Genomic DNA, 55,254 nt, shown 5'->3' with positions numbered 1-55,254 from the left:
GAGGACGGCGAGCGCCAGATGCGCATCATCGTCACTCCGGACGACGGATCCGAGGAAGTTGCCTACCCGGTGCTGCGCCGTGCACGGCTGCTGGTCGAAGACGGCCAGCACGTCAACGTCGGCGACCAGCTGGTGGTCGGTGCCAAGGACCCGAAGCAGGTGCTGCGTATCCTCGGCCCGCGCCAGGCGCAGAAGTTCCTGGTGGACGAGGTCCAGAGCGTGTACCGCAGCCAGGGCGTCGGCATCCACGACAAGCACGTGGAGGTCATCGTCCGGCAGATGCTGCGCCGCATCACCGTCATCGAGTCCGGTGAGACGGACCTGCTGCCGGGTGAGCTCGCCGAGCGCAGCCGCTTCCAGGCCGAGAACCGCAAGGCAGTGTCCGAAGGCAAGACCCCGGCCAACGGCCGTGACGAGCTGATGGGCATCACCAAGGCGTCGCTGGCGACCGAGTCCTGGCTGTCCGCGGCTTCCTTCCAGGAGACCACCCGGGTCCTGACCCAGGCGGCCATGGAAGGCAAGTCCGACCCGCTGCTGGGCCTGAAGGAGAACGTGATCATCGGTAAGCTGATCCCGGCCGGCACCGGCCTGGAGCGGTACAACAATGTCACGGTCGAGCCGACGGAGGAAGCCAAGGCTAACCTCTTCACCGGCCCGAGCGCCTTCAGCGACTTCGACTACCCCGGAGTCGACGGCGGCCTGACGCCCGAGTTCCACGCCATCCCGCTGGATGACTACGACATGGGCGGCGACTACCGCTAAAGATTGGTGCGCTCCCGGTGTGTCGGCTTCGCCGCCACGCCGGGGCCCTCGCGCACCACTCTGATCGGCCTTCCTGATCGAGGAGCGCCCCCTGCACCCGCACCGCGGGAGCAGGGGGCGCTCCTGCGTTAACGTGAGAACCTAGGCATATGGCCAATTCGCGTTCCGGGGATTCGATGCTGGAACGGTTCGTCCGGATCCTGAGCTCCTTCGACGCCACGAAGTCCTCCATGACCGTAGCGAGCCTCTCGCGCCGCGCCGACGTCCCGCTGGCCACGGCCTACCGGCTCGTGGACGAGATGGCCCGGCACGAACTGCTGAGCAAGGAACCCAACGGCCAGGTCCGGCTTGGGCTGCGGCTCTGGGAGCTGGCCAACCGGAGCTCGCCGGCGGTGGACATGGCGCAGGCCGCGATGCCCTTCATGGAGGACATCCAATCGGTGGTCCGCCAGCATACCCAGCTGGCCATCCTCAAGGACGACGACGTACTGGTCATCGAGCGGTTGTCCAGCCGTACGTCGGTGGTCAACCAGGCGAAGATCGCCGGCCGGATGCCCGTGCACCGGACGGCGCTGGGCATGGTCCAGCTGGCGTATTCGCCCAACCACGTCCAGGAGTCGTACCTGACCCGGCATCCCGAGGCCGTGGCCAGCGTGGACGCCGTCTCCTTCGACTTCCGCCGCCACCTGGTGGAGATCCGCAAGCGCGGCTATGCCGCCTTCGACGGGAGGGTGGATACCGACACCACCGGCCTCGCCGTGCCCGTCCTCGGGCGCAGCGGGCACGCCATCGCGGCGATCGGCGTCGTCCTGCCGCTGGGCTTCGAAAACCTGCAGTCGCTTGTGCCGGTGCTGATGGCCGGAGCCCGCGGGATCGCCCGCGCGGTAGGGGAGATGCCGGGCGGAGCAGAAGCCCCGCCGTCGCAATTCCCATTGAATGAGATCGGGAAGGCGGACCGCTTGTAGGCTCAGTCACACTGGATCAAAGCCCTCCCCGGATCCATGAAGGAGCATTTATGAGCGCGAACGCGCAGATCATCAAGACGCAGGTCGGCATCGTCGGCGGCGGCCCCGCCGGCCTCATGCTGTCGCACCTGCTGGCGAAGTCCGGCATCGAGAACATCGTGGTGGAGAAGCGTGACCACGAGACGATCCGCACCACCCACCGGGCCGGCATCCTCGAGGCCGGCTCCGTCAAGATGCTCACCGACACCGGCGTCAACGGCCGCGTCTTGACCGAAGGCATGGAGCACGAGGGCATTGACCTGCGCTTCAACGGCGAATCGCACCGCCTGAACTTCCCCGATCTCGTGGGCGCGACCGTCACGCTCTACCCGCAGAACGAGGTCTTCGTCGACCTGGCCGCGGCCCGCAAGCGCGACGGCGGCGACGTGCGCTACTCGGTCACCGACACCGAGGTGCTGGACATGACCACGGACACCCCGAAGATCCGCTTCACCGATTCCGAGGGCCAGCTCTTCGAAATCCACTGCGAGATCCTCGTGGGCGCCGACGGTTCGCAGGGCATCTGCAAGTGGGCCATCCCGCAGGAGTACCGCACGGACAACTTCATCGAGTACCCGTTCGCCTGGTTCGGCATCCTCACCGAGGCCCCGAAGAGCTCCGACGAACTGATCTACGCCAACTCGCCGCACGGCTTCGCGCTCATCTCCCAGCGCAGCGAGACCGTCCAGCGCATGTACTTCCAGGCCGACCCCAACGAGGACGCCTCGAAGTGGACCGAGGACCAGATCTGGGACGAACTGCAGAAGCGCGTGGACGGCCCGGACGGCTTCCAGCTCAAGCGCGGCCCGATCTTCGAACAGATGATCCTGAAGTTCCGCTCCTACGTCTGCGAGCCGATGCGCTACGGCAACATGTTCCTGGCGGGCGACGCCGGACACACCGTCCCGCCGACCGGTGCCAAGGGCCTGAACCTGGCCCTGGCGGACGTCAAGGTCCTCTTCGAGGCCATCGACTCGTACTACAGCACCAAGTCCAAGGAACTGCTCGACGGCTACAGCGACCGCGCCCTGAAGCGCGTGTGGAAGGCCCAGAACTTCTCCTACTGGATGACCAACATGCTGCACACCCGCAAGGACGCCAACCCCTTCGAGGTCAAGCGCGCCCTGGGCGAGCTGCAGACAGTGGTCAGCTCGCGCTACGGCCAGCAGTACCTGGCCGAGTCCTACACCGGCTGGCCGCACAGCTAGCACCAAGTTCCATGGAAGGGGACCGCGGGCGGCTCAGGGCCGGCCGCCCGCGGTCCCGTTCCACGACCACAGCCCAGTCAACTTCGCAGCAACGCAAGAAAGGAGTTCTCGATGAGCACCGAAACGCAGTCGGAAAGTTTCGAGAACAGCCATGTATTGGATCCTGCCGCCACCGCGGACTCGCAGGAGACCATTAACAAGGAAATCAACGACATCCACGCGGCCTACCGCAAGAGCGTCGAGGACGGTGGCCGGGAGGAGACGCAGCCGCGGATCGACTTCGCGCCGTACCGCTCTTCGCTGCTGCGCCACCCCACCAAGGACCTGCACCACACCGACCCGGAGACCATCGAGCTCTGGTCCCCGGCCTTCGGCCACCGCGATGTGCACGCCCTGGAAGCTGACCTGACCATCCAGCACAACGGCGAACCGCTGGGCGAGCGCATCGTGGTCCAGGGCAAGGTGCTCGACGGCGACGGACGCCCGGTCCGCAACCAGCTCGTCGAGATCTGGCAGGCCAACGCCGCCGGCCGCTATGTGCACAAGCGCGACCAGCACCCGGCGCCGATCGACCCGAACTTCACCGGCGTCGGCCGCTGCATCACCGGCGACGACGGCTCCTACAGGTTCACCACCATCAAGCCGGCCCCGTACCCGTGGAAGAACCACCACAATGCCTGGCGCCCGGCCCATATCCACTTCTCGCTGTTCGGCACGGACTTCACCCAGCGCATGATCACCCAGATGTACTTCCCGGGCGATCCGCTGTTCCCGCTGGACCCGATCTACCAGGCGATCACGGACCAGAAGGCCCGTGACCGCCTGGTCGCCACCTACGACCACAGCATCACCAGCCATGAGTGGAACACCGGCTACAACTGGGACATCGTGCTCACCGGCAGCAACCGGACCTGGATGGAAGACGAGGACGCAGAATAATGACTGAGGCAACGACCAAGCTTGTCGCAACCCCGGGCCAGACCATCGGCCCGTTCTACGGCTACGCCTTGCCCTTCGAAAAGGGCCACGAACTGGTGCACCGTGCCCACGCGGGCTCCATCCGGCTGCACGGCGTCGTGAGCGACGGCCACGGCGAACCGATCCCGGACTCCATGCTGGAGATCTGGCAGGCGGACGAGCACGGTAAGATCTCCCGCAAGGACGGCTCGCTGGTGCGCGACGACCACACCTTCACCGGCTGGGGCCGCGTCGCCGTCGACAACGTCGGCCACTACACCTTCACCACGGTCAACCCGGGTCCCACCGAAGAAGGCAAGGCGCCGTTCATCCTGCTGACGGTGTTCGCCCGCGGCCTGCTGAACCGGCTGTTCACCCGCATCTACCTGCCGGAGGACACCGAGGCCCTGGCGAACGACCCGCTGCTGTCCTCGCTGCCGGAGGATCGGCGCCGGACGCTGATCGCCACCCGCGAGGAGAACGGCGACCTCCGCTTCGACATCCGGCTGCAGGGCGGGAACGAGACGGTCTTCCTGACCTACCCGGGAGCTTAATCACAGATGAATACAGCGGATAACGCTGATTTCGGGCTGCTGTCCCCGGCCTCGGCCGGGACAGCAGTGTCCCGTTTAACGAGCGATTACAAGTTCATCCAGGCCGTGCTGGACGTGGAGCTGGAGTGGGTCCGCGTGCTGGCGGATGCCGGCTACATCGACGCCGGCATCCCGGCCGCCGTGGCGGCCGCGTCTGTGGCGGAGCAGTACGACGCCGCGTCGCTGGCAGAGCGGGCGCAGGGCGGCGGCAACCCCGTGATCCCGCTGCTGGCGGACCTGCGGGCGCAGGTGAAACCCGGGAATCCCGCCGCGGCGGCTGCTATTCATAAGAGTGCCACCAGCCAGGACATCCTGGACAGCGCCCTGCTGGTGATGGCCTCCCGCGCCCTGGAGGTCATCACGGCCGACCTGAAGTCGGCGTCCCGTTCCCTGGCGAAGCTTGCCGAGGACCACCGCGGCACGGTCACGGTGGCGCGGACGCTGACCCAGCACTCGCTGCCGTCGACCTTCGGCCTCAAGGCAGCCAACTGGCTCGCCGGCGTCGGACAGTCCGGCGTGCAGCTGTCGGAGGCTAAGTCCCGGCTTCCGCTGCAGTGGGGCGGGGCGGCCGGCACGATGGCCGCGCTGACCGCGGTCGCGGACTCCGCGGAGAATAACGACGGCGGGGCGCTGGGTCTTGCGGCGCGGCTCGCGGAGCGCCTGGGGCTGGCCGATCCGGTCGCCCCGTGGCAGACCAACCGCCTGCCGATGACTGCGCTGGCCGCGGCGCTGGCGGACGTGCTGGCTGCCGCTGGCAAGGTCGCCAACGACGTCCTGTTGCTGAGCCGGCCGGAGTTCGGCGAGCTGTCCGAACCCCGCGCTGAGGGCCGGGGCGTCTCCTCGGCGATGCCGCAGAAGCAGAACCCGGTACTCTCCGTGCTGATCCGCAGCGCGGCGCTGGCCGCGCCGGGCTACCTGGCGCAGGTGCAGGCCGCCGCGGGGGGCGCGATCGACGAGCGTCCGGACGGCTCCTGGCATGTCGAATGGCAGGCGCTGCGCCAGCTGCTGCGGCTGGCCGGGGGAGCGGCGGAACACCTGGCCGAACTCGCCGGCGGCCTCGTGGTCCACCGGGAGGCGATGCAGCAGAACCTTGCCATCACCGGGCCGCTCGTGGTCAGCGAGAAGATCATGGCCGCGGTCGCCCCGCTGCTGGACGGCGGGACGCCCGGCTCGGGCAAGCCCAAGGTCCAGGCGCTGGTGAACGATTCCCTCTCCGGGGGAGCGCCGTTCGCCGAGCAGTTGCGCGGCGCCGTCCCGGAGCAGGACCTGCCGGACGCGCAGCTGCAGGCGCTGCTGGACCCTGCGAACTACCTGGGCCAGAGCGACGAACTGATCAACCGGATCACCAAGCACTTTGCAGAATGGAGCCAAGCATGACCGTCCCCGAAATCACCCCTACCCTGCTCTCGGCCGGCGGCGCCGGCAAGCCGGTCCTGCTGGCCGGGGCCGGCCTCGGCACCGGGGCCAAGGCCCTGTGGATCGATGCCGTCCCCTTCCTCCCGGACTTCCAAGTCGTCGGCCTGGACCTGCCCGGCCACGGCGCCAGCCCGGCCTCGACCGAAACCTTCACGGTGGCGGAACTGGCCACCGCCGTCGCCAACGTCGTGGAAAAGCTGCGTGCCTCCGGCGACATCGAAGCATCCGCGCCCCTGTACTACGCCGGCGTCTCGCTGGCCGGCGCGCTCGGCCTGCAGCTGGGCCTGGACTACCCCGACCTGTTCAAGGGCATCGGCGTACTCTGTTCCGGGGCCAAGATCGGCGAACCGCAGGCCTGGCTCGACCGGGCCGAGACCGTGCGGAACTCGGGCACGCCGACCATGGTCGTGGGCTCCGCCCAGCGCTGGTTCGCCCCGGGCTTCATCGAGGCGAACTCCGAGGCCACCACGCGGCTGCTGCACACGCTGCAGAACGCTGACCGCTTCGCCTACGCCCACGCCTGCGAGGCGCTGGCCGGCTTCGACGTCCGTGACCGCCTCGGCGAAATCGGCACGCCCGTGATCGCGATCGCCGGCGGCCAGGACGAGGTCTGCCCGCCGCCGTTCGCCGAGGCCACGGCGGCCGGCGTGCGCAACGGCCGCGCCGCCGTCGTCGCTTCCGCCGCGCACCAGGCGCCGCTGGAGGCACCGGAGGAAACCGCCAAGCTGCTGCGCGAGTTCTTCCTCGCCGCCTGAGCAAACCACCCGCAATCCACACCGAAGGAGCACTCGCCAGTGAGTGAAATGACCCGGACTTTCGATCCGGCCAAGACCCAGCAGGACGTATACGACGACGGTATGGCCGTCCGCCGCGAGGTTCTCGGGGCCGCCCACGTCGACCGCGCGAACGCGGGGATCGACGACTTCACCCAGGACTTCCAGGAGCTGATTACTCGGTACGCCTGGGGCACCATCTGGACCCGCCCGGGCCTGCCCCGCACCACCCGCAGCGCCATCACCCTCACCGCGATGATCGCGAACGGGTACTGGGAAGAACTGGCCATGCACGTCCGCGCGGCGCTGACCAACGGGATGACCCGGGACGAGATCAAGGAAGTCATCCTGCAGTCGGCCATCTACTGCAGCGTGCCGGCCGCCAACGTGGCCTTCAAAGTTGCCCAGGGCGTCTTTGCCACCCTTGACGAGGCCGGAACGGACTAGCTATAGTTCTTATGTCGCACAGGTGTTCGTGATACGAACCTTGAAGGGCTTCCGGTTGGCGGACCAGAGTGCGGCATGACGAGCATTTCCAGTGGTGCGGCCGCGGCTGTAGAACGCCGCGGCCGCACCGGAGCAGAGCCCGCGCCCGGACGAGGTGCGGTCGAAGGAGTCCTTAGTGAACCAGGCGTACGTTTATGACGCTATCCGCACCCCGTTTGGAAAGTTCGGCGGAGGATTGGCAGGCGTGCGGCCTGACGATCTGGCCGCCGAGGTCCTCAAGGCCTCGGTTGCGCGCGCCCCGGGGCTGGACCCGGCCCGCATCGACGAGGTCATCTTCGGCAACGCCAACGGCGCCGGCGAGGAGAACCGGAACGTCGCCCGCATGGCGACCCTGCTGGCCGGCCTGCCCACCTCGATCCCGGGCACTACCGTCAACCGCCTCTGCGGCTCCAGCCTGGACGCCGCGATCATCGCCTCGCGCCAGATCAACACCGGCGACGCGGACATGATCCTTATCGGCGGCGTCGAGTCCATGAGCCGTGCCCCGTGGGTGCTGCCCAAGACCGAGAAGCCGTACCCGGCCGGCGACATGACGCTGGCCTCCACCACCCTCGGCTGGCGCCTGGTCAACAAGAAGATGCCGAAGGAGTGGACCGTCTCCCTGGGCGAGGCCACCGAGCAGCTGCGCGAGCGGCACGGCATCTCCCGGATGCGCCAGGACGAGTTCGCCGCGAACTCGCACAACCTCGCCGACGCCGCCTGGAACGAGGGCAAGTACGACAACCAGATCGTCACCGTCCCGGGCACCGAACTCACGCGTGACGAGACCATCCGCCCGAACAGCTCCGCCGAAAAGCTCGCCGGGCTCAAGACCGTCTTCCGTGCCGTCTCCGACGGCCCCGAGGGCGGCACCGTCACCGCCGGCAACGCCTCCCCGCTGAGCGACGGTGCCTCCGCCGCGCTGCTGGGCAGCGAGGCGGCCGGCGCCGAGCTCGGCCTGCAGCCCTTGGCCCGCATCGCCGGCCGCGGCGCCGCCGCGCTGGAGCCGCAGTTCTTCGGCTTCGCCCCGGTCGAGGCCGCCAACCAGGCCGTCAAGCGCGCCGGCATCAGCTGGGCCGACGTGGCCGCCGTCGAACTCAACGAGGCCTTCGCCGCGCAGTCGCTGGCCTGCATCGACAACTGGGACATCGACCCGGCGATCGTCAACGCCTGGGGCGGCGCCGTCGCCATCGGCCACCCGCTGGGCGCCTCGGGCATCCGAATCCTCGCCACGCTCGCCCGCCGGCTCGAGGCCAGCGGCGACCGCTGGGGCGTCGCTGCCATCTGCATCGGCGTCGGCCAGGGCCTCGCCGTCGTGCTCGAAAACGTCAACGCAACCAAGAAGTAAGGAGGCACGGAGCGTATGCTCACGATTGCCAAATCGGCTCAGGAAGCAGTAGCCGAAATCCATGACGGCGCCACGGTGCTGATCGGCGGCTTCGGCAACGCCGGCCAGCCGATGGAGCTGATCGACGCGCTGCTCGCCTGCGGCGCCAAGGACCTGACCGTGGTCAACAACAACGCCGGACAGGCCGACGCCGGCCTGGCGCTGCTGATCAAGGAGCGCAAGGTCAAGAAGATCATCTGCTCGTTCCCGCGGCAGTCCGACTCGTGGCACTTCGATGCCGCCTACCGGGCCGGCGAGATCGAGCTGGAGCTGGTGCCGCAGGGCAACCTCGCCGAACGGATCCGCGCCGCCGGCGCCGGCATCGGCGGCTTCTTCACGCCCACCGGCTACGGCACCATGCTGGCCGAGGGCAAGGAGACCCGCGTCATCGACGGCAAGGGCTACGTGCTCGAGTCGCCGATCTACGCCGACTTCGCGCTGATCAAGGCCCTGAAGTCGGACAAGACCGGCAACCTGGTGTACCGCAAGACGGCCCGCAACTTCGGTCCGATCATGGCGGCCGCGGCCAAGCACGCCATCGTCCAGGTCAACGAGATCGTCGAAACCGGGGCGCTGGATCCCGAGGTCATCGTGACCCCGGGCATCTACGTGGACACCGTCGTGAAGATCGATGGGAAGACCCCGGCTGTTACGGAACATGAGGTGAACCAGTGAGCGAGAAGCTGACCAAGGACGAGCTGGCCCGGCTCGTCGCCAAGGACATTGCCCCCGGATCCTTCGTCAACCTGGGCATCGGCCAGCCCACCCTGGTTTCGAACTACCTGACCGCGGAGCAGGATGTCACCCTGCACACCGAGAACGGGATGCTCGGGATGGGCCCGCAGGCCAAGGACGACGAGATCGATGAGGACCTGATCAACGCGGGCAAGATTCCGGTGACGGAGCTGCCCGGCGCGTCCTACTTCCACCACGCCGACTCCTTCGCGATGATGCGCGGCGGCCACCTGGACGTCTGCGTGCTCGGGGCCTTCCAGGTCTCCGCCACCGGCGACCTCGCGAACTGGCACACCGGCGCGCCCGACGCCATTCCCGCCGTCGGCGGTGCGATGGACCTGGCCACCGGCGCCAAGGACGTCTACGTGATGATGTCCCTGTTCACCAAGGACGGCAAGTCCAAGCTGGTGCCCGAATGCACGTACCCGTTGACCGGTGTGGACTGTGTAACCCGCGTATACACTAATGAGGCTGTCTTCCTGATTGGCGAAGACGGCGTCCGCGTGCGCGAGACCTTCGGAACCACTATTGAGGAACTGCAGTCCAAGATGGACGTGAAGCTGCTTCCGGCCCAGTAGCCGGACAGCACGTCCTTCGACTGCAGCAGGGGAACATGACCGAGACCAAACTGCCGGGCGACCAGTTCGTCCAGTCGCTGGCCCGCGGCCTGGCCGTCATCCGGGCCTTTGATGCCGACAACATCAGCATGACCCTCAGCGAGGTCTCGAAACGAACGGGACTGACCCGTGCCACCGCCCGCCGCTTCCTGCATACCCTGGTCGACCTGGGGTATGTCAGGACGGACGGGCGGGTCTTCGAGCTGACCGCCTTGGTGCTGCAGCTCGGGTACTCGTACCTGGCGGGTCAGTCCCTTCCCCAACTGGTGCAGCCGGTGCTCGAGGAACTCTCCGCCGAGCTGCACGAGTCCACGTCCGCGTCCATTCTCGACGGCGGCGAAATCGTTTACATCGCGCGCATCCACACGCGCCGGATCATGACCGTGGGCATCAGCGTCGGCACGCGGTTCCCGGCCTACGCCACCTCGATGGGGCGGGTCCTGCTGGCCGGCCTGTCGGAGCAGGAGCTCGAGGAGTACCTCGCGAAGGTCGACCTGCGGCCGCTGACCGCCAAGACCATCGGCACCGTCGACGCACTGCGGACCGAACTGGACAAGGTCCGCCGGCAGGGCTGGTCCCTGGTGGACCAGGAATTGGAGAACGGGCTGCGCTCGGTCGCCGTGCCGATCCTGAATCCGGACGGCAGCCTCGCCGCCGCGCTGAACATGTCGATGCAGGCCTCGCTGGCGGACAGCACCGTGGACCTCGAGGCGGCCGTCGCGACGGCCCTGCCAAAACTCCAGGCCGCGTCGGCCAAGGTGACCGACGCGCTCCGCGCCCAGCACTAGGTCGGCCGGGCCGCTCCGCGCCCAGTGCCTCACAAGCCGGGGCGGTCGCGCCCGGCACTGGGCGGCTTTCGACCTTCCTGTTATCTTTTTGTTATATTTGCGGGCATGCTGTCGACCGCGAGCCCAGATGCCGCACGCCCGAAGGAGAGCCCGGGCCGCAAGCCCCGGAAGTTCCTGCCCGAGGTGCAGGCGTTGCGGGCCCTGGCCGTGCTGCTGGTCGTTGTCTACCACTTCCAGCCGGGGCTGCTCCCCGGCGGCTTCGTCGGCGTGGACGTCTTCTTCGTCATCTCCGGTTTCCTGATCACCGGGCACCTGCTGCGTGAGCTGCGGGACACCGGCCGGGTCTCGCTCGGTGCCTTCTGGGCCGCCCGCGCGCGCCGGATCCTGCCGGCCTCGCTGGTGACCATCGCCGTCGTCTGCCTCGCGACCTTCGTGTTAAGCCCGATGACGCAATGGGAGCGAATCGGCTCCCAGGCGCTGGCCTCCACCTTCTATGTGCAGAACTGGGTGCTGGCGGGGGAGTCGGTCGACTACATGGCTTCGGCCAGCAGCGCCACCGGGCTGCAGCATTTCTGGTCGCTGGCGGTGGAGGAGCAGTTCTACCTGTTCTGGCCGCTGCTGGTCCTGGCCGCGGCCGTGCTGGCCCGCAGTGCCGGACGGAATATCGCCCGCGGCATCCTTCCCGCCCTGGCCATCGTCGCGGCGGCATCGCTCGCCTTCGGCATCTGGTTCAGCTATTCCGGCAACCCGGCCGCCTACTTCATCACCCCGACCCGGATCTGGGAGCTGGCGCTCGGCGGCGTCCTGGCGGTGGTGCTCAGGGACGCCTCCGCGCACCCGCGGCTGCGGAAGCTCCTGGCGCTGGGCGGTATTGCGGCCATCCTGGCGGCGGCGCTCCTGCTCGACGGCGCCACCATCTTCCCCGGCACGGCCGCCCTGCTGCCGGTCCTGGGCGCCATCGCGGTGATCGCAGCGGGACGCACCGAGGGCGCCTTTTCGCTGCATCGGCTTTCGGACGCGCGGCCCGTCCAGTGGCTCGGCAACATCTCTTACTCTTTGTACCTGTGGCACTGGCCCGTCCTCGTGTACTACCGCACGCTGGCCGACCGTGCCCCAGGGCCCCTGGCGAGCCTGTTGCTGGTCGCCGCCTCGGTGGGCCTGGCCGCCCTGAGCTACTACTTCGTGGAAACGCCGGTGCGCCGGGCCGGCTGGCTGCGTGGGCAGGCCAGGCGGCCGATCGCGGCCGGCGTCGTGGCGATGGGCGTCGTCGGGCTGCTGGCCATGGCTCCGATGCAGCAGCGCGACCAGTTGGTGGCTGAGCGGGCGGCGCACACGCAGCAGCTGCTGGACGCGCCGCCGGCCCGGTTCGGCGCGGACGCCATGGACCCGGAAGCGGACCGCAGCTTCGCCGCACCGGAGAAGGTGATCGTCCCCGACCCGAACGTCGCCGTCGACGACGAATTCGCCTTCGGCGACTGCGTGGCCCAGAAGCCGGATGCCAAGACCCCGGAATGCATCTTCGACCACAGCGGCGGAGATGCCGATGCGCCGACGGTGGCGGTGGTGGGCGACTCGCACGCCGGACAGTGGACGCCGGCCCTGGACGCGATTGCCAAGGAGCGCGGCTGGAAGCTGCTGACCTACATCCACAACTCCTGCCCGTTCAACCCGGAGCCGCGCACGCTGGAAATCGAGGGCGACCTGCAGTGCACCGAACCGAACCGCGAAACCATGGAGCGGCTGCTCGAGCGCGGAGATGTCGACGCCGTCATCACCTCCTACTCGGCGTCCTCCGAGTTCGAGGACACAGGCACGGGGCACCGGCCGGGCGCCGCGGGCTTCGCCGAGTACTGGAACAGGCTCGCCGACGCCGGAATCGACGTCTACCCGATCGCGGACACACCCACGCCGCGGGCAGGGGCGGACCCGCGCGACTGCGTGGACCTGAACTATGACGACCCCGCGCAATGCAGCCAACCGCGCTCGGCTGCCTTCGACGGGCAGGACCTGACCCCGGAGGCGTCCAAGCTTGCGCCGCAGGCACGGGTGGTGGACCTCTCCGACGAATTCTGCGGCGCCGACTCCTGCCCCATGGTGATCGGGAACGTCATGATCTACCGCGACCGCGACCACGTCACTCGGACCTACATCCTCACGCTCGCGGACCAGCTGGAAAGCGCGCTCGTGGCGGCCAAGCAGACCCGCTGAGCCGGTCCCGGCCGTGTCGCGTTCATGTCGTATCAACCCGCTGTTTACCTGGACATGACTGACTGCAAGACATGCGATTGAAGGCCCGGCGCAAGTTCCTGCCCGAAATCCAAGCCTTGCGCGCCCTCGCGGTGCTCATGGTGGTGGCCTACCATCTGGAGCCGCGCTGGCTGCCGGGCGGCTTCGTCGGCGTGGACGTCTTCTTTGTTATCTCGGGTTTCCTGATCACCGGCCACATGCTCCGCGAGGTCGAATGCAGCGGAACCCTGTCGCTGCGCAACTTCTGGGCGGCACGCGTGCGCCGCATCCTTCCCGCGGCCCTGCTGACCATCGTCGTGGTGCTCGCCGCGACGTTGCTGCTCGCCCCGATGACCCAGTGGGCCCAGGTCGGCACGCAGGCACTGGCCTCCACGTTCTACCTGCAGAACTGGGTACTGGCCGCGGATTCGGTGGATTACCTGGCCGCCGCCGACTCGGCGACCGCGTTGCAGCATTTCTGGTCGCTGGCGGTGGAGGAGCAGTTCTACCTGTTCTGGCCGCTGCTGGTCCTGCTGGCCATCGCCGTCATCCGCAAGCGGCGCAGCACCTTCAGGTCCCCCGCACGGCACTCCGGACCTTCGCCGGCACGGCTCGCCGTCGTGTTTTTTGCTCTGGTGACGGCGGCCTCGCTGGCCTTCGCGCTCTGGTTCACCTACACCGGAAACCCGGCCGCCTACTTCATCACCCCCACGCGGATCTGGGAACTCGGCCTTGGCGGCCTGCTGGCCGCGGGGCTGAGCTACACGGAGCGTTGGCAGGAGCTGCGCAGCCTATTGGCCCTGGCGGGCCTGGTGACGATTGCCGCGGCAGCCTTCCTGCTCGACGGCGCGGACCCGTTCCCGGGGGCAGCCGCCCTACTGCCGGTCCTCGGTACCATGGCCGTCATCGCCGCGGGACGCACCTCTGGCACGCTTTCGCTGCACCGCCTCGTGGACCTCAAGCCGGTGCAGTGGACCGGCAACATCTCCTACTCGCTCTACCTGTGGCACTGGCCGCTGATCGTCTTCTACAAGACCCTGGCCGGCAAGGAGCCGGGCCCGGCGCCCAGCCTGCTGCTGCTCGCGGCCTCGTTCGCCCTGGCGGCCATCAGCTTCTACTGGGTGGAGACGCCGATACGGAAGTTCGGCTGGCTCAACGTCCGGGCCTGGCGCCCGCTGGCGGCCGGCGCCGCCGCCACCGCCCTGGTCGGGACCCTCGCGTTCGTGCCGGGCAACCAGCAGGAGCGCATCCTCGCCGAGCGGGCGGAGCAGGGCAAGGCTCTGCTGGCAGATCCGCCCGCTGACCTCGGGGTGGGCGCCATGACCCGGGCGGCGGACCGCACGTTCACCGCGGACAGCCAGGTGATCGTCCCGGACCCCGGCCTGGCGGCCGAGGACAATTTCGACGTCGGCGATTGCGCCAGTCCGGCGGACTCGCCGGAGACGCGGGAATGCACCTTCGGGGACAAGGACTCGGACTTCACCGTCGCGCTCGTGGGGGATTCCCACGCCGCCCAGTGGTTCGCCGCGCTGGAACCGATCGCGAAGGAGCGCGGCTGGCGGCTGCTGACCTACCTGCACAACTCCTGCCCGTTCAACCCGGAAATGCGGCTGGCGGAGCGGGACGGAAACCTGGCCTGCACCGAACCGAACGAGAAGACCATGGAACGGCTCACCGGCGGGGGAGACGTGGACGCGGTGATCACCTCCTACTACGCCAGCGCCAACTTCGTGAATTCCGAGACCGGCCACCGTCCGGGGGCGGCAGGATTCGCCGAGTACTGGAACGAACTCGCCGAGGCCGGCGTGGACGTCTATCCGATCGTCGGCACGCCCTCGCCCCGCCGCGAGGGCGGGCTGGCCCGCGACTGCGTGGCCCTAAACTATGGCGAGCCCCAGGACTGCGGGCAGCCGCGCAAGGAGGGGCTGACCGGCGAGGACCTGACCCAGGAGGCGGCTGAGCTGGCACCGAAGGCGCGGGTCCTCGACTTCACGGACGCCTTCTGCGGAGACACCACGTGCCCGGCGGTCATCGGCAATGTCCTCATCTACGCGGACCAGAACCACATCACCCGGACCTACATGCGCACGCTCGTCCCCACGCTGGAGGAGCGGCTGCTCAAGCGCATGGGCGACCGTGCGTGAGGGCGGGGCGACCGCGAATGAGGGGCGCCGGCGATTCTCTGATAGACTGTTACTCGATTGTTTTGTGTGGCAGTGGATGAAGGCCGCTTCCCCCGCTCTGGCGTGGCGGAGGCGGAGCCTGTTTCCGGTCCGCGGGGTTCTTGCGCGGTGAATGCCACACCTTTGCATGCCTAGGGTCGTACACCGCAGCTGCGAAGACGACCGACAGTGCCTGGCCTCGCGAAAAAGCCGGCGAGGCAAAGCCTAGATAAACGGAGATCACGTAAGTGCCTACGATTAACCAGCTGGTCCGCAAGGGCCGCTCACCGAAGGTCAATAAGACCAAGGCGCCCGCGCTTAAGGGCAGCCCCATGAAGCGCGGCGTCTGCACCCGCGTCTACACCACCACTCCGAAGAAGCCGAACTCGGCTCTCCGGAAGGTGGCCCGTGTCCGCCTCAGCGGCGGCATCGAAGTTACCGCCTACATCCCCGGTGTGGGCCACAACCTGCAGGAACACTCCATCGTGCTGGTGCGCGGCGGCCGTGTGAAGGACCTGCCGGGTGTCCGTTACAAGATCGTCCGTGGCGCTCTCGATACCCAGGGTGTCAAGAACCGCAAGCAGGCTCGCAGCCGCTACGGCGCGAAGATGGAGAAGAAGTAATATGCCCCGCAAGGGTCCGGCCCCCAAGCGGCCGCTCGTCGTAGATCCGGTTTACGGATCCCCGCTGGTTACCCAGCTGATCAACAAGGTTCTGGTTGACGGTAAGAAGTCCACCGCCGAGCGCATCGTCTACGGTGCCCTCGAAGGTGCCCGCACCAAGACCGGCAACGATCCCGTGGCCGCCCTGAAGAAGGCCATGGACAACGTCCGCCCCGCCCTTGAGGTCCGCTCCCGCCGTGTCGGTGGCGCAACTTACCAGGTTCCCGTTGAGGTCAAGCCGGGCCGCTCCACGGCCCTCGCCCTCCGCTGGCTGGTCGGTTACTCCAAGGCCCGCCGCGAGAAGACCATGACCGAGCGTCTCATGAACGAGATCCTGGACGCATCGAACGGTCTCGGTGCCGCTGTGAAGCGTCGCGAAGACACCCACAAGATGGCCGAGTCCAACAAGGCCTTCGCCCACTACCGCTGGTAACAGAGCTTGACCGGCGACGGCGGTGATCCGCCGCCGTCGCCAATTGCTCACCTAAAAAGGGAGAAACTGTGGCACTCGACGTGCTTACCGACCTCAAGAAGGTCCGCAACATCGGCATCATGGCCCACATCGATGCCGGTAAGACCACCACTACTGAGCGCATCCTCTTCTACACCGGTGTCAACCACAAGATCGGTGAGACGCACGACGGTGCCGCAACCATGGACTGGATGGCACAGGAGCAGGAACGCGGTATCACCATTACCTCCGCGGCTACCACCTGCTACTGGAACGACAACCAGATCAACATCATCGACACTCCCGGTCACGTGGACTTCACGGTCGAGGTTGAGCGCTCCCTGCGCGTCCTCGACGGCGCCGTAGCCGTCTTCGACGGCAAGGAGGGCGTTGAGCCGCAGTCGGAGACCGTCTGGCGCCAGGCGGACAAGTACGACGTGCCGCGCATCTGCTTCGTCAACAAGATGGACAAGCTCGGAGCCGACTTCTACTTCACCGTTGACACCATCATCAACCGCCTCGGTGCAAAGCCGCTGGTCATGCAGCTGCCGATCGGCGCCGAGAGCGACTTCGAGGGCGTTGTCGACCTGCTGACCATGAAGGCCTTCACCTGGCGCGGCGAGGTCACGATGGGCGCGGACTACGAGATCGAAGAGATCCCGGCGGACCTGCAGGCCAAGGCCGAGGAATACCGCGCGCAGCTGGTCGAGGCCGTTGCCGAGTCCTCCGAAGAGCTCATGGAGAAGTACCTCGAGGGCGAAGAGCCCAGCATCGAGGAACTCAAGGCCGGCATCCGCAAGATGACGATCAACTCCGAGATCTACCCGGTCTACTGCGGTTCCGCGTTCAAGAACAAGGGCGTCCAGCCCATGCTCGACGCCGTGATCGACTTCCTGCCGTCCCCGCTGGACGTTCCCAGCATCCAGGGCCACGCAGTCAACGACGAGGAGAAGGTCCTGGAGCGCCAGGCTGACGCCAGCGCGCCGTTCTCGGCCCTCGCGTTCAAGGTCGTCACGCACCCCTTCTTCGGCCGCCTGACCTACATCCGCGTCTACTCCGGCAAGGCTTCCTCCGGCGCCCAGGTGATCAACTCCACCAAGGGCAAGAAGGAGCGCATCGGCAAGCTCTTCCAGATGCACGCCAACAAGGAGAACCCGGTTGACGAAGTCACCACCGGACACATCTACGCGGCCATCGGCCTCAAGGACGTGACCACCGGCGACACCCTGTGCGACCCGGCGAACCCGATCGTGCTCGAATCGATGAGCTTCCCGGAGCCCGTGATCTTCGTGGCCATCGAGCCGAAGACCAAGGGTGACCAGGAGAAGCTGTCGACCGCTATCCAGAAACTCTCCGATGAGGACCCGACGTTCACCGTCTCCCTCAACGACGAGACCGGCCAGACCGAAATCGGCGGCATGGGCGAGCTCCACCTGGACATCCTGGTGGACCGCATGCGCCGCGAGTTCAAGGTTGAAGCCAACGTCGGCAAGCCGCAGGTGGCCTACCGCGAAACCATCAAGAAGACCGTCGAAAAGGTCGACTACACCCACAAGAAGCAGACGGGTGGATCCGGCCAGTTCGCAAAGGTCCAGGTCTCCTTCGAGCCCCTGGACACCGCCGGCGGTACCTTCTACGAGTTCGAGAACAAGGTCACCGGCGGCCGTATCCCGCGCGAATACATCCCCTCGGTGGATGCCGGTATCCAGGACGCACTGCGCCTGGGTGTCCTCGCGGGCTACCCGATGGTGGGCGTCAAGGCCATCCTGCTCGACGGCGCCTACCACGACGTCGACTCTTCGGAAATGGCGTTCAAGATCGCCGGTTCCCAGGTCCTGAAGGAAGGCGTTCGTCGCGCCAACCCGATCCTGCTCGAACCGCTGATGGCCGTCGAGGTGCGTACCCCTGAGGAATACATGGGTGACGTCATCGGTGACCTGAACTCCCGCCGCGGCATGATCCAGTCCATGGAAGATGCCTCGGGCGTGAAGGTCGTGCGCGCCAACGTTCCGCTGTCCGAGATGTTCGGTTACATCGGCGACCTGCGGTCCAAGACCCAGGGCCGCGCGGTGTACTCGATGCAGTTCGACAGCTACTCGGAGGTCCCGAAGGCAGTAGCCGACGAGATCATCCAGAAGACCCGCGGCGAGTAATCTCCGGTTGCCGTCCCGGTCCGCCGGGACGGCAACCACCTCGCAGTCCGTGCGGCCGAGCCGCGGCCTAAGGACTGCACACAGGCTGACGGGGCGCGCAGGTACTGTGCGCAGCCGGCGGATTCTGTAATTTCCCCAAATATCCAAGCCCGAAGTAGACTTGTTCAGGTTTCGGCAGCGAGAAGCGTTGCCGGAGAGCATGTCTTTTCAAAACGTCCTAGGAGGAACCCGTGGCGAAGGCAAAGTTCGAGCGGACTAAGCCGCACGTCAACATCGGTACCATCGGTCACGTTGACCACGGTAAGACCACGTTGACCGCTGCCATTTCCAAGGTGCTTGCTGACAAGTACCCCGATCTCAACGAGCAGCGTGACTTCGCAGCTATCGACTCTGCCCCGGAAGAGCGCCAGCGCGGTATCACCATCAACATCTCGCACATCGAGTACCAGACCGAGAAGCGTCACTACGCACACGTTGACGCTCCCGGCCACGCTGACTACATCAAGAACATGATCACTGGTGCAGCTCAGATGGACGGCGCGATCCTCGTGGTTGCCGCTACCGACGGTCCGATGGCCCAGACCCGCGAGCACGTTCTGCTCGCCCGCCAGGTTGGTGTTCCCTACCTGCTGGTCGCGCTGAACAAGGCTGACATGGTTGAGGACGAGGAACTCCTCGACCTCGTCGAAATGGAAGTCCGCGAGCTGCTCAGCTCCCAGGAGTTCGACGGCGACAACGCTCCCGTCATCCGCGTTTCCGGCCTGAAGGCCCTCGAGGGCGACCCCCAGTGGGTCAAGTCCGTTGAGGACCTGATGGATGCTGTGGACGAGTCCATCCCGGACCCGGTCCGCGACAAGGACAAGCCGTTCCTGATGCCCATCGAGGACGTCTTCACCATCACCGGCCGCGGTACCGTTGTTACCGGCCGCGCCGAGCGTGGCACCCTCGCCATCAACTCCGAGGTCGAGATCGTCGGTATCCGTCCGATCCAGAAGACCACGGTTACCGGTATCGAGATGTTCCACAAGCAGCTCGACGAAGCATGGGCTGGCGAGAACTGTGGTCTGCTGCTCCGCGGTATCAAGCGCGAAGACGTAGAGCGCGGCCAGGTCGTCGTGAAGCCGGGTTCCATCACCCCGCACACCGACTTCGAGGCCAACGTCTACATCCTGTCCAAGGATGAAGGCGGCCGCCACAACCCGTTCTACTCGAACTACCGTCCGCAGTTCTACTTCCGGACCACGGACGTCACCGGCGTTATCACCCTGCCGGAAGGCACGGAAATGGTTATGCCGGGCGACAACACCGAGATGAGCGTCGAGCTGATCCAGCCGATCGCCATGGAAGAGGGCCTCGGCTTCGCTATCCGTGAGGGTGGCCGCACCGTTGGTTCGGGCCGCGTTACCAAGATCACCAAGTAACTTGGTTTCGTAGGCTCCGCCGGCCGCCATGCGGTCCTGACGGAGCCGGATCGAACTAAGGAAGCCCCGCTGCAGTGCAGCGGGGCTTCCTGTTTTTAATGCCGGCTACATCAGGTTCTGATGCAGGCAGAGGATGTTTCCTTCCGTATCGGTGAACCAGGCGCACCGATCGTGGTCGGAGGTGGCGATGTGGTTCTCAGTCTTCAGCCCGGGCAGGTCGTAGTCCTCGAACCTGACGCCGTGGCCCTCCAGATCCTTCATTTCCGCATCCAGGTCGGCGACTTCGAAGCTGACGGCCGTATGCTCCGACGCCGGAAGGTCCGGACGGCGCAGCAGTTCGAGCGCGGTGTTGCCATCGCTGGTGAAGATGAAGGTATCCGCATCGAGGAGTCCCTTGGCTTTCAGGCCCAAAGACTTCTCGTAGAATTCGCGCGCGCGGTCCATGTCCTTGACCGGCAGGACCGTAGTCATTTTCGTTGTGGTGAGCATGAAGTCCAGCTCCCTCTTGCAGCATTCGGACACTATCCACAGTAGTCTCGTCCGGACCGCCCGAACCTGTGGAATCGGCACAAATTTGGCCCCGGCCGGCTCCGGACTTCCGCCGCTGCGGGATCGGGACGGCAGTAGGATCGGAGCATGGAGTGGATCGTATTCTGGATTGTCATCGGCGTGGTAGTCGCCATCGCCGGCACGGTGATGTGGGGCCGGCGCTATTTCCGGCACGAGATTGAACGGGCCAAGCGGATCCGCCGGGCCAACGACTACGGCCAGCAGTAGGTCGGGCACTAAGGCCTGGCACCGCCGAGGTCAGCGGGAGGCAACGCTGGCGTCCTCGGCCCGCAGGGACGTAACGTCCTGCAGCCACCGGTAGGAGGACTTGGGGATCCGCTGCTGCGTCTCGAAGTCGACATAGACCAGGCCGAACCGCTGGCTGTAGCCTGCCGCCCATTCGAAATTGTCCATCAGCGTCCACACGTAGTAGCCGCGCAGGTCGATGGCTTCCGCGGGCCCGCCGGGCGAGGTCGCCCCGATGGCCGACGCGATATGGTCGGCCAGGTAATTGATGCGCTGGACGTCGGCGATGTGGGGCTCGCCGGTGAGCGCGTCCCGGACCACGACGTCCTGGAAACTGGCGCCGCCCTCGGTGATGAAGACCGGTGGGAGCCCGGGGTAGCGCCGGGCCATTTCGGTGAGGGCCACCGCCAGGTAATCAGGAGCCACGGGCCAGCCGAATCCGGTGCGCTCATACCGGGCCCAGCCGGTGATGTGGAAGGGCAGGTCGGGTGTGTCGTCGAGCTTATGCTCCGGCAATCCCTCCGGAATGGCGTCCGGCCCCGTGCTCGGTCCGGGACCTGGCGCGATCCTGGTGGGGAAGTAGTAGTTCAGTCCGTAGAAGTCCAGGGGCCGGGACATGATCGCCAGGTCCTCGTCGCTGACCTCGGTCAGGTAGTGGAGGAACGGCATCAGCAGCGGGTTGATATCGGAGTAGCGGCCGAGCAGGACCGGATCCGAGAACATGCCGTTGTGCAGGATGTCGAACAGTTCGACCAACCGGTCGTTGATGAAGCCGCCGCGTGCGGGAACGACGGGGGAGTAGACGTTGGTGATGCCGATTTCCCCGGGCACGTTCGCGCCGCGCAGCGCCTCGAGGCTCAGCCCGTGGGCGAGCACCAGGTGGTGCGCGGCCGGCACAGCGTCGAAGAGTCCGGGGCGGCCCGGTGCGTGGATGCCGAGCCCGTAGCCGTTCAGCGCAACGGTCGTCGGTTCGTTGATCGTGACCCAGCGGTGCACCCGGTCGCCGAAGGCGGACGCGGCGATCTCGGCGAAGTCCGCCAGCCGGTAGGCGGTCTCGCGGTTCAGCCAGCCCCCGGCCCGCTCGAGCGGCAGCGGTGTGTCCCAGTGGTAGAGCGTGCACATCGGAGAGATGCCGCGTTCGAGGAGTTCGTCGATCAGCCGGTCATAGAAGTCGAGGCCGGCGGGATTGGCGGGGCCGCGCCCATCCGGCTGGATCCGCGGCCAGGAGAGGGAAAACCGGTAGGAGTCGACGCCGAGCGCGTGGATGAGCCGCACGTCGTCGACCATCCGGTGGTAGTGGTCGCAGGCGGCATCGGCGGTATCGCCGTTGACGATGCGGCCCGGTTCCGCGGCAAAAGCGTCCCAGCCGGAGGGGCCGCGGCCGTCCTCAGCCAGCGCGCCTTCGATCTGGAAGGCCGCAGTGGCGACCCCGAGCGTGAAATCCGGCGGAATCATGGCCGCCAGGCTTTCGGGTGAGATACCCATCGACTGGTCCTTGCGCTCACTGGACCGGCGCACCCTGGCCGGTAGCAAGTAGCATCTCACCTCGGGGTACACTAGTCACGGTCCCGTCTGCAGCATCCCTTACCGGCCCTCCGGCCGATGTGCGAGCCAACGCCGCCGGATTCTAGCCGCAAAGGATGGACGACCACGGCAATCAGCCCTCGATTCGCGTTTCGTGACGATATCTGCCACACTAGATGAGTTGTTCAAGCGCTTCCGTGTGTCTTCATGCGCGACTGCGTCCCGACCGGGATAATGCCCGGTGCAGGGGCAGGTTCCATGGAGCGAGGAGCCCAAATATAACCCACCCCAATCTTGCCGGGCGAAGCTGTGCAGAATGCATGCGACACGCCCGAGCGCGGGGGTCGGAGCCTCGGCAGGGTGAGGAACCCGGAAATTTCCGGATTCAGCCTGTTGGAGGCGCGCCAGGTAAGCCCGTGCGGGCCTTCCGGGGGCGCAGAACTGGAAATTAACAGAGCAGCACTGAGAAAGAGAGCGGAGACGCCATGGCGGGACAGAAAATCCGCATCCGTCTGAAGTCATATGACCATGAGGTCATTGATGTTTCAGCACGGAAGATCGTTGAGACGGTCACGCGTGCAGGCGCAACGGTAGTAGGCCCCGTGCCGCTGCCCACCGAGAAGAACGTGTACTGCGTTATTCGTTCGCCGCACAAGTACAAGGACAGCCGTGAGCACTTTGAAATGCGTACTCACAAGCGTCTGATCGACATTATTGACCCCACGCCGAAGGCCGTTGACTCGCTCATGCGTCTTGACCTGCCTGCAGACGTGAACATCGAAATCAAGCTGTAGGGGAGTGCGGATTATTATGTCTACCACTACACGCCAGGTAAAGGGACTGCTGGGTACCAAGCTCGGCATGACCCAGGTTTGGGACGAGAACAACCGCCTTGTGCCGGTGACCGTCGTCCAGGCCGACTCCAACGTCGTCACTCAGCTGCGCAATGCAGATGCTGACGGTTACACCGCCGTCCAGATCGGCTACGGCCAGATCGACCCCCGCAAGGTGACCAAGCCGCTGGCCGGACACTTTGAGAAGGCCGGTGTCACCCCCCGCCGCCACCTCGTTGAGCTGCGCACCTCGGACGCCGAGTCCTACGAGCTCGGCCAGGAACTCTCCGTGGAAACCTTCGAAGCCGGTCAGAAGATCGACGTCGTCGGAACCTCCAAGGGTAAGGGTTTCGCCGGTGTTATGAAGCGTCACGGCTTCTCCGGTGTCGGCGCTTCCCACGGTGCCCACAAGAACCACCGCAAGCCGGGTTCCATTGGTGGCGCCTCCACTCCGGGCCGCGTCTTCAAGGGTCTGCGCATGGCCGGCCGCATGGGCGCCGTCCGCCACACCACGCTGAACCTGACCGTTCACGCTGTTGACACCGAGAAGTCGCTGCTCTTGATCAAGGGTGCCGTCCCCGGTGCCCGCGGGTCGGTCGTTCTCGTCCGTTCCGCTGTGAAGGGAGCCTAGTCCAATGGCTAACACTGTAAAGGTTGACCTGCCGGCAGAGATCTTCGACGTCCAGACCAACGTGCCGCTGCTGCACCAGGTCGTCGTCGCCCAGCTCGCTGCTGCCCGCCAGGGCACCCACAAGACCAAGACCCGCGCCGAGGTTTCCGGTGCAGGCCGCAAGCCGTTCAAGCAGAAGGGCACCGGCCGCGCCCGCCAGGGTTCGATCCGTGCGCCTCACATGACCGGCGGTGGCGTTGTCCACGGTCCGACCCCGCGCGATTACAGCCAGCGCACCCCGAAGAAGATGAAGGCTGCTGCCCTGCGCGGCGCCCTGTCGGATCGGGCCCGCAACGGCCGTATCCACGTCCTCGACGCACTGGTGTCCGGCGAGAAGCCGTCCACCAAGGGCGCCATCGAGGCACTGCGTTCGGTTTCCGACCGTAAGAACCTGCTTGTCGTTATCGAGCGTGCCAACGATGTGGCGGCCCTGAGCCTGCGCAACATCGAGGAAGTTCACACCATTTACGTGGATCAGCTGAACACCTACGACGTGCTCGTTTCCGACGACGTGGTCTTCACCCAGGCTGCCTACGAGGCATTTGTGAACAAGGAGGACGCCAAGTGAGCGCGACCACCGCTAAGGACCCCCGCGACGTCGTCATTGCACCCGTCGTTTCGGAAAAGAGCTACGGCCTGATCGACGAAGGTAAGTACACCTTCCTGGTCGACCCGCGCTCGAACAAGACCGAGATCAAGCTGGCCGTGGAGAAGATTTTCTCCGTCAAGGTCGACTCGATCAACACCATCAACCGTGCCGGGAAGCGCAAGCGCACCCGTTTCGGATGGGGACAGCGCAAGAACACCAAGCGCGCGATTGTCACCCTGAAGGAAGGCACAATCGACATCTTCGGCGGTCCGCTTTCCTAAGCGGAGACCACTTTAACGAGGAAATAAATTATGGGAATCCGTAAATACAAGCCGACTACCCCGGGCCGCCGCGGCTCGAGCGTAGCCGACTTCGCTGAAATCACGCGGTCGACTCCGGAAAAGTCGCTGGTCCGCCCCCTGTCCAAGACGGGTGGCCGCAACAACTCCGGTAAGATCACGACCCGCCACAAGGGTGGCGGCCACAAGCGCCAGTACCGTCTGATCGACTTCCGTCGCCACGACAAGGACGGCGTGCCGGCCAAGGTTGCCGAGATCGAATACGATCCCAACCGCACCGCCCGCATCGCACTGCTGCACTACGTTGATGGCACCAAGCGCTACATCCTGGCCCCGGCCAAGCTGAAGCAGGGCGACGTTGTCGAAGCCGGAGCCGGCGCCGACATCAAGCCCGGCAACAACCTGCCGCTGCGCAACATCCCGGTGGGTACCGTTATCCACGCAGTTGAACTGCGCCCGGGCGGCGGCGCCAAGATGGCCCGCTCGGCCGGCGCTTCGGTCCAGCTCGTCGCCAAGGAAGGCAAGTACGGCCAGCTCCGTCTGCCCTCCGGCGAAATCCGCAACGTCGACGTGCGCTGCCGCGCAACCGTCGGCGAGGTCGGCAACGCCGAGCAGTCCAACATCAACTGGGGCAAGGCCGGTCGTCTGCGCTGGAAGGGCATCCGCCCGACCGTGCGTGGTGTGGCCATGAACCCGATCGACCACCCGCACGGTGGTGGCGAGGGCAAGACCTCCGGTGGCCGCCACCCGGTCAACCCGAACGGTAAGCCCGAGGGCCGTACCCGCCGCCCCAACAAGGAAAGCGACAAGCTCATTGTGCGTCGCCGTCGTACTGGCAAGAACAAGCGATAGGAGCCTGGGAACATGCCACGCAGCCTGAAGAAAGGCCCCTTCGTCGATCAGCACCTCTTCGTGAAGGTAGCTGCAGAGAACGAAAAGGGCACCAAGAACGTCATCAAGACGTGGTCCCGCCGTTCGATGATCATCCCCGACATGCTCGGGCACACGATCGCCGTACACGACGGACGCAAGCACATTCCGGTGTTTGTCACCGAGTCGATGGTCGGGCACAAGCTCGGCGAATTCGCCCCGACGCGGACTTTCCGCGGCCATGTGAAGGACGACCGTAAGGGCAAGCGCCGCTAGGCGCTCGCTCGTACGGCAGAAGACGAGAGAAGGAAAGCAATGGAAGCCAAGGCTATTGCGCGCCACATCCGCGTAACGCCTATGAAGGCCCGGCGCGTCGTCAACCTTGTTCGTGGCAAGCAGGCGAATGAGGCTCTGGCAATTCTGAAGTTTGCCCCGCAGGCAGCTTCGGAGCCGGTTTCGAAGGTACTCGCATCGGCAGTCGCCAACGCCCGCGTTCTCGCGGACCGTGACGGCGTCGCCTTCGATGAGAGCGACCTCTACATCAGCGAGGCCTTTGTCGATGAGGGCCCGACGATGAAGCGGTTCCAGCCGCGGGCCCAGGGCCGCGCCTACCGCATCAAGAAGCGGACCAGCCACATCACGGTTGTTGTCGCTACCCCGGAGAAAGAGGAGGACCAGTAAGTGGGACAGAAAGTAAACCCGCACGGATTCCGCCTCGGTATCACCACCGACCACGTCTCCCACTGGTTCGCTGACAGCAACAAGGCCGGCCAGCGCTACAAGGACTTCGTTCGCGAGGACGTCAAGATCCGCCAGCTCATGTCCACCGGCATGGAGCGTGCAGGTATCGCCAAGGTTGAAATCGAGCGCACCCGTGACCGCGTTCGCGTGGACATTCACACTGCCCGTCCGGGCATTGTGATCGGCCGCCGCGGCGCCGAAGCAGACCGCATCCGCGGCGAGCTGGAGAAGCTGACCGGCAAGCAGGTGCAGCTGAACATCCTCGAGGTCAAGAACCCCGAGATCGAGGCGCAGCTGGTTGCCCAGGGCATCGCCGAGCAGCTGACTTCCCGCGTGGCTTTCCGCCGCGCGATGAAGAAGGCCATGCAGTCCGCAACCCGCGCCGGCGCCAAGGGCATCCGTGTCCAGTGCTCCGGCCGTCTGGGCGGCGCCGAAATGAGCCGGTCGGAGTTCTACCGCGAAGGCCGTGTGCCCCTGCACACCCTGCGCGCGAACATCGACTTCGGTTTCTTCGAGGCCAAGACCACCTTCGGCCGCATCGGCGTGAAGGTCTGGATCTACAAGGGCGACGTGACGGCGAAGGAACTGGCTGCCCAGCAGGCCGCAGCTCCGTCCTCGCGCGGCCGTGGCGACCGTCCGGGCCGTGGCCCGGCAGACCGTGGTGACCGCCGCCGTCGTACTGACCGCTCTGCAGCTGCCGAGGCCCCCAAGGCCGAGGCTCCCGCTGCGGAAGCAGCCGCTCCGGCTGCAGAAGGAGGAGAGGCTTAAATGCTTATCCCACGTCGAGTCAAGCACCGCAAGCAGCACCACCCGTCCCGCACGGGCAACGCTACCGGCGGCACCCAGGTCAGCTTCGGCGAGTGGGGCATCCAGGCTTTGACGCCTGCGTACGTCACCAACCGCCAGATCGAAGCGGCCCGTATCGCCATGACCCGCCACATCAAGCGTGGCGGCAAGGTCTGGATCAACATCTATCCGGACCGCCCGCTGACCAAGAAGCCGGCCGAAACCCGCATGGGTTCCGGTAAGGGTTCGCCGGAGTGGTGGGTAGCCAACGTCAAGCCGGGCCGGGTTCTGTTTGAACTCTCCGGTGTCAATGAAGAGGTAGCTCGCGAGGCCCTTCGCCTGGCGATCCACAAGCTGCCGTTGAAGGCACGCATCGTGCGTCGCGAAGGTGGTGAATAGAAATGGCAGTTGGTTCGAAGGAACTCGCAACCGATCAGCTCGAGACTTTCGACAAGGACCGTCTCGTCGAGGAGCTGCGCAAGTCCAAGGAGGAGCTGTTCAACCTCCGTTTCCAGTCCGCCACCGGTCAGCTGGAAAACCACGGCCGCCTGAAGGCTGTCAAGCGTGACATCGCGCGCATCTACACGGTGCTGCGCGAGCGCGAGCTGGGTATCCGGCCCGAGGTTGTAGCTTCCGAGGAAGCTCCGGCTGAGAAGAAGGCAAAGAAGTCCAAGAAGGCCGAGTCCGCGGAAGCCGCCGAGACCCCGGCCGCCGAGGATGATGCCAAATGAGTGAGAAGGAAGCATCTGTGACTGAAGCAGCACAGGTTCGCGGCAACCGGAAGACCGCCCGCGGTTACGTGGTCTCCGACAAGATGGACAAGACCATCGTCGTCGACATCGAAGACCGCAAGAAGCACGCCCTCTACGGCAAGGTCATGCGCCGCAACACCAAGGTGAAGGCCCATGACGAGCAGAACACCGCCGGCATCGGCGACCTGGTTCTGCTGGCCGAGACTCGTCCGCTCTCCGCCACCAAGCGGTGGCGCCTGGTCGAGATCATCGAAAAGGCTAAGTAGGACCTGGTTCCTGCAGGTCGGACCCGCCCGCACGGCGGGCGGGTCCGACCCCTTAGGTTTCCCGCCTCGGTCACGTTCCGGCAGCAGCCGGCGAGCTGACCGGGGATGGGTTTGAAGGGGAGCGATCCCCTTGAAAAGTACGAGCCCCTGGCCGCAGATTCAGCTGAATTTCGCGTCCGGGGTGTCTTGGTAATAAACTAGTAATCTTGCCTGTGCCGTTTGGGAAGACTATCCACCTTTCCGCATGGACAGAATAGGCAAATTCCCGCAACCGCCTTCGGCTTTGCGCTCACGCGCGGGCAGGGGGAGCCCGGTGCGGGGTATCCCATATCCGTTCCGCAAGGCTCATTTTCATGAGAACCGGCGCGACGACAGGAGTTATAAGTGATTCAGCAGGAGTCGCGACTGAAGGTCGCCGACAACACGGGTGCCAAGGAAATCCTGACCATCCGCGTTCTCGGTGGATCGGGACGTCGCTACGCAGGCATTGGCGACGTTATCGTTGCCACCGTCAAGGACGCAATTCCCGGCGGCAACGTCAAGAAGGGTGACGTCGTTAAGGCTGTCATCGTTCGTACCAAGAAGGAACGCCGCCGCGCGGACGGTTCCTACATCAAGTTCGATGAGAACGCTGCAGTGATCCTGAAGAACGACGGCGACCCCCGCGGTACCCGTATCTTCGGCCCGGTGGGCCGTGAGCTTCGCGACAAGAAGTTCATGAAGATCATCTCGCTTGCTCCGGAGGTGCTCTAACCCATGGCTAAGTTCAAGATCAAGAAGGGTGACCTGGTCCAGGTCATCACCGGCGCCAAGCAGGACCGCGGCGGCGACCGCGGCAAGCAGGGCAAGGTCCTGAAGGTTTACACGGAGACCAACCGCGTGCTGGTTGAAGGCATCAACCGCGTCACCAAGCACACCAAGGTCGGCCAGTCGCAGCGCGGCACGAAGACCGGCGGCATCGAGACTGTCGAGGCCCCGATCCACATCTCCAACGTGGCCGTTGTCGATCCCGAAACCAAGAAGCCGACCCGTGTTGGCTACCGCACCGAAACCGTCGAGCGCAATGGCCGGGAGCGCACTGTGCGCGTCCGCGTTGCCAAGGGCTCCGGGAAGGACCTCTAATGACTGAGACTGTCACGAAGATCGTTCCCCGTCTGAAGACTCGCTACGCCAGCGAGATCAAGAAGGCCCTGCAGGACGAGTTCAACTACCCCAACGTGATGCAGGTCCCCGGCCTGGTCAAGGTTGTCGTCAACATGGGTGTTGGAGATGCCGCCAAGGACTCCAAGCTCATCGACGGCGCCGTCCGCGATCTGACCCAGATCACCGGCCAGAAGCCGCAGGTCACCAAGGCCCGCAAGTCCATCGCACAGTTCAAGCTGCGCGAAGGCATGCCGATCGGTGCGCACGCTACGCTGCGCGGCGACCGCATGTGGGAATTCATCGACCGCCTGGTCACCCTCGCCCTGCCCCGTATCCGCGACTTCCGCGGCCTCAACGGCAAGCAGTTCGACGGCAACGGCAACTACACCTTCGGTCTGACCGAACAGTCCATGTTCCACGAGATCAATCAGGACAAGATTGACCGTGTACGCGGTATGGACATCACCGTAGTCACCACCGCCAAGACCGACGCGGAAGGCCGCGCGCTGCTCAAGGCGCTGGGCTTCCCGTTCCAGACCGAAGACTAAACCAACTACGTAACAGGTCCGTACCGACGGAAACCGTTACGGGGAAGGGCAAGAGCCCACCATGACAATGACAGATCCTGTCGCAGACATGCTGACTCGTCTGCGCAATGCAAACTCGGCGTACCACGAAACCGTGTCGATGCCGTACAGCAAGCTCAAGGCACGCGTTGCCGACATCCTGAAGGCCGAAGGCTACATCGCCGGCTGGAAGGAAGAAGAGGCAGAGGTCGGCAAGAAGCTGACCATCGACCTCAAGTTCGGCCCCAACCGCGAGCGTTCGCTCGCCGGTGTCCGCCGCATCTCCAAGCCCGGTCTGCGCGTTTACGCAAAGTCCACCAACCTGCCGCACGTGCTGGGTGGCCTGGGCATCGCTATCCTGTCCACCTCTTCCGGACTGATGACTGATCGTCAGGCCGGCAAGAAGGGCGTGGGCGGCGAAGTCCTCGCCTACGTCTGGTAACGGGAAGGAAAGAGAATAATGTCACGTATTGGACGTCTCCCCATCACCGTTCCCTCCGGCGTCGAGGTCAAGGTTGACGGCAACGTAGTTTCCGTCAAGGGCTCCAAGGGCGAACTGACCCACACGGTCGCTTCCCCGATCCAGGTTTCCCTGGAGGAGAGCACCCTTACCGTTAGCCGCCCGAACGACGAGCGCGAATCGCGGTCCCTCCACGGCCTGACCCGCACGCTGATCAACAACATGATCGTTGGCGTGACCGAGGGCTACAAGAAGAGCCTCGAAATCGTCGGCACCGGTTACCGCGTGCAGGCCAAGGGCTCGGACCTCGAGTTCGCCCTGGGCTACAGCCACCCGGTTCCCGTCAAGGCTCCCGAGGGCATCACCTTTGCAGTAGAGGGTCCGACCAAGCTCTCTGTATCGGGAATCAACAAGCAGCAGGTCGGCGAGGTTGCTGCCAACATCCGCAAGCTGCGGAAGCCGGACCCCTACAAGGGCAAGGGCATCCGTTACGCAGGCGAGCAGATCCGCCGCAAGGTCGGAAAGGCTGGTAAGTAATCATGGCTATCGGAATTAAGGGTAAGAGCAAGTCTGCCGCACGCGGCCGCCGCCACCTGCGGGTCCGTAAGCGCATCACCGGCAGCGCGGTCCGTCCGCGCCTGGTGGTCAACCGCTCCGCGCGCCACGTGTTCGTCCAGGTTGTCGATGACAGCAAGGGCATCACCGTCGCTTCGGCTTCCACCATGGAAGCCGACCTGCGTTCGTTCGACGGCGACAAGACCGCCAAGTCCAAGCGCGTCGGCGAGCTCGTCGCCGAGCGTGCCAAGGCTGCCGGCGTCGAGGCCGTTGTCTTCGACCGCGGCGGCAACCGGTACCACGGCCGCATCGCGGCAGTGGCCGACGGCGCACGCGAAGGTGGGCTGGCACTGTGACCGCTGAGAATAACGAAAAGGAAACTCAGGTGACTGAAGCAACTGAGACCACCGCGACCGCAGGTACCGCCGAGAAAGCTTCGACCCAGGACGACCGCCGCGGCGGCCGTCGTGGTGAGCGCAGCGATCGCGGCGGACGCGGGGACCGTGGCGGCCGTGGTGGCCGCGACAACGCCCGCGACGCCGAGAAGGACAAGTACCTCGAGCGCGTCGTCACCATCAACCGCGTCGCCAAGGTAGTCAAGGGCGGACGCCGCTTCAGCTTCACCGCTCTGGTGGTTGTCGGCGACGGCAACGGCCTGGTCGGTGTCGGCTACGGCAAGGCCAAGGAAGTTCCGGCCGCTATCGCCAAGGGTGTGGAAGAGGCCAAGAAGTCCTTCTTCCGCGTTCCGATCGTGGCCGGCACTGTGCCGCACCGCGTTCAGGGTGAGGCAGCCGCAGGCGTCGTCATGCTCCGTCCGGCATCCGCCGGTACCGGTGTTATCGCCGGTGGCCCGGTCCGCGCCGTACTCGAGTGCGCCGGTGTCCACGACGTGCTGTCGAAGTCGCTCGGCTCCTCCAACGCGATCAACATCGTCCACGCCACTGTGGATGCACTGCGTCGCCTCGAAGAGCCGCAGGCCGTGGCTGCCCGCCGCGGGCTGCCCATGGACGAGGTCGTTCCGCCGGTGCTGCTCCGCAGCCTCCAGCAGAAGGCAGGTGTCTAATCATGCAGACGACCCCGAAGAATCTGACTCCGTCCGAAGGACAGTTGGAAATCACCCAGATCAAGTCCGTCATTGGCGGCAAGCAGAATCAGCGCGACACGCTGCGTTCACTGGGCCTGAAGCGGATCGGACACACCGTTGTCCGCAACGCCGACGCCGTGACCGTGGGCATGGTCAACACTGTTTCTCACCTGGTAAAGGTTGAGGAGGCGAAGTAGGAATGGCAGAAGAGAAGACTCTGAAGGTCCACCACCTGCGTCCTGCCCCCGGTGCCAAGACCGCCAAGACCCGTGTTGGTCGTGGTGAAGGCTCCAAGGGCAAGACCGCTGGCCGTGGTACCAAGGGCACCAAGGCCCGTTACCAGGTCAAGGCAGGCTTTGCCGGTGGCCAGCTGCCGCTGCACATGCGCCTGCCGAAGCTGCGCGGTTTCAAGAACCCGTTCAAGGTGGAGTTCCAGGTCGTGAACCTGGACAAGCTCAACGAGCTGTTCCCCGAGGGCGGCGAGGTCACCGTGGAGACGCTGGTGGCCAAGGGCGCGGTCCGCAAGAACCAGCCTGTAAAGGTTCTGGGTACCGGCGACATCACCGTCAAGGTCGATGTGAAGGCTCACGCCTTCTCCGCCAGTGCCGCTGAGAAGATTGCTGCCGCCGGCGGCTCCATCACGGAGCTCTAAATCCCGTCGGTAGTGGTCATCCACAGCCATGAGTAAACTCTTGGTGGCCGGTTTTATCCGGCCACCAAGAGTTTCTTTTCGTTAAAAGCCCGTATTCACCGGCGTGAGTTCAGCCGGTCCATGCTGAACCGATAGACTCGGTTCTTGTGTAATGCCGCTCGACGGCATCGAATGACTTTCAGGAGGACGCTTGCTTAGCGCAATTGGCCGGGTATTCCGGACGCCTGACCTGCGACGCAAGTTGTTGTTCACGCTCGGTATCATCACCATCTACCGCATGGGTGCCTTCATCCCGGCACCCGGTGTTGATTACGGCAACGTTCAGCAATGTTTGGCGTTGGGTAACACCACGGGCGGGCTCTACCAGTTCGTGAACCTCTTCAGCGGCGGCGCGCTGCTGCAGGTGTCCATCTTCGCCCTCGGCATCATGCCGTACATCACGGCGAGCATCATCGTGCAGCTGCTGCGCGTGGTGATTCCGCGCTTCCAGGAACTGCACCAGGAAGGCGCGCAGGGCCAGTCCAAGCTGACCCAGTACACGCGCTACCTGACCATCGCCCTCGGCCTGCTCAACGCGACCACGCTGGTCTCGCTGGCCCGCAGCGGCGCCCTGCTGGGCAACTGCCCGGTGCCGATCATCCCGGACGACAGCCTGGTCACGATCATCCTGCTCATCATCACGCTGACCGCCGGTACCGGCCTGATCATGTGGATGGGCGAGCTGGTGACGGAAAAGGGCGTCGGCAACGGCATGTCGATCCTGATCTTCATCTCGATCGCCGCCGGCTTCCCGTCCTCGCTCGGCGAGATCCTCCGCGCCCAGGGCGTGAACATCTTCATCGGCGTGATCATCATCGGCCTGTTCGTGGTCGCCGCCGTCATCTTCGTGGAGCAGTCGCAGCGCCGCATCCCGGTGCAGTACGCCAAGCGCATGGTCGGCCGCCGGACCGTCGGCGGCACCAGTACCTACATCCCGATCAAGGTCAACATGGCCGGCGTCATCCCGGTGATCTTCGCGTCGTCGATGCTCTACCTGCCCACCCTGATTGCCCAGTTCAACACGCCCACGGACGGCACCACGGCGCCGCCGGAGTGGGTCAACTGGATCAACACCTACTTGGTCAGCGGGGACCATCCGCTCTACATGGTGGTCTACTTCCTGCTGATCGTCTTCTTCACCTACTTCTACGTCTCCATCACGTTCAACCCGCAGGAGACGGCGGACAACATGAAGAAGTACGGCGGCTTCATCCCGGGCATCCGTGCCGGCCGCCCCACGGAGGAGTACCTCTCCTACGTGCTTGCCCGGATCACGCTGCCGGGTGCCCTCTACCTCGGCCTCGTGGCCCTGATTCCGCTGATCGCCCTGGTGCTGATCAACGCGAACCAGAACTTCCCGTTTGGCGGAACCTCGATCCTCATCATGGTGGGTGTGGGTCTTGAGACGGTCAAGCAGATCAATGCCCAGCTACAGCAACGCCACTACGAAGGACTATTGCGATGACGAAGATGCTCATTATTGGCCCGCCCGGTTCGGGCAAAGGAACCCAGGCCTCCCGCATTTCCGAGCGGCTGGGCATCGTTGCGATTTCTACCGGTGACATCTTCCGCGCCAACGTGAAGGAAGAGACGCCGCTGGGCATCGAGGCCAAGAAGTACATCGACAAGGGAGACTTCGTCCCCGACAGCGTCACCAACAACATGGTGCGCGACCGCCTGAAGCAGGACGACGTCGAGCCCGGCTTCCTGCTCGACGGTTACCCGCGCACCACTGCGCAGGTGGAGGAGCTGGACAGCATCCTGGCCGATGGCGAAGAGTCGCTGGACGTGGTCCTGCAGCTGACCGCCGACGACGAGGAGCTGGTCAAGCGCCTCCTCAGCCGCGCGGAGCTGGAAGGCCGCGCCGATGACAACGAGACGGTCATCCGGCACCGCCTGGACCTCTACCACGAGCAGACCGAGGCCGTCGTGTCCCGGTACGCCGAGCGCGGCATCCTGACCAAGGTCGACGGCATCGGGCCGATCGACGAGGTCACCGACCGCATTATGGACGCGCTCAAGAGCGTCACCGCCTAACCAGGCATGAACCTTAACCGCAGGCCCTGTTCTTCCGGACAGGGCCTGCGGCCTTAGCAGGAACAGAAGGAACCCCGCACATGGCATTCGGCCAGCCCAGCATCGAATACAAGACCACCGAGCAGATCCGCCGGATGCGCAAAGCCGGCCTCGTGGTCAGCCGCGCCCTCGACGCCGCCCAGGCAGCCGCCGTCGTCGGCGCCACCACCGCGGACATCGACGCCGCCTTCGAAGCTGTGCTCGACGCCGAAGGAGCCAAGAGCAACTTCAAGGGCTACCACGGCTTCCCCGCGACGGTCTGCGTCTCCGTGAACGAGGAGGTGGTCCACGGGATTCCGGGCGGCAAGGTCCTGCAGGACGGCGACATCCTCTCCATCGACGGCGGCTGCAGCGTCGACGGCTGGCACGGCGACTCGGCCCGCGGCGTGATCGTAGGCACGGCGGACCCGGAGGACCAGCGCCTCTCCGACGTCACCGAGGAAGCCATGTGGCGCGGCATCGCGGCCCTGGCCAACGGCTCCCGCGTCGGCGACATCGGCAACGCCATCGATGACTACGTCAGCAGCGTCCCCGGCAAGCCGCTGGGCATCCTCGAGGACTACGTCGGCCACGGTATCGGCACCGCCATGCACCAGGCCCCGGACGTGCTCAACTATCGCACCAAGCACCGCGGCCCGAAGATCCGCCCCGGGCTGTGCCTCGCCATCGAACCCATGCTGGTCCGCGGCGACATCGAGACGAAGACCCTCGACGACGACTGGACCGTCGTCACCACCGACGGCTCCCGCTCCTGCCAGTGGGAGCACACCGTCGCCGTGCACGAGCGCGGCATCTGGGTGCTCACCGCGGAGGACGGCGGCGTCGCCAAGCTCGCGCCGCTCGGCGTCACCCCCGTCGCCCTCGACTGAGCCCGGCGCCGGCAGGCGTCTACGCGTGGCAGGATGAGGCCATGTCTTCCATAACGGACGTGCCGGGGATCCGAGTGGGCCAGGTCGAGCGGATCGGCGACGGCTGGCTGACGGGCGTGACGGTGGTGCTGCCGCCGCCGGGGACCGTCGGCTCCGTGGACGTGCGCGGGGGAGGGCCGGCGACGCACGAGACCGACGCTTTGGACCCGACGACGCTCGTGCCGGAGGTCGACGCGGTGGTGCTGACCGGCGGCAGCGCGTTCGGTCTGATCGCGGCGCACGGGGCCCAGCGCTGGTGCGAGGAGCAGGGCCGGGGGTTCCGCACCCGCGAGGCCGTGGTGCCGATCGTCCCGGCGGCGGCGATCTACGACCTGGGTCGGGGCGGGGACGTCGCGGCGCGGCCCACGGAGCAAATGGGGTACGACGCCGCAGCGGCCGCGGGTGACTCGCGGGAGTTTGCCGCGGTGCGGCGGGGCAACGTCGGCGCGGGGACCGGCGCGGCCGTGGATCAGCGCCGCTACAAAGGGGGAGTGGGGACGGCCTCGCTGCGGATGGGGGAGGACAACGCGGACATTGTGGTGGGCGCCCTCGCGGTGGTCAACGCCGCCGGCGCCCCGACCGGGCTGTCACGCCCCGTCGCTCTTGAGGCCCAGGCGGGCCCGGGCGGAACCGGAACGGTGGCCGGAGTCCCGGACAGGACGCCACCGGGAGCCGGCCACGTTACGGGGCAGCGCGGTCCGCTGAACACGACGCTGTGCGTGGTGGCAACCAACGCGGTGCTGGATCCGGCGCAGGCCAAGCGGACGGCGTCGGCCGCCCACGCGGGTCTGGCCCGTGCGCTGAGCCCCTCGCACACGCTGGCCGACGGCGACGTCATCTTCGCGCTGGCCACCTGCCGGCGCGAGCTGGCCGCCGGCACGGACGGCGATCCGCGGATGGACCTGCAGATCCTCGCGGCCGAGGCGGTCCGCCTGGCAATAGCGGACGCCGTGGCGAGTGCCGAAGCGGTGGAAACACCCGCCGTCGTACTTGCAAAGCATCCGGATTTAACTTAAACGACCCTCTGGGGTACAGTTGTCTGTTGGTTGTCTCTGTTTTCATGCCCAGTTCCGGGCCCGGAACCGCCGGAAACGGCGGCTTTCGTTGAAAGCCTCGAGGCGAACAAACCCAAAAATTCCAGCCCCACACTGTGGTGGTTACTGACGTTAGCGGAGGATATGGCTAAGAAAGACGGTGTCATTGAGATTGAAGGCACTGTGCAGGAAGCTCTGCCCAACGCGATGTTCCGCGTTGAGCTGACTAACGGACACGTTGTGCTTGCTCACATCTCAGGAAAGATGCGTCAGCACTACATCCGGATCCTCCCCGAGGACCGGGTCGTAGTGGAACTCAGCCCGTACGACCTCTCGCGGGGCCGTATCGTCTACCGCTACAAGTAAAGGCCAACTCCCGCGGGCAACTGCGGGGCGAGGTAGTTACGCAAGCAACAACTGCAAATAACGCAAAGGAAAACCATGAAGGTCCAGCCGAGCGTCAAGCGGATTTGTGACAAGTGCCAGGTGATTCGTCGCAAGGGTAACGTCATCGTGATCTGCGAGAACCCGCGCCACAAGCAGCGCCAGGGCTAAGCTCCCTGCTTCGGCAGGGGCGCTCCCGCGCGTAGTAACTCAATAAGGCAGCACCGCAGGGAAACCTGCACACCCCCGGTACGGAGGCCGGGGACCTGGACACAGGAAGGTGCTGCTTCAGACCTCCGGATACAACAAGGAGAACCGCCAATATGGCTCGTCTCGCTGGCGTAGATATTCCCCGCGAAAAGCGGGTAATCATCGCCCTGACTTACATCTACGGCGTGGGTAAGACCCGTGCAGAGCAGACCATCGCGGAGACCGGGATCAACCCGGACACCCGCGTAAAGGACCTCACCGACGCGGAGCTCGTGCAGCTGCGTGACTACATCGAGGGCAACTACAAGGTAGAAGGTGACCTCCGCCGCGAGGTCGCCGCCGACATCCGCCGCAAGGTCGAGATCGGCAGCTACGAAGGTATCCGCCACCGCCGTGGCCTGCCCGTCCGCGGACAGCGCACCAAGACCAACGCTCGCACCCGCAAGGGCCCGAAGCGCACCGTCGCCGGCAAGAAGAAGACCCGCTAAACAGCTGGCCCTCTAGCTACCAAACAACCTTTGTAGGAGAAATACATGCCCCCCAAGACTCGTGGAGCGGTGCGTAAGCCGCGTCGCAAGGATAAGAAGAATATTGCGCTTGGACAGGCGCACATCAAGAGCACCTTCAACAACACCATCGTGTCCATCACGGACCCGACCGGTGCCGTCATCTCCTGGGCTTCGGCCGGCGAGGTTGGCTTCAAGGGCTCCCGCAAGTCCACCCCGTTCGCCGCGCAGATGGCTGCTGAGTCCGCTGCAAAGCGTGCCCAGGAGCACGGCCTGAAGAAGGTCGACGTCTTCGTGAAGGGCCCGGGCTCCGGACGCGAAACCGCCATCCGTTCGCTGCAGGCCGCTGGCCTTGAGGTCGGCTCCATCCAGGACGTCACCCCCAGCGCCCACAACGGATGCCGTCCCCCGAAGCGCCGCCGCGTCTAATTAGCCGTTTCGTCGTTCCCTCGGCCGCTGGCCGGGTTCCCTCGCGGGGATCCGGGCAGCGGCCGAAGGGGCCACTTCCGGCTGACTAGCCGCCCTTTTCCACCAATTCGTGTTGCGTCATATAGCGGACGCTCGCTGAAAGGAAATCTAAGTGCTCATTGCACAGCGCCCAACTCTTACCGAAGAAGTAGTAGCGGACAGCCGCTCCCGGTTCGTCATCGAGCCGCTGGAGCCGGGCTTCGGCTACACCCTTGGGAACTCGCTCCGCCGTACCCTGCTGTCCTCGATCCCCGGTGCCGCCGTTACCAGCATCCGGATCGACGGGGTCCTGCACGAGTTCACCACCGTTCCGGGTGTCAAGGAAGATGTCACCGAGATCATCCTGAACATCAAGAACCTGGCAGTTTCCTCCGAGCATGACGAGCCCGTCGTGGCCTACCTGCGCAAGCAGGGCCCCGGCGTCGTCACCGCTGCGGACATTGCCCCGCCGGCCGGCGTGGAATTCCACAACCCGGACCTGCACATCGCCACCCTGAACGAAAAGGGCAAGTTCGAGCTCGAGCTGACCATCGAGCGCGGCCGCGGTTATGTTTCCGCGGCCCAGAACAAGGCCGGCGACTCGGAGATTGGCCGCATCCCGGTCGACTCCATCTACTCGCCGGTCATGAAGGTCACCTTCAAGGTTGAGGCGACCCGTGTTGAGCAGCGCACCGACTTCGACCGTCTGATCGTCGACGTCGAAACCAAGGATTCCATCGCACCGCGCGACGCCGTCGCCTCTGCCGGAACCACCCTGGTCGAGCTGTTCGGCCTGGCCCGCGAGCTGAACACGCAGGCTGAAGGTATCGAGATCGGCCCGAGCCCGACGGACGCCGCCCTGGCTGCCGACATGGCTCTGCCCATCGAGGACCTCGAGCTGACCGTGCGTTCCTATAACTGCCTCAAGCGTGAGGGCATCCACACCGTGGGTGAGCTCGTTGCCCGCTCCGAGGCCGACCTGATGGACATCCGGAACTTCGGTGCCAAGTCCATCGACGAGGTCAAGGCAAAGCTTGTCGAACTGGGTCTGTCCCTGAAGGATTCCCCTCCAGGATTCGACCTGGCCGCCCGCGCTGCCGCCATCGAAGAGGACGAAGAAGCCTTCGGCGAGGACGAACTCTAAAACGCAGGAATTCGCCGTCGTGGTGCTAGGTAGCGCCCAACGGCACCATTTGAGGAGATAAAGAAATGCCTACCCCCCCTAAGGGTCCGCGCCTCGGAGGCGGTCCGGCTCACGAACGCCTGATGCTCGCCAACCTGGCAGCAGCGCTCTTCGAGCACAAGCGGATCACCACCACCGTCACCAAGGCCAAGCGCCTGCGCCCCTACGCCGAGCGCCTGATCACCTTCGCCAAGCGCGGAGACCTGGCTGCCCGCCGCCGCGTGCTCGCCACGATCAGCGACAAGGGCATCGTCCACGAGCTGTTCACCGGCATCGCCCCGGCAGTGGAGAACCGCGAAGGCGGCTACACCCGCATCACCAAGATCGGCAACCGTAAGGGCGACAACGCCCCCATGGCCGTCATCGAACTGGTGCTCGAGCCGCTGTCCCCGAAGCAGGCTGTAGTCAAGGAAGCCGAGAAGGCTGCCGAGACCGCCGCTCCGGCTCCGGTTGCTGAGGAAGCCGCCGAGACCGAGTCGCCGGAATCCGCCGAGTCCGCTGAGTCTGCCGAATCGGCAGAGTCCGCTCCGTCGGCCGAATCCGCCGAGGAAGCCCCGGAGGCCGAGGAGAAGAAGTAGCTTCTCCTTCCCTCTAAACTGGAGGGTATGACCTCACAGAAGCCCGCCGTCCCCAATCCGGACGGCGGGCTTCTGCGTGTCCGGATGGATCTGGCGTACGACGGCGGGGCGTTCAGCGGGTGGGCCGTGCAGCCCGGTCTGCTGACCGTGCAGGGGGCCGTCGAGGAAGCCCTCGCCATCCTGATTCGGCGCCCGGTCCGGCTGACCGTCGCCGGACGCACGGATGCGGGAGTCCACGCCCGCGGCCAGGTGGTGCACTTCGACCTGGAGCCGGGGGAGTGGGAGGCGCTGGCACGGGTCCGCGACATCGACCCCGCAGCCTCCCTGGTCCGCCGGCTCCGCGGCGTGCTGGCGAAGGTCCTCGGCGGCCGGGTCGGCGCCCCGGTCCCATACCGCGACCTCGCCGGCGCCATCGAAGTCCACACAGCCGGGCTGGCTCCCGAAGGATTCGACGCCCGCTTCTCCGCGCTCTGGCGCCGCTACAGCTACCGGATTGCCGACCGCCCCGCGAACTGGGACCCGCTCATGCGCAACATCACTCTCTGGCACAAGCACGCGCTGGATGTCGACCTCCTGAACGATGCCGGGAGCCGGATCCTGGGCGTCAACGACTACCTGTCCTTCTGCAAGCCGCGGGAGTTTTCCACCACCATCCGCGAGCTCCAGCACTTCGAATTCCGGCGCGGAGACGACGGCGTCATCTCGGCCTCCGTGCAGGCGGACGCCTTCTGCCACAACATGGTGAGGGCCTTGGTCGGCGCCTCGATCATGGTCGGCTCGGGGGAGCAGGAACCGGCCTGGCTCGCCGAACGACTCGCCGCCAAGGTCCGCGACTCCAAGACCAAGCTCGCGCCCCCGCACCCCCTGGTCCTCGAGGAAGTCGCCTACCCGCCAGCCAGCTCCCTGCTCGAACGCGCCGAGCAGACCCGCGCCATGCGGACCACAGAATCCGAGTAGGCGCGCGCAGGCTTCGCGCTTGCTACCGCTTCCGCTGCCAGCCACTTCCGCAAACTTACAAAAATTTCAGGCCACCAGCGGCGCCAGCAAAGTGGCCGCAATCATCGCCGGTCCGAACGGAATGTCCGAGTTTCGGTTGAGTACCCGCGCCAGCATCAGCACCAGGATCGCCACCGCATTCAGCAGGAACGCCCCCAGCAGCACCAACAGCCAGGCGTTCAGGCCCAAGTAACCCGCGTACAGCCCCACCACCGCCGCCAGCTTCACATCGCCCAAGCCGATCCCGCCCGGCTTGATCAGCGCCATCGCCAGGTACAGGGCAAACAGCACGGCACCGCCAAGCAACCCGCCCAGCAGATGCAGCCACGCGCCGGACACCACTGTGGCCAACCCGAGCAGGACCAGCGCTCCGACCAGGAACGGCAGCACCAGCCGGTTCGGCAGCAGCTGGTGCCGAGCGTCGATCGCGCCCAGCAGCACGCCCATCACCACCAAATAACAGAACGCCGGCAACAGCGCACTGACCCCAAAGACCCACGCCATCAGCCCGCACAGGAATCCAGTCAGTACCGCCATCGGCACTCGCCAGTTCCGCGGCACCGCCGTCCGCTCCTCCCGCTGCGCCAGCGGAAAGACGAACCACCCAGCTCCCGCTCCGAGCAGGGCAGCAGCACCCACGACAATCACGTCCACGGTCCGAGCCTACGTGGGTCTACTGGCCGCTGAAGGTGTTGATCGCGTTGATGACGGCCGGCCCCAGAATCGCAATGAACAGCACCGGGAAGATGAAGAACAGCAACGGGAAGAGCACCTTCACCGGCAGCTTCATCGCCTTCTCCTCGGCCCGCTGCCGCCGCTTCACGCGCATGACCTTCGCCTGTGTCCGCAGGACGCCGCTCAGAGCAATGCCATAGGCGTCGGCCTGCACAATCGCCTTCACGAAGCTACGCAATTCGGGAACGTTCGTGCGGTCAGCCAGGGCGAGGTAGGACTCGCGGCGGCTCCGGCCCACCTGCATGTCCTGCAGCGTGCGCACCAATTCATCGGCCAGCGGACCCTTGCCGTTCGCCCCCGCCCGTGCCATGGCCGCCTCGAAGCCCAGACCCGCTTCCACCGAGATAAGCATCTGGTCCAAAGTGTTGGCCAGTTCCAATTGAAGTTTCTGCTGGCGTTCCTGCCCCTTGCTATAGAGGAGGAGGTCAGGCATGAAGTAGGTCATCACAGTGAAGAATAATGCGGCTAAGAATAGTGTCGATGACGGTCGGACGGAGAAGAGAAGCGCCCAGGCAAACCCGGCTGTGAGTGCCATGGGCAGCTTGATCGCCAGCAATTTGTCCAGCGGCATCGACGCCGGCCGGCCTGCCAAGGCCAGCAGACGGTCGAGCTTCTGCACGTACCCGGCAGGCGTCAGTCGCCAGCCCAGCCGGTAGAAAATCCCCAGTTCGCGCTGTTTGCCGCCATCGCCGGATTCGAACCCTCTTTGCAGGTTCTGCTGGACCGCTCGGCGGCCCTTCTTATCGTTCGACAGCAGCAGCCAGGCCAGATAGCCGAGGGACCCGCCCAGTAGCAGCGTTCCCAGAAGGACCGTTGGACTCATAAGCCAGCCCCTCTTAGAACTTCAGGTCGATGATCTTGCGCAGCCACAGACCGCCGATGATCATCAGGACGATGGAGACGCCGATCATGACCCAGCCCAGCGGCTCGGTAAAGAGGACGCCGATGTAGCCGGGGTTCACGACACTCAGCATCACCACAATGCCGATCGGCAGCGCCATCAGGATGTAGGCGGAGAACTTCCCTTCAGCCGCGAGAGCCTTGATCTGGCCCTTAATCTCGGCGCGTTCCCGAATCGTCCCACCAACTTGGTCCAACACCTCGGCGAGGTCGCCGCCGACCTCGCGGTTGATTTGGATCGCCTGGGCTATCCACGTGAAGTCCTCGCTCTCCATCCGCTGCGCCGTGTCCATCAGAGACTCCAGCAGGTCCTTGCCCAGGCTTGTCTCGGTGATGACGCGCCGCATCTCCTCGGAGGTCGGAGCATCGGCCTCCGCCGCGGCGGCATCGATGGCGCGCAGGATACTGTGGCCGGCCCGCAGACCGCCGCTCAGCAACTGCAGGAGGTCGCCCATCTGCGAATCGAACTTCGCGCGGCGCTGGCTGATGAGGAGCACCAGCACCAAGTGCCCAAGAAACGGCGACACCAGTGCGAACAGCAGGCCAAGTCCAAAGCCGCGCAGCATGGTCCCGACAGCGCCGGCGACGAGCGTCCCAGCGATGACCAGGATGATGTAGTCCGCCTGACTTAGCCTGAGGCCGGCCAGTTCCAGCAGTTCGCGCCGATAGATCCGGGTCGGCCGCCGCTTCAGCCGCTCTTCCAGCAGACGTACCGCGGCACCCGCGAAGCGAGAGAGCTGGGAAGTGGATTCTTCCTCAAACGGACGACGGCGGTCACGCGGCAATGCGGCTGCGTGCGGCTGCAGGGCGGTGAACCCAATGACGATCCCTGCCAATACCAGCACGATGCCAAGCACGAGTAGCAGATGCATGGCTAGTGCCGCCCGCCCAACCGTGACTGCTGGCCGAAGACGGCGGGGGAAACCGCGATGCCCATGTCCTCGAACTTCTCAATGAAGCGCGGACGGATGCCCGTCGGTACCGGTCGGCCCAAGAAGCGCCCATCGGGACCAACGCCCGCCGAGTAGTCGAAAATGAACGCGTCTTGGAGCGTGACGACGTCGCCCTCCATGCCTTGGACCTCGGTGACATGGGTGATCCGGCGCGTGCCGTCGCGCAGACGGGCGATCTGGATGATGAGGTCGACCGCGGAGGCGATCTGTTCGCGAATGGCGCGTAGCGGAAGGTCCATGCCGGCCATGAGCACCAGGGTCTCCAGACGGGCCACGGCGTCGCGCGGCGAGTTGGCGTGAACTGTCGAGAGAGAGCCGTCGTGGCCGGTATTCATCGCCTGGAGCATGTCCAGCGATTCGCCGCCGCGGACCTCGCCGACCACAATGCGGTCGGGTCGCATACGCAGCGAGTTCCGCAGCAGGTCCCGGATCGTAACCGCGCCCTTGCCCTCGGTGTTCGGCGGCCGGCTCTCCAGCCGTACGATGTGCTGCTGTTGAAGCTGAAGTTCGACGGCATCCTCGATGGTGACGATCCGGTCGGATTCCGGGAGGAAGGACGAGAGCACATTGAGCAGCGTGGTCTTACCGGTACCGGTTCCGCCCGAGACGATGATGTTGAGCTTGGCCTTGACGCAGGCATCGAGCAGCTCGGCCATCTCGGGAGTCATCGTCCCGAAGTTGATCAGGTTCTGCACCGTCAGCGGAACCTTGCTGAACTTTCGGATCGTCAGCGATGAGCCGTTGACGGCCAGCGGCGGAATAACCGCGTTGACGCGCGAGCCGTCCTCCAAACGGGCGTCCACCAGCGGTGATGATTCGTCGATCCGGCGTCCCACCTTGGACACGATCCGTTCGATGACCTTGCGCAGATGTTCCTCGGAACCAAAACGGGCGTCCGTCAACGTGACGTGGCCCTTCCGTTCGACGTAGATCTGGTCCATCCGGTTCACCATGATTTCGGTGACGCTCTCATCATCGAGGAACCGCTGCAGCGGTCCGTATCCCATGACGTCGTCGGCCACATCGCGGATCAGGCGCCGGCGTTCTTCGGCCGACAACGGCACCTGTTCCTCGTCGATGATCTGGCCGAGCTCCTCGCGGGCCATCGCCCGAAGGTCCTCTTCGGTCATCGTGGTATCGCTGATCCTGGCACCCATGCGGTCGAACAACGCGGTCGCAGCCCGCTGCTTCAGCCCGGCCAGCGCATCGACTGGCGCGACCACCGATTCCACAGCAGTTGGAGCAGGCTTGGGCCTGGCTTCCGCTGCAGGAACTCGTGCAGGAACCACTGCTGGTGTCGACGGCGTTTCCTGAGCATTCTGGGCCAGGGCGCCGAACCGTTCGGAGAGCTTCACTGCAGCACCGCCCTGCGGTGAAGGCTCCGCCGCTTCTCCCGCCACGCCGGGTCGAACCGTTCAACGAGGGACTTCAGCCCCTTGGTGGCAGGATCCTTAACGTCTTCTTGCAGAACAGGAATGCCGCGGTTCGTCGCATAGCTCAGTGCCTTCGACCGGGGGAGCGCGACGTCGACCGGAGCGTTCAGGCTTGCTTCGACGTCTTGGACTGCCAGTCCGGATTTTGTGTCCGCAAAGTTGAGCACAACGTGCCGATGCTCCGGCAGCAATTCCAGCCTGCGGAGTACGTCAGTGCCCATCCGCAGGCTGCGGACGCTCGAGACATCCATGCCTGCCACCCAGATTGCGTCGGTGCACTGCTCCAAGGCGGCAAGCGTGTGTTCGGTCAGACCCGGGCCAGTGTCGACGACGACGTACCGGAACTGCGCGGTCAGCTGCTGCAGGAGGTGGGTCACCTGGTTGGCGGAGACGAAGTCTGCCGCGACCGGATCCATAGGGGCACACAAGGCGTAGATGTTGGCCGGATGCACCGTCAGGAACGCCTTGAGCACCAGGGAATCCTGGCTGGCCGGGTTCGAGACGGCATCCAGAATGGTGTGCTCGGGGTTCAGGTAGAGGCTCGATGCAATGTCGCCGAACTGAAGATCGAGGTCAACGAGCACCACGCTCATGGGCGCCATCTTGCCCAGCCCCACCGCGACGTTCGTGGCGACGGTTGTCTTGCCGACTCCGCCCTTAGGGGAAATCACGCCTATGACCAGTCCCTGCTCGCGCGGCTGCGCGGCATTCGGCTGTTCCAACCGGAATCGGCTGGCGAAGACCTGGCAGGCGCGCTCCAATAGAACGCGGATCGAAGCGATGTCAGCCATCGGGCTGAGCAGATCGCGGATTCCGGAGCGCATGGCCTGGAGGATCAGATCCGGATTACCTTCGGCAACGAGGACCGTGCTGATCTCCGGAAACTGGACGTCGAATACGGTCGCTAGGCGAAGGGCATCATCGACAGGCAGCCCCGGCCCCAAGATCAGGACTTCGGGCCGCTCGCCGGTAATGAATGACAGTAGTTCCCTCGGCTGCATCGCTGCAGCGTCCGGTGCGAATGTCGTGACTTCTCCTGGCAACCCGCCAGCCACAGCCAGTCGGAGCTTCTCTTCAAACGCCTTGTCAGAACCGATGAAAATGAACCGGCTCATCGGTAGACCTCGGACCGCTGGACAACGGTGGGCTTGCTTTCCTTCGCGTCCTTCGGCTCTTTGCTCAGCCAGATTTTTGCAAATTCTGCAGCGAACACAATTTTCTGTGCCGCTTTATCGTCCACTGCCACGGTGACGAGCATCGACCCCTCCGGTAACGCTTGGGAATCGGCCTCGCCCTCCTCAGTCACAGGCTGGGGTGCACGCTGGATTGCCGTCAAAAGCGCTTTCCTGACTACGAGTTGTGTCGTTTCCTTCTCTGGACTGGATTCGATGCCGCCCTTATCCATCGAGATAAAGACACCCACATGCTCGCCGGCCACAAGACGCCCTCCCACAACTCGCTGCGGTTCTAACTGAAAGCTGACTTCCTGCAGCCCTTTCGGGACATCAACCGCTCCGGCGGCTTGGACTTCTTCAGGAGCCACGAGTCTCTCTGTTAGTAGTTGTTCGCCTGGCACTAGATCGACAGCAGTGACCTTTCCAGCGCTTTGGGACAGGTCTGTTAACGCAGTGGGAGCAATTGCTGATGCTGGAAGGCTTGTAGAAGCCACCGAAGCATTTAGGGCTTCAGCAGGAGTGCCGGCCGGTACAGCGGTTTTTACGAGGAGGACAGAGGCAGGTTGCATGTCAGCCATGGCTCGGGTGTCGGCGTTGCCAACATATGCAAAGACCAGTAGCGCCCCGACAACAGCTAACACTGTCGCGGCTATGGCAGCCACTAAACGCGACTTCATTCTGTCCCCAATCTGGGTTCGTCACTCGGTGAAATAGATCAAGCTGGCACCCAGTTCGCTGGTGCCCCCAAGTTTGAAGTCCTCATCGAGTGTGGCGAATCGAATAAACTTGCCGATGATTCCTCGGCAGTCACCGGTGCACTTCTGCCCAGTAAACTCTGAATTCTTGTAGACGTACGGATCTTTTGTGGGTTGAGAAGCGTTCCAATTTCCGCCAGTAAACTTCCAACCCATAACACTGAACGCGGCAAATTGTTTAATGAAGTATTGCCCGCCGTTACCGGTTCCTTCAGTCTTATGGAATACCGGAAGCAGGACTATCACTTCGCTGCCTGTCTGTTGCAAGGTAGCCATCCATTGTTCAAGCAGGGCCTTGCAGACCGAAGGTTCGTCATTGCCCGTGGCGCTCGGTACTCCGATGGTTGCCGATGCCTGAGCGTAAACGTCACACTTCGTGGAATCTGAGGATTTCAGGTATCCGAAGCCCCCAGGAATCAGGTTTCCGCTGCTCGAGGTGCAACCCGGCATTGTGACACCCTTACTGGCCACTAGCTGGATTCCGCCAGTAAGTGTGAACTGGCATTCGGAGAATGCCAGAGGGAAAGCCGCGGGCCCTGCCGAGATGCCGCCGAAAGCCACCGCCGCAGAGGCACGAACGTCAGTGTCAGTAATGCCGAGTATCGGAGCCAGGAGGTACGGCAAGGAGTCACGGCCCGCTTCATCGCGCGTTCCGGTAGTCACTTTGACGCGATTCTTGATAGAGGTGTCTGCCTCGATGATCCGAACGGTCCCATCATCAAGATTCGCCCCGGCCAAAGCCAGGGCGTGCGCAGCCGGTGTAGTGCAGGCAACGCCGCTAGGCTTGTCGGCACACGACTTGGCCAATGAGAGTGCCACCGCGTCGGCGGCGTTTTGTAGCTGCGCCTTTTCTGAGTAGAGCCGTCCCATATCGACGACCAGGGCGGCGAACCCCAGGAGCACGACTAAGAGGATCGACACCAGGACAGCAGTAGCGCCTTGCTCGTCCTTGACTCGTTTCAACCGCCACACCTCATGGCGCCCCGCCCACTCAGACTGGTCGGTCCGAAGAACCCCGTAATGGTACTGAGGGAATATGTGATTCTGACTGTCACCTGGTGGCCGGAAAGGCACCTATCCACAAACACGGGACCACTCATAGAGGGATCACTCGATTCAATTTGGATAGAAAGGTGGGCTGGATCCAAAGCCGCGGCTGCCTGAATAATTGAGGATTTGGCTTGAGCCTCGTTATTTTCGATGGCCATGACGCGCGCCCCTTCCCTCGCTGCTTGTGCGAGGGTGATTTGGGCATTGTACACCCGGCCGAACTCTAGAATGCCGAGCAGGAGCACGAGTAAGAGCGGTACAACCAATGCAAACTCCACGGCCGCAGCGCCTCGTTCTTTGGATGGTCTAAACATCAGCAGCTCGAACGACGAAGTTGTGGGCTGGAGGGTGGAAGCCACCATCTAGCCCACAACCAGTTAGCGGATGGTCAGCGTCACGCGCACTTAGCAGCGGCTGTAACGGTCGCCCCGCCCTCGCCAGCGACCGTAGCCGCACTGTAAGTCTTACCGGAAATCGCACACTGCGCCTCAGAAAACTTCTGAGTAACCGTTCCTCCGAGAAGGGTGACGGCGGCGATGATGGCGACGGCGATGAGAGCGACCATGATGCCGTATTCGACGGCGGTGGCGCCCTTTTCTTCGCGGGCAAGGCGGCTGGTGACGAAATTGCGCACGTTCATGTACAGACCGAGCATAAGATTCAACTCCTGAAGTGAGAATGACCGTTGGGGTCATTCGGATTCATTACTGATGGCAGGGAGATACCGCAGAAATGCCCCCAACTATTCGAGAGGGAAGTCTCGAAGGAGTTGATTTTGGCCCCCAAACCGAAATCCATAGTAAGCGGAAAGTACAAGGTTTAACCAAGTCCTTCTTTCCGTTGTTATCAAAATGTTATCGGAGGCCGCGACCTTCGGCGTGTCTGGATCGATGCGGGAGTTTGGGGGCCGGACTTTGCCGGCTTGGAAGAGGGGCCAGCGGAGCTCCCTTTGACCTCTGATGGTGCGGCGCGATATCCTTGGTAGTCGTTGTGCGTGTCCAACCTCGATGCGTCCATATCCGCGCGTTTGCCCAGTTGCAGGGCTACCTGATCCGCGGACGTGGCCGAGGCCCTCTGGACCACTGGTTACATTTCAGTCCTCACCTGAGATTCCGGTAGCGCATGAGAGAACTTGTGTGCGTGCCCGACTGGGTGCGCCGCTACTTGCAAACAAGAAACGAAGGCCAAAACCGTGCGTACGTACACTCCGAAGCCCGGCGATATCAACCGCCAGTGGCACGTCATTGACGCCACCGACGTTGTCCTGGGTCGTCTTGCCAGCCAGACCGCAACACTGCTGCGCGGAAAGCACAAGCCGACCTTTGCTCCTCATATGGACATGGGCGATTTCGTCATCATCATCAACGCTGAGAAGGTCGCCCTGACCGGCGCCAAGCTCGAACAGAAGCGTGCCTACCGCCACTCCGGTTACCCGGGTGGCCTGTCCTCCGTCAACTACGCCGAGCTGCTGGAAAAGAACCCGGTGCGCGCAGTTGAGAAGGCCATCAAGGGCATGCTGCCGAAGAACTCCCTGGCTGCCCAGCAGCTGAGCAAGCTGAAGGTCTACGCGGGTCCTGAGCACCCGCATGCTGCCCAGCAGCCGAAGTCCTTCGAAATCACCCAGGTCGCCCAGTAGTCCTGGCCACCAAGCTAAAGAATTCATTCAAGGAGAACCGTGGCTCAGAATACTGAAGAGCTGAACAACGAGGGCGAGACCCTCACCAGCTACACCTCGGAGAGCGCTCCCGCCTCCGAGACCGTTGCCAAGGAGCGCCCGGCCCTGACCGTTGCCGGCTCCGCCGTCGGCCGCCGCAAGGAAGCCGTTGCCCGTGTCCGCGTTGTCCCGGGTTCGGGCAAGTGGACCATCAACGACCGCGAGCTGGCCAACTACTTCCCGAACAAGCTGCACCAGCAGGAAGTGAACGATCCGTTCAAGATCCTGGAACTGGAAGGCGCTTACGACGTCATCGCCCGCATCCACGGCGGCGGCCCCTCCGGCCAGGCCGGTGCGCTGCGCCTGGGCGTTGCCCGTGCGCTGAACGAGATCGACCGGGAAAACAACCGTCCGACCCTGAAGAAGGCCGGCTTCCTGACCCGCGACGCTCGCATCATCGAGCGTAAGAAGGCCGGTCTCAAGAAGGCCCGCAAGGCTCCGCAGTACTCGAAGCGCTAAACCTGCTTCGCCGGGCTCGTCCCGGACTGCAGTGGCACCCCGTCCCGTGGTTTTCCACCGGGCGGGGTGTTCCGCTTTAACGTGAAGAACGACTACCCCCTCCGAGGAACCAAGACAGGAACCAATACAGGAACCACGGAGGAACACGGGAGGAATATGGAGAGACTAACGTGACCAACGTACCTTTGGCACATGTCACGAACGACAGCGAAGTTATCTGGCTCGGGATATATTCGGGCGACTGCCGCACTTTGGCGCATCCTTACTCCGCGAAGTCGATGACCTGCACCCGGAACTCCGCAGCGGCGGTCCAGTTCCACGCGTCAAAGCCGCTGAACTCTACGAGGTACAGACCCAGCAGAACCCCAGGACGGCATGACTTCCCAAAAGACTTACGTCCAGCCCGGCCTGCTTCAAGCCGTGCCAGACTGACGCCGGAGCAACATGCGGATGACACGCGTCGGATGGGCACTTTCCGGTTCCAAGAGGGATCTAAGAGCGCGTTCCTCTATGTCCTGTGCGGCCGCTGCGCCCCCAGCGGATGGGAACTTGGGACACAAGAAAGCCCCCTGTCGTGGTTCGCGCCGGGCAGGGAGTCTTTTTCTGTCGGTCCTTCCCGCTAGTCTTTAAGGTGTGGGGGCACTGAATCGGTTAATCGACTGCGGCTATGAGCTACCACCACCGGAGCAGCTCGCTCGGAGATCCGAATCAAAAATGGGGGACAAATGGAGAGGTATTTCTTACCAGGCAATTTGAACTGGGCCAATTACGAAATCGTCGGTGAGTACTATCGAGAGGCTCAGATCCTCGCGGCGCTGGGCAGGAAGCCCAGGCTCGACGAGCAGGTCAGCGAAGAGTTCGAAGCGGTTCTGATCCCGGAGCCGGACAATCCCTTCGATGCCAATGCGATCTCCGTCCGCATTGGCGGACACGTTGTCGGCTATCTCGGGCGGCCCGTGGCTGCCGAATACCGAGATGTCATCCACCGGATTACGGCCTCCGGAGCCGTGGCCACCACCAAAGCGTCGATCTGGGCCGTCCGTCGGAAGCAGCGGGACTGGGAGACGGGGAGAGACTCGACCCGGTTCCATGCAAACATCCGAGTAGCCCTTCCTGCCGCAGACCAGATTATCCCGCTGAATAACGCCAGCCTTTCAGACGCTGCCATACTGCCGTGGGGCGGCGCGTTGCAGGTCACGGGAGAAGACAAACACTTCGACCACCTGTTTAACTACGTGCCCACGTCGGGAGAGGGCATGGTCATCCTGACCATGCATCGATTGGTGCACGTTCTCAAGAACAGTACTGAAAAAGAACTCGTCGAAGTCAGGCTTGATGGTGAACGCGTAGGCCAATTGACCGCCACAACGTCGGCCCACTACCTCCCCACAATTCGCCACGTAGAGGACTTGGGGAAGCAACTCGGCGTCTGGGCAAAAATCAAGGGTTCGGGACTCGCCGCCGACTTGATCATCCAAGGGGCGAGGGCGGCTGACCTCAGTGACGGGTGGCTGCGGACGATGCCCGCTTTCCCGCCCTTGGTTGATGAAGCCCTGTCTTACTCAGTCCCGCCGGCATACACCGAAGCTGAACGGGCCAGCCGGACACGGCAGCAGAATGCTGGCGCTGGGGCACTGCCGCCCGCTTCTCAGACACGGGAAGCTGGAACTCACCAACCTACTGGCCGCGATGCTGCGCAGGGAGCCACACGAGTGCGGGTGGGAAAGCACTTCGTGACAGTCACGGACAAGGACCGGGTGCACTCGCCTGGAATGCACAAGGCGTCTGGGATCTCGATGATTGTTCTCACCGTCGTCATCGGTTTGTTCTTAGCCGCCATTCCGTTGCTCGGACCAGTGCTGGGGCTGGGGTTGCTCGCGTTCGGCATTTATGTGAACGTGCTCAAGTTTCGCGTCGCCAACGCGCTGCAGGCTGAGAAGCGTGTCGATCATGCGTGAGGACGGGTTGGTTTGATGCTCTTCACGCAAGCGACACAAGACGGCGGCACCAGCGGCCCGGATCTAGAAAGCCTGATACTCACCGTCATAATCACGGTCGTCGTCACGCTGCTTTTCGATTGGTGGGTAAGGCCGCGATTAGAGGTACGCAACGAACTGTTCAAGATGCGCGCGAACGATCACCTTCAACTGGTACGCACACTGCAATCTATGACAGCGGCCTGCAACCAGATGCGGCTTTCCGAGCAGGACAAGGCCAGTTCGCAGCTGCACGAGCGAGCGGCAGCAGCGCGCGCGAAGTTGGTCGTGGCTGCAGATGCCATCCAGTTTTCGGCCGTCGTGCTCGAACATCGATTGACACGCACTACGAAGAGGATGATCGCCTCGACGGCCGGCTATATCCACGGTGCGTGCGATTTCGACGCTCCTCACTGGATGGTTGGCAGACAAGGGGCAAAGCCAGTGTCAATTCTCCTCGATGCCGTATCCGCACCAAAGTGGTCGATCAACTACTTCTACCAACATTGGCGCATGCAGCGGTACCTGGAGGGCACGCAACCGCAGGACTCGGCTGAAAGGGCCCCAGCTCGTTCAGCAGGCTGATCACTTATGCACAGGTCCCAGTGGGTAACGGAGCCAAAAGCACGAAAGAAGAGAACGAATGGGCGATCCGCGCGACAAGATGAAGTCAATGGCGAGAGCATTCCTGAGCGGAGTTGCAGAGACTCTCCGAGATAGCCAGCGCCGAGAAGCCGCGCTCAGCGACCTAGGAATAGATACCAAGTATGACCAATACCACGACGTCATCGGAAAGCTGGCCGCCGAGATCGTGGAGCTAAAGAAGCAAGCAGGAACCAAGTAGCACCACGGCGGCCACCACTAAGCGTACTGACAAAGCGCCCAAAGAAGTGGCGCGGGGAACGGGATCCGACGGGAAGCTGAGGTTCGCAAAGAACCACACCTTCGCAACCCCATCCGGTGCGTCGTCCACGATTATCGGTGGCGAGAGCAACGGTTGGGACGACTGGGTCAACGAGCACGGCGCCAGCTCAAAGACGTGAAGCGGCCGAAGGAAGTCGCCGAGTAACGGCGCTTGTGGCCAACCAGAACGCGGCTCGTACAATTTCGGGCTGGGGTCGCCAGCGTTGCCGTTTCGGCCGTCACGGCCCCATCTGCATAGGATCAGTAATAGCACACCACCGATAAGGGGCAACGCCGTGCCACGTGCGCCTGCCCCAGAGCGTAAAGCTCGAGCCCAGATCACACGGCAGCGGCGTCCTTGTGTGTAGCAAACCACTGTCCAGTGCTGGCGGGGATTGGAGCGTGCAAACGCCGCGGCGGTCGGGGACATGTCAGTTTCCGGCCCCGTGCTCCCGTAAAATGGCTAGCGATGTCTAGATTATTTGGTACCGATGGTGTCCGCGGTTTGGCCAATGGTTTGATTACCGCCGAGCTGTCCATGGAGGTTTCCCAGGCTGCTGCCGTGGTGTTGGGCCACGAGCAGGTTCCCGAGGGCAAGCGGCCGGTCGCCGTGGTGGCGCGGGACCCGCGGGCCAGCGGCGAGTTCATCAGCGCGGCGGTCTCGGCCGGCCTGGCCAGTGCCGGTGTGGACGTGTTCGACGCCGGGGTGTTGCCGACGCCTGCAGCGGCCTATCTCGTCGCGGACCTGGGCGCGGACTTCGGCGTGATGATCTCCGCCTCGCACAATCCGGCGCCGGATAACGGAATCAAGTTCTTCGCGCGCGGCGGCCACAAGCTGCCGGACGAGGTCGAGGACGCGATCGAGGCCGAGATGAAGGCCGAGCGACGCCGCCCGACCGGTGCCGAGGTCGGCCGGATCCAGCGTTTCTCGGACGCCGAGGACCGCTACATCGTGCACCTGCTGCAGACCCTGCCGGCCCGCCTGGACGGGCTGAAGATCGTGCTGGACTGCGCCCACGGTGCCGCCAGCGGTTGCTCGCCCCAGGTGTTCGCGGACGCCGGCGCGCAGGTCATCGTGATCGGCGCGGAGCCGGACGGGCTGAACATCAACGACGGCGTGGGCTCGACCCACCTGGAGAAGCTGCAGGAGGCCGTGGTCAAGCACGGCGCGAACCTCGGCATCGCGCACGACGGCGACGCCGACCGCTGCCTGGCGGTGGACGAGCAGGGCACCGTGGTCGACGGCGACCAGATCATGACCATCCTCGCCCTGGCCCTGAAGGACGCGGGCAAGCTCAAGGACAACGTGCTCGTCGCGACCGTGATGAGCAACCTGGGCATGAAGCTCGCGCTGCGCGAGGCCGGGATCCGGATCGAAGAGACCGCGGTCGGGGACCGCTACGTGCTCGAGAGCATGCGCGCCCACGGCTACTCGCTCGGCGGGGAACAGTCCGGTCACGTGATCTTCTCCGACCACGCCACCACCGGCGACGGCGTCCTGACCGGCCTGCAGCTGGCGGCGCAGATCGCCAAGACCGGCCGGCCGCTCTCGGCCCTGGCCCAGGCGATGACCCGGCTGCCGCAGGTGCTGATCAACGTCAAGGGCGTCGACAAGGCCGCGGTGAAGACCAACGTCGACCTGCAGCTGGCCGTCGAGGAGGCCTCCCGCGAGCTTGGCGAGACCGGACGCGTGCTGCTTCGCCCCTCCGGCACCGAGCCCGTGGTCCGCGTGATGGTCGAAGCCGCCGACATGGACACCGCCAAGGCCACCGCCGAACGCCTCGCGGACGCGGTCAAGCAGCACCTCGCCCTCAAGCCGGCTCAGGCCGCCGAACCGGCGGCCAGCTGACTGCCGACGCAGTAACAGTATGAACGCAGCCCGGGCCATGACGGCCCGGGCTGCGCCACATCCGGGTGTCAGTCGTTGCCGAAGGCGTCGACGACGACGACTTCGAACTTCTTGGCCTTGGGCGGCAGGCCGGTGTCGAACTTGGCGTTGACGGCCAGCAGCTGGTCGCCGACGCCGGCCGCCGTGGTGGGGACCTGGAAGGCCTTGTCGGTGATGGTGTCCCGCAGCTCGCCGCTCTCGAGGTCTGAGTCGAGCCGCCAGCGGGCGATCTTATTGTCGAAGTTCTGCACGGTCCAGAGATTCCGGCCGTCGAGCTCGATGCCGTCAACGTAGGGAACGTTGACGTCCGCAATGACCTGGCTTTCGCCGTCGTCGGTGTCCACGGTGTAGACCGCCTTGCGGGCGGTGTGGGCGACGATCAGGGTGTCATCGTCGTCGGTCGCGGCGATGCCGTTGAGGTTGAAGTCGCCGGTGACGTCGCCGGCCGGCCCGCTCAGGTCGAGCGTTTCGACGTCCCCGATGCCGCCGTCGCGGTCAACCGGGACGAAGTACAGCTCGCCCTTGACCGAGTTGGTGAACCAGGCGCCGCCGCCGGAGAAGATGAC

Annotated in this window: 69 protein-coding genes (2 of these 69 only partly in view); 57 read left to right on the top strand and 12 right to left on the bottom strand. The window is 64.7% G+C overall.

Going from position 1 to position 55,254, the window contains the following annotated elements:
* From OC550_RS11020 to tuf, 18 genes are all read left to right on the top strand, one after another.
* A protein-coding gene (locus OC550_RS11020) for a DNA-directed RNA polymerase subunit beta' (RefSeq protein WP_262105823.1) crosses the window boundary here: on the top strand, nt 1-762 show its 3' portion. Its footprint begins 3,129 nt before the window's first position; only the last 762 of its 3,891 coding nucleotides appear in the window; its start codon lies beyond the left edge, outside the window; it ends in the stop codon at nt 760-762.
* 149 nt (nt 763-911) lie between these two features.
* Nucleotides 912-1,727, top strand: a complete 816-nt coding sequence (locus OC550_RS11015; protein ID WP_262105822.1) for an IclR family transcriptional regulator — start codon at nt 912-914, stop codon at nt 1,725-1,727.
* 50 nt (nt 1,728-1,777) lie between these two features.
* A complete protein-coding gene (locus OC550_RS11010) occupies nt 1,778-2,974 on the top strand; it encodes a 4-hydroxybenzoate 3-monooxygenase (RefSeq protein WP_262105821.1) in 1,197 nt (398 codons plus the stop codon).
* 111 nt (nt 2,975-3,085) lie between these two features.
* Nucleotides 3,086-3,913, top strand: coding sequence for a protocatechuate 3,4-dioxygenase subunit beta (pcaH, locus tag OC550_RS11005; protein WP_262105820.1), 828 nt, complete (start codon nt 3,086-3,088; stop codon nt 3,911-3,913).
* Nucleotides 3,913-4,485 carry a protocatechuate 3,4-dioxygenase subunit alpha gene (gene pcaG, locus OC550_RS11000; RefSeq protein WP_262105819.1) on the top strand — a complete coding sequence of 191 codons (573 nt, stop codon included), beginning with the start codon at nt 3,913-3,915 and terminating at the stop codon, nt 4,483-4,485. Before pcaH ends, pcaG begins: the two co-directional genes overlap by 1 nt.
* Nucleotides 4,486-4,491: 6 nt before the next feature.
* Entirely contained in the window at nt 4,492-5,901 is a 1,410-nt protein-coding gene (locus OC550_RS10995; protein ID WP_262105818.1) for a lyase family protein, read from the top strand.
* Nucleotides 5,898-6,695 (top strand): alpha/beta fold hydrolase, encoded by a 798-nt coding sequence (locus OC550_RS10990; RefSeq protein WP_262105817.1) that lies wholly within the window; start codon nt 5,898-5,900, stop codon nt 6,693-6,695. The genes OC550_RS10995 and OC550_RS10990 overlap by 4 nt, the downstream gene beginning before the upstream one ends.
* A 48-nt stretch (nt 6,696-6,743) precedes the next feature.
* Nucleotides 6,744-7,160, top strand: coding sequence for a 4-carboxymuconolactone decarboxylase (pcaC, locus tag OC550_RS10985; RefSeq protein ID WP_262106320.1), 417 nt, complete (start codon nt 6,744-6,746; stop codon nt 7,158-7,160).
* A gap of 175 nt (nt 7,161-7,335) precedes the next feature.
* A complete protein-coding gene (locus OC550_RS10980; RefSeq protein WP_262105816.1) occupies nt 7,336-8,547 on the top strand; it encodes a thiolase family protein in 1,212 nt (403 codons plus the stop codon).
* A 15-nt stretch (nt 8,548-8,562) separates the two neighbouring features.
* On the top strand, nt 8,563-9,261 hold the full coding sequence (locus OC550_RS10975) for a 3-oxoacid CoA-transferase subunit A (RefSeq protein ID WP_262105815.1): 699 nt from the start codon (nt 8,563-8,565) through the stop codon (nt 9,259-9,261).
* A complete protein-coding gene (locus OC550_RS10970; protein WP_262105814.1) occupies nt 9,258-9,899 on the top strand; it encodes a 3-oxoacid CoA-transferase subunit B in 642 nt (213 codons plus the stop codon). Before OC550_RS10975 ends, OC550_RS10970 begins: the two co-directional genes overlap by 4 nt.
* 35 nt (nt 9,900-9,934) lie before the next feature.
* On the top strand, nt 9,935-10,726 hold the full coding sequence (locus OC550_RS10965) for an IclR family transcriptional regulator C-terminal domain-containing protein (protein ID WP_262105813.1): 792 nt from the start codon (nt 9,935-9,937) through the stop codon (nt 10,724-10,726).
* 105 nt (nt 10,727-10,831) lie between these two features.
* Nucleotides 10,832-12,934, top strand: coding sequence for an acyltransferase family protein (locus OC550_RS10960; RefSeq protein ID WP_262105812.1), 2,103 nt, complete (start codon nt 10,832-10,834; stop codon nt 12,932-12,934).
* Between the two features lie 71 nt (nt 12,935-13,005).
* Complete coding sequence (locus OC550_RS10955) at nt 13,006-15,096, top strand: acyltransferase family protein (protein WP_262105811.1); 2,091 nt, start codon at nt 13,006-13,008, stop codon at nt 15,094-15,096.
* A 266-nt stretch (nt 15,097-15,362) separates the two neighbouring features.
* Nucleotides 15,363-15,737 (top strand): 30S ribosomal protein S12, encoded by a 375-nt coding sequence (gene rpsL, locus OC550_RS10950; RefSeq protein ID WP_262105810.1) that lies wholly within the window; start codon nt 15,363-15,365, stop codon nt 15,735-15,737.
* A gap of 1 nt (nt 15,738) precedes the next feature.
* Entirely contained in the window at nt 15,739-16,209 is a 471-nt protein-coding gene (gene rpsG, locus OC550_RS10945; protein ID WP_262105809.1) for a 30S ribosomal protein S7, read from the top strand.
* Between the two features lie 68 nt (nt 16,210-16,277).
* Nucleotides 16,278-18,380: an elongation factor G gene (fusA, locus tag OC550_RS10940; RefSeq protein WP_262105808.1), complete on the top strand. Its 2,103-nt coding sequence runs from the start codon at nt 16,278-16,280 to the stop codon at nt 18,378-18,380.
* Nucleotides 18,381-18,610: 230 nt separating this feature from the next.
* A complete protein-coding gene (tuf, locus tag OC550_RS10935) occupies nt 18,611-19,801 on the top strand; it encodes an elongation factor Tu (protein WP_262105807.1) in 1,191 nt (396 codons plus the stop codon).
* 105 nt (nt 19,802-19,906) lie between these two features.
* On the opposite strand, the gene OC550_RS10930 is transcribed toward tuf, so the two are convergent.
* Complete coding sequence (locus OC550_RS10930; protein ID WP_262105806.1) at nt 19,907-20,290, bottom strand: VOC family protein; 384 nt, start codon at nt 20,288-20,290, stop codon at nt 19,907-19,909.
* Nucleotides 20,291-20,437: 147 nt separating this feature from the next.
* Between OC550_RS10930 and OC550_RS10925 the strand changes: the two genes are divergently transcribed.
* Nucleotides 20,438-20,578 (top strand): hypothetical protein, encoded by a 141-nt coding sequence (locus tag OC550_RS10925; protein WP_262105805.1) that lies wholly within the window; start codon nt 20,438-20,440, stop codon nt 20,576-20,578.
* A gap of 30 nt (nt 20,579-20,608) precedes the next feature.
* On the opposite strand, the gene OC550_RS10920 is transcribed toward OC550_RS10925, so the two are convergent.
* Entirely contained in the window at nt 20,609-22,081 is a 1,473-nt protein-coding gene (locus OC550_RS10920) for a GH1 family beta-glucosidase (RefSeq protein ID WP_262105804.1), read from the bottom strand.
* Between the two features lie 524 nt (nt 22,082-22,605).
* Between OC550_RS10920 and rpsJ the strand changes: the two genes are divergently transcribed.
* From rpsJ to OC550_RS10765, 31 genes are all read left to right on the top strand, one after another.
* Nucleotides 22,606-22,914: a 30S ribosomal protein S10 gene (gene rpsJ, locus OC550_RS10915; protein WP_003803825.1), complete on the top strand. Its 309-nt coding sequence runs from the start codon at nt 22,606-22,608 to the stop codon at nt 22,912-22,914.
* Nucleotides 22,915-22,930: 16 nt separating this feature from the next.
* The gene (rplC, locus tag OC550_RS10910; protein WP_262105803.1) at nt 22,931-23,584 is read left to right on the top strand and encodes a 50S ribosomal protein L3; all 654 of its coding nucleotides are present in this window, start codon (nt 22,931-22,933) and stop codon (nt 23,582-23,584) included.
* Nucleotides 23,585-23,588: 4 nt separating this feature from the next.
* Nucleotides 23,589-24,191: a 50S ribosomal protein L4 gene (gene rplD / locus OC550_RS10905; RefSeq protein WP_262105802.1), complete on the top strand. Its 603-nt coding sequence runs from the start codon at nt 23,589-23,591 to the stop codon at nt 24,189-24,191.
* Complete coding sequence (gene rplW, locus OC550_RS10900) at nt 24,188-24,493, top strand: 50S ribosomal protein L23 (protein ID WP_139005744.1); 306 nt, start codon at nt 24,188-24,190, stop codon at nt 24,491-24,493. The genes rplD and rplW overlap by 4 nt, the downstream gene beginning before the upstream one ends.
* Before the next feature lie 30 nt (nt 24,494-24,523).
* Nucleotides 24,524-25,363, top strand: a complete 840-nt coding sequence (gene rplB, locus OC550_RS10895) for a 50S ribosomal protein L2 (RefSeq protein ID WP_262105801.1) — start codon at nt 24,524-24,526, stop codon at nt 25,361-25,363.
* A gap of 12 nt (nt 25,364-25,375) precedes the next feature.
* Nucleotides 25,376-25,657, top strand: coding sequence for a 30S ribosomal protein S19 (rpsS, locus tag OC550_RS10890; protein ID WP_262105800.1), 282 nt, complete (start codon nt 25,376-25,378; stop codon nt 25,655-25,657).
* Nucleotides 25,658-25,696: 39 nt separating this feature from the next.
* Nucleotides 25,697-26,062 carry a 50S ribosomal protein L22 gene (gene rplV / locus OC550_RS10885; RefSeq protein WP_005267738.1) on the top strand — a complete coding sequence of 122 codons (366 nt, stop codon included), beginning with the start codon at nt 25,697-25,699 and terminating at the stop codon, nt 26,060-26,062.
* Complete coding sequence (gene rpsC / locus OC550_RS10880; RefSeq protein WP_262105799.1) at nt 26,063-26,890, top strand: 30S ribosomal protein S3; 828 nt, start codon at nt 26,063-26,065, stop codon at nt 26,888-26,890. It abuts the gene before it with no gap.
* Nucleotides 26,891-27,307: a 50S ribosomal protein L16 gene (rplP, locus tag OC550_RS10875; RefSeq protein WP_262105798.1), complete on the top strand. Its 417-nt coding sequence runs from the start codon at nt 26,891-26,893 to the stop codon at nt 27,305-27,307. It abuts the gene before it with no gap.
* 2 nt (nt 27,308-27,309) lie between these two features.
* Nucleotides 27,310-27,639, top strand: coding sequence for a 50S ribosomal protein L29 (gene rpmC, locus OC550_RS10870; RefSeq protein ID WP_262105797.1), 330 nt, complete (start codon nt 27,310-27,312; stop codon nt 27,637-27,639).
* Nucleotides 27,636-27,926, top strand: coding sequence for a 30S ribosomal protein S17 (gene rpsQ, locus OC550_RS10865; protein WP_262105796.1), 291 nt, complete (start codon nt 27,636-27,638; stop codon nt 27,924-27,926). Before rpmC ends, rpsQ begins: the two co-directional genes overlap by 4 nt.
* 384 nt (nt 27,927-28,310) lie before the next feature.
* On the top strand, nt 28,311-28,679 hold the full coding sequence (gene rplN, locus OC550_RS10860; protein ID WP_005267743.1) for a 50S ribosomal protein L14: 369 nt from the start codon (nt 28,311-28,313) through the stop codon (nt 28,677-28,679).
* A 3-nt stretch (nt 28,680-28,682) separates the two neighbouring features.
* Nucleotides 28,683-29,048 carry a 50S ribosomal protein L24 gene (gene rplX / locus OC550_RS10855; protein ID WP_262105795.1) on the top strand — a complete coding sequence of 122 codons (366 nt, stop codon included), beginning with the start codon at nt 28,683-28,685 and terminating at the stop codon, nt 29,046-29,048.
* A complete protein-coding gene (gene rplE, locus OC550_RS10850; RefSeq protein ID WP_262105794.1) occupies nt 29,048-29,617 on the top strand; it encodes a 50S ribosomal protein L5 in 570 nt (189 codons plus the stop codon). Before rplX ends, rplE begins: the two co-directional genes overlap by 1 nt.
* A gap of 61 nt (nt 29,618-29,678) precedes the next feature.
* A complete protein-coding gene (rpsH, locus tag OC550_RS10845; RefSeq protein ID WP_262105793.1) occupies nt 29,679-30,077 on the top strand; it encodes a 30S ribosomal protein S8 in 399 nt (132 codons plus the stop codon).
* 18 nt (nt 30,078-30,095) lie between these two features.
* Entirely contained in the window at nt 30,096-30,632 is a 537-nt protein-coding gene (gene rplF, locus OC550_RS10840) for a 50S ribosomal protein L6 (protein WP_262105792.1), read from the top strand.
* Nucleotides 30,633-30,634: 2 nt separating this feature from the next.
* Nucleotides 30,635-31,006, top strand: a complete 372-nt coding sequence (rplR, locus tag OC550_RS10835; RefSeq protein ID WP_262105791.1) for a 50S ribosomal protein L18 — start codon at nt 30,635-30,637, stop codon at nt 31,004-31,006.
* Between the two features lie 29 nt (nt 31,007-31,035).
* Nucleotides 31,036-31,713, top strand: coding sequence for a 30S ribosomal protein S5 (gene rpsE / locus OC550_RS10830; protein WP_262105790.1), 678 nt, complete (start codon nt 31,036-31,038; stop codon nt 31,711-31,713).
* A gap of 2 nt (nt 31,714-31,715) precedes the next feature.
* Nucleotides 31,716-31,931: a 50S ribosomal protein L30 gene (rpmD, locus tag OC550_RS10825; protein WP_262105789.1), complete on the top strand. Its 216-nt coding sequence runs from the start codon at nt 31,716-31,718 to the stop codon at nt 31,929-31,931.
* A gap of 2 nt (nt 31,932-31,933) precedes the next feature.
* Nucleotides 31,934-32,386, top strand: a complete 453-nt coding sequence (gene rplO / locus OC550_RS10820) for a 50S ribosomal protein L15 (RefSeq protein ID WP_262105788.1) — start codon at nt 31,934-31,936, stop codon at nt 32,384-32,386.
* 190 nt (nt 32,387-32,576) lie between these two features.
* Nucleotides 32,577-33,890, top strand: coding sequence for a preprotein translocase subunit SecY (secY, locus tag OC550_RS10815; protein WP_262105787.1), 1,314 nt, complete (start codon nt 32,577-32,579; stop codon nt 33,888-33,890).
* Nucleotides 33,887-34,462, top strand: coding sequence for an adenylate kinase (locus tag OC550_RS10810; protein ID WP_262105786.1), 576 nt, complete (start codon nt 33,887-33,889; stop codon nt 34,460-34,462). Before secY ends, OC550_RS10810 begins: the two co-directional genes overlap by 4 nt.
* Before the next feature lie 80 nt (nt 34,463-34,542).
* Entirely contained in the window at nt 34,543-35,370 is an 828-nt protein-coding gene (gene map, locus OC550_RS10805) for a type I methionyl aminopeptidase (RefSeq protein ID WP_262105785.1), read from the top strand.
* Between the two features lie 41 nt (nt 35,371-35,411).
* A complete protein-coding gene (locus tag OC550_RS10800; protein ID WP_262105784.1) occupies nt 35,412-36,425 on the top strand; it encodes a P1 family peptidase in 1,014 nt (337 codons plus the stop codon).
* Between the two features lie 162 nt (nt 36,426-36,587).
* A complete protein-coding gene (infA, locus tag OC550_RS10795; protein WP_005267757.1) occupies nt 36,588-36,809 on the top strand; it encodes a translation initiation factor IF-1 in 222 nt (73 codons plus the stop codon).
* Nucleotides 36,810-36,884: 75 nt separating this feature from the next.
* Nucleotides 36,885-36,998, top strand: a complete 114-nt coding sequence (gene rpmJ / locus OC550_RS10790; RefSeq protein ID WP_005267758.1) for a 50S ribosomal protein L36 — start codon at nt 36,885-36,887, stop codon at nt 36,996-36,998.
* 152 nt (nt 36,999-37,150) lie between these two features.
* A complete protein-coding gene (gene rpsM, locus OC550_RS10785; RefSeq protein ID WP_262105783.1) occupies nt 37,151-37,525 on the top strand; it encodes a 30S ribosomal protein S13 in 375 nt (124 codons plus the stop codon).
* A gap of 45 nt (nt 37,526-37,570) precedes the next feature.
* Nucleotides 37,571-37,972, top strand: a complete 402-nt coding sequence (gene rpsK, locus OC550_RS10780) for a 30S ribosomal protein S11 (RefSeq protein ID WP_005267760.1) — start codon at nt 37,571-37,573, stop codon at nt 37,970-37,972.
* Nucleotides 37,973-38,123: 151 nt separating this feature from the next.
* The gene (locus OC550_RS10775) at nt 38,124-39,134 is read left to right on the top strand and encodes a DNA-directed RNA polymerase subunit alpha (RefSeq protein WP_262105782.1); all 1,011 of its coding nucleotides are present in this window, start codon (nt 38,124-38,126) and stop codon (nt 39,132-39,134) included.
* A gap of 65 nt (nt 39,135-39,199) precedes the next feature.
* Nucleotides 39,200-39,751, top strand: coding sequence for a 50S ribosomal protein L17 (rplQ, locus tag OC550_RS10770; RefSeq protein WP_262105781.1), 552 nt, complete (start codon nt 39,200-39,202; stop codon nt 39,749-39,751).
* 27 nt (nt 39,752-39,778) lie between these two features.
* The gene (locus OC550_RS10765) at nt 39,779-40,708 is read left to right on the top strand and encodes a tRNA pseudouridine(38-40) synthase TruA (protein ID WP_262105780.1); all 930 of its coding nucleotides are present in this window, start codon (nt 39,779-39,781) and stop codon (nt 40,706-40,708) included.
* 66 nt (nt 40,709-40,774) lie between these two features.
* Here OC550_RS10765 and OC550_RS10760 read toward each other — a convergent pair whose 3' ends face one another.
* The 9 genes from OC550_RS10760 to OC550_RS10720 form a co-directional block, all read right to left on the bottom strand.
* Complete coding sequence (locus OC550_RS10760) at nt 40,775-41,401, bottom strand: A24 family peptidase (RefSeq protein ID WP_262105779.1); 627 nt, start codon at nt 41,399-41,401, stop codon at nt 40,775-40,777.
* A gap of 19 nt (nt 41,402-41,420) precedes the next feature.
* The gene (locus tag OC550_RS10755; RefSeq protein WP_262105778.1) at nt 41,421-42,305 is read right to left on the bottom strand and encodes a type II secretion system F family protein; all 885 of its coding nucleotides are present in this window, start codon (nt 42,303-42,305) and stop codon (nt 41,421-41,423) included.
* A gap of 13 nt (nt 42,306-42,318) precedes the next feature.
* On the bottom strand, nt 42,319-43,248 hold the full coding sequence (locus OC550_RS10750) for a type II secretion system F family protein (protein ID WP_262106319.1): 930 nt from the start codon (nt 43,246-43,248) through the stop codon (nt 42,319-42,321).
* Between the two features lie 8 nt (nt 43,249-43,256).
* Nucleotides 43,257-44,567: a CpaF family protein gene (locus OC550_RS10745; RefSeq protein WP_262105777.1), complete on the bottom strand. Its 1,311-nt coding sequence runs from the start codon at nt 44,565-44,567 to the stop codon at nt 43,257-43,259.
* Nucleotides 44,568-44,686: 119 nt separating this feature from the next.
* Nucleotides 44,687-45,883 carry an AAA family ATPase gene (locus OC550_RS10740; RefSeq protein ID WP_262105776.1) on the bottom strand — a complete coding sequence of 399 codons (1,197 nt, stop codon included), beginning with the start codon at nt 45,881-45,883 and terminating at the stop codon, nt 44,687-44,689.
* On the bottom strand, nt 45,880-46,521 hold the full coding sequence (locus tag OC550_RS10735; RefSeq protein WP_262105775.1) for a Flp pilus assembly protein CpaB: 642 nt from the start codon (nt 46,519-46,521) through the stop codon (nt 45,880-45,882). Before OC550_RS10735 ends, OC550_RS10740 begins: the two co-directional genes overlap by 4 nt.
* A gap of 120 nt (nt 46,522-46,641) precedes the next feature.
* Nucleotides 46,642-47,661 (bottom strand): Tad domain-containing protein, encoded by a 1,020-nt coding sequence (locus tag OC550_RS10730; RefSeq protein ID WP_262105774.1) that lies wholly within the window; start codon nt 47,659-47,661, stop codon nt 46,642-46,644.
* Nucleotides 47,658-48,062 carry a TadE/TadG family type IV pilus assembly protein gene (locus OC550_RS10725; protein ID WP_262106318.1) on the bottom strand — a complete coding sequence of 135 codons (405 nt, stop codon included), beginning with the start codon at nt 48,060-48,062 and terminating at the stop codon, nt 47,658-47,660. The genes OC550_RS10730 and OC550_RS10725 overlap by 4 nt, the downstream gene beginning before the upstream one ends.
* 80 nt (nt 48,063-48,142) lie before the next feature.
* Nucleotides 48,143-48,403 (bottom strand): Flp family type IVb pilin, encoded by a 261-nt coding sequence (locus tag OC550_RS10720; RefSeq protein ID WP_262105773.1) that lies wholly within the window; start codon nt 48,401-48,403, stop codon nt 48,143-48,145.
* Nucleotides 48,404-48,940: 537 nt separating this feature from the next.
* On the opposite strand from OC550_RS10720, the gene rplM reads away from it, so the two are divergent.
* The 7 genes from rplM (at nt 48,941) to glmM (ending at nt 54,649) form a co-directional block, all read left to right on the top strand.
* On the top strand, nt 48,941-49,384 hold the full coding sequence (gene rplM / locus OC550_RS10715; RefSeq protein ID WP_262105772.1) for a 50S ribosomal protein L13: 444 nt from the start codon (nt 48,941-48,943) through the stop codon (nt 49,382-49,384).
* Between the two features lie 39 nt (nt 49,385-49,423).
* Entirely contained in the window at nt 49,424-49,921 is a 498-nt protein-coding gene (gene rpsI / locus OC550_RS10710; protein ID WP_262105771.1) for a 30S ribosomal protein S9, read from the top strand.
* A 725-nt stretch (nt 49,922-50,646) separates the two neighbouring features.
* Entirely contained in the window at nt 50,647-51,879 is a 1,233-nt protein-coding gene (locus OC550_RS10705; RefSeq protein WP_262105770.1) for an HIRAN domain-containing protein, read from the top strand.
* 15 nt (nt 51,880-51,894) lie between these two features.
* Entirely contained in the window at nt 51,895-52,482 is a 588-nt protein-coding gene (locus tag OC550_RS10700; protein ID WP_262105769.1) for a hypothetical protein, read from the top strand.
* Nucleotides 52,483-52,540: 58 nt separating this feature from the next.
* Nucleotides 52,541-52,741 carry a hypothetical protein gene (locus OC550_RS10695; protein WP_262105768.1) on the top strand — a complete coding sequence of 67 codons (201 nt, stop codon included), beginning with the start codon at nt 52,541-52,543 and terminating at the stop codon, nt 52,739-52,741.
* Between the two features lie 46 nt (nt 52,742-52,787).
* Nucleotides 52,788-52,940, top strand: coding sequence for a DUF4357 domain-containing protein (locus OC550_RS22365; protein WP_368736938.1), 153 nt, complete (start codon nt 52,788-52,790; stop codon nt 52,938-52,940).
* Between the two features lie 329 nt (nt 52,941-53,269).
* Nucleotides 53,270-54,649: a phosphoglucosamine mutase gene (gene glmM / locus OC550_RS10690; RefSeq protein ID WP_262105767.1), complete on the top strand. Its 1,380-nt coding sequence runs from the start codon at nt 53,270-53,272 to the stop codon at nt 54,647-54,649.
* A gap of 68 nt (nt 54,650-54,717) precedes the next feature.
* On the opposite strand, the gene OC550_RS10685 is transcribed toward glmM, so the two are convergent.
* Nucleotides 54,718-55,254, bottom strand: partial view of an SMP-30/gluconolactonase/LRE family protein gene (locus OC550_RS10685; protein WP_262105766.1) — the 3' portion only. The gene runs 444 nt beyond the window's last position; 537 of the gene's 981 nt are visible here — the last part of the coding sequence; its start codon lies off the right edge, out of view — the gene reads right to left on this strand; its stop codon occupies nt 54,718-54,720.

Origin of the sequence: Arthrobacter sp. Marseille-P9274 (assembly GCF_946892675.1) — a bacterium.
Classification (GTDB): Bacteria; Actinomycetota; Actinomycetes; order Actinomycetales; family Micrococcaceae; genus Crystallibacter.
The sequence above is the reverse complement of the archived record's forward strand: the minus strand, read 5'-3'. Positions and strand labels throughout refer to the sequence as shown.

Coding starts and splice junctions, on each gene's coding strand:
- OC550_RS11015 (WP_262105822.1), top strand. CDS start 912: ATGGCCAATTCGCGTTCCGGGGATTCGATGCTGGAACGGTTCGTCCGG.
- OC550_RS11010 (WP_262105821.1), top strand. CDS start 1,778: ATGAGCGCGAACGCGCAGATCATCAAGACGCAGGTCGGCATCGTCGGC.
- pcaH (WP_262105820.1), top strand. CDS start 3,086: ATGAGCACCGAAACGCAGTCGGAAAGTTTCGAGAACAGCCATGTATTG.
- pcaG (WP_262105819.1), top strand. CDS start 3,913: ATGACTGAGGCAACGACCAAGCTTGTCGCAACCCCGGGCCAGACCATC.
- OC550_RS10995 (WP_262105818.1), top strand. CDS start 4,492: ATGAATACAGCGGATAACGCTGATTTCGGGCTGCTGTCCCCGGCCTCG.
- OC550_RS10990 (WP_262105817.1), top strand. CDS start 5,898: ATGACCGTCCCCGAAATCACCCCTACCCTGCTCTCGGCCGGCGGCGCC.
- pcaC (WP_262106320.1), top strand. CDS start 6,744: ATGACCCGGACTTTCGATCCGGCCAAGACCCAGCAGGACGTATACGAC.
- OC550_RS10975 (WP_262105815.1), top strand. CDS start 8,563: ATGCTCACGATTGCCAAATCGGCTCAGGAAGCAGTAGCCGAAATCCAT.
- OC550_RS10965 (WP_262105813.1), top strand. CDS start 9,935: ATGACCGAGACCAAACTGCCGGGCGACCAGTTCGTCCAGTCGCTGGCC.
- OC550_RS10960 (WP_262105812.1), top strand. CDS start 10,832: ATGCTGTCGACCGCGAGCCCAGATGCCGCACGCCCGAAGGAGAGCCCG.
- OC550_RS10955 (WP_262105811.1), top strand. CDS start 13,006: ATGCGATTGAAGGCCCGGCGCAAGTTCCTGCCCGAAATCCAAGCCTTG.
- rpsG (WP_262105809.1), top strand. CDS start 15,739: ATGCCCCGCAAGGGTCCGGCCCCCAAGCGGCCGCTCGTCGTAGATCCG.
- OC550_RS10930 (WP_262105806.1), bottom strand. CDS start 20,290: ATGCTCACCACAACGAAAATGACTACGGTCCTGCCGGTCAAGGACATG.
- OC550_RS10925 (WP_262105805.1), top strand. CDS start 20,438: ATGGAGTGGATCGTATTCTGGATTGTCATCGGCGTGGTAGTCGCCATC.
- OC550_RS10920 (WP_262105804.1), bottom strand. CDS start 22,081: ATGGGTATCTCACCCGAAAGCCTGGCGGCCATGATTCCGCCGGATTTC.
- rpsJ (WP_003803825.1), top strand. CDS start 22,606: ATGGCGGGACAGAAAATCCGCATCCGTCTGAAGTCATATGACCATGAG.
- rplC (WP_262105803.1), top strand. CDS start 22,931: ATGTCTACCACTACACGCCAGGTAAAGGGACTGCTGGGTACCAAGCTC.
- rplD (WP_262105802.1), top strand. CDS start 23,589: ATGGCTAACACTGTAAAGGTTGACCTGCCGGCAGAGATCTTCGACGTC.
- rplB (WP_262105801.1), top strand. CDS start 24,524: ATGGGAATCCGTAAATACAAGCCGACTACCCCGGGCCGCCGCGGCTCG.
- rpsS (WP_262105800.1), top strand. CDS start 25,376: ATGCCACGCAGCCTGAAGAAAGGCCCCTTCGTCGATCAGCACCTCTTC.
- rplV (WP_005267738.1), top strand. CDS start 25,697: ATGGAAGCCAAGGCTATTGCGCGCCACATCCGCGTAACGCCTATGAAG.
- rplP (WP_262105798.1), top strand. CDS start 26,891: ATGCTTATCCCACGTCGAGTCAAGCACCGCAAGCAGCACCACCCGTCC.
- rpmC (WP_262105797.1), top strand. CDS start 27,310: ATGGCAGTTGGTTCGAAGGAACTCGCAACCGATCAGCTCGAGACTTTC.
- rpsQ (WP_262105796.1), top strand. CDS start 27,636: ATGAGTGAGAAGGAAGCATCTGTGACTGAAGCAGCACAGGTTCGCGGC.
- rplX (WP_262105795.1), top strand. CDS start 28,683: ATGGCTAAGTTCAAGATCAAGAAGGGTGACCTGGTCCAGGTCATCACC.
- rplE (WP_262105794.1), top strand. CDS start 29,048: ATGACTGAGACTGTCACGAAGATCGTTCCCCGTCTGAAGACTCGCTAC.
- rpsH (WP_262105793.1), top strand. CDS start 29,679: ATGACAATGACAGATCCTGTCGCAGACATGCTGACTCGTCTGCGCAAT.
- rplF (WP_262105792.1), top strand. CDS start 30,096: ATGTCACGTATTGGACGTCTCCCCATCACCGTTCCCTCCGGCGTCGAG.
- rplR (WP_262105791.1), top strand. CDS start 30,635: ATGGCTATCGGAATTAAGGGTAAGAGCAAGTCTGCCGCACGCGGCCGC.
- rpmD (WP_262105789.1), top strand. CDS start 31,716: ATGCAGACGACCCCGAAGAATCTGACTCCGTCCGAAGGACAGTTGGAA.
- rplO (WP_262105788.1), top strand. CDS start 31,934: ATGGCAGAAGAGAAGACTCTGAAGGTCCACCACCTGCGTCCTGCCCCC.
- OC550_RS10810 (WP_262105786.1), top strand. CDS start 33,887: ATGACGAAGATGCTCATTATTGGCCCGCCCGGTTCGGGCAAAGGAACC.
- map (WP_262105785.1), top strand. CDS start 34,543: ATGGCATTCGGCCAGCCCAGCATCGAATACAAGACCACCGAGCAGATC.
- OC550_RS10800 (WP_262105784.1), top strand. CDS start 35,412: ATGTCTTCCATAACGGACGTGCCGGGGATCCGAGTGGGCCAGGTCGAG.
- infA (WP_005267757.1), top strand. CDS start 36,588: ATGGCTAAGAAAGACGGTGTCATTGAGATTGAAGGCACTGTGCAGGAA.
- rpmJ (WP_005267758.1), top strand. CDS start 36,885: ATGAAGGTCCAGCCGAGCGTCAAGCGGATTTGTGACAAGTGCCAGGTG.
- rpsM (WP_262105783.1), top strand. CDS start 37,151: ATGGCTCGTCTCGCTGGCGTAGATATTCCCCGCGAAAAGCGGGTAATC.
- rpsK (WP_005267760.1), top strand. CDS start 37,571: ATGCCCCCCAAGACTCGTGGAGCGGTGCGTAAGCCGCGTCGCAAGGAT.
- rplQ (WP_262105781.1), top strand. CDS start 39,200: ATGCCTACCCCCCCTAAGGGTCCGCGCCTCGGAGGCGGTCCGGCTCAC.
- OC550_RS10765 (WP_262105780.1), top strand. CDS start 39,779: ATGACCTCACAGAAGCCCGCCGTCCCCAATCCGGACGGCGGGCTTCTG.
- OC550_RS10755 (WP_262105778.1), bottom strand. CDS start 42,305: ATGAGTCCAACGGTCCTTCTGGGAACGCTGCTACTGGGCGGGTCCCTC.
- OC550_RS10740 (WP_262105776.1), bottom strand. CDS start 45,883: ATGAGCCGGTTCATTTTCATCGGTTCTGACAAGGCGTTTGAAGAGAAG.
- OC550_RS10735 (WP_262105775.1), bottom strand. CDS start 46,521: ATGGCTGACATGCAACCTGCCTCTGTCCTCCTCGTAAAAACCGCTGTA.
- OC550_RS10725 (WP_262106318.1), bottom strand. CDS start 48,062: ATGTTTAGACCATCCAAAGAACGAGGCGCTGCGGCCGTGGAGTTTGCA.
- OC550_RS10720 (WP_262105773.1), bottom strand. CDS start 48,403: ATGCTCGGTCTGTACATGAACGTGCGCAATTTCGTCACCAGCCGCCTT.
- OC550_RS10705 (WP_262105770.1), top strand. CDS start 50,647: ATGGAGAGGTATTTCTTACCAGGCAATTTGAACTGGGCCAATTACGAA.
- OC550_RS10700 (WP_262105769.1), top strand. CDS start 51,895: ATGCTCTTCACGCAAGCGACACAAGACGGCGGCACCAGCGGCCCGGAT.
- OC550_RS10695 (WP_262105768.1), top strand. CDS start 52,541: ATGGGCGATCCGCGCGACAAGATGAAGTCAATGGCGAGAGCATTCCTG.
- glmM (WP_262105767.1), top strand. CDS start 53,270: ATGTCTAGATTATTTGGTACCGATGGTGTCCGCGGTTTGGCCAATGGT.